Genomic DNA, 53,193 nt, shown 5'->3' on the forward strand with positions numbered 1-53,193 from the left:
GGCGGGGGCAGGGCGGCGGGGCATCGCCGGCCCCTACGCGCTTTCATCGTCAAAGAAAATGGGTGCCGCCAAGGCCGATGGCCAGGAACAGGGCGATCCAGAGAAGGACTCCGGTCCACAGCGCAACCCAATCGGACGCCTTCGGCCGCACCGCCTCTCCCCTTGGGACGGCTCGCAAGGATGACGGAATGTGGACCTGCCCCAATGTGCCGAGCCGGATCGCGCGCCGCCCGACGCCATGAAAGAAGCGGGCGGTGTGGCGCGAGAAGATGTGATCGACGGTGACGTCAACGACGAAGCCGCCCGCATGCCGGAGCACCGCACCGGCCGCATCGACCACGACCTCGCCGATCTCGTCGACCATCAGCGCCCGTTGGGATCGAGCGCGCTGCGGCGGCGAGGCGTGGCGGACCGGGCTGTGACGGGGGAGAGGGCGGAGGCGCGCTGTGGCGCGCCGGCCAGCATCGGCGCGCCCATCTCCACGGCGATGTCCTGGAGCGCGGCGATTCGCTTTTCCGTGGCCGGGTGGGTGGAGAAGAGTTCGCTGACATGGGTCGGCACGATGTAGAGCTGGGCGGCGGCTGGGTTGCGTTCCGCCACAGGGTTGGGGATCGCCTGCGCTTGGCCGGATATCTTCGCGAGGGCGGAGGCAAGCGCGTTGGGATTGCCGCTGATCTGGGCCCCCAGGCGATCCGCGCCATATTCGCGGGTGCGGCTGATCGCCATCTGCACGATCATTGCTGCAAAGGGCGCGACGATCACCGCCAGCAGCGTCGCGGCGATATTGCCATGGCCTTCCCGCTCCCCGCCACGGAAGAACAGGCCGAAATTGGCCAGCATGGAAATGGCGCCCGCGATGGTCGCGACCATCGTCATGACGAGCGTATCCCTGTTCTTCACATGGGCGAGTTCATGCGCCATCACCCCGGCCACTTCCTCGCGGCTCAGCACCGACAGCAGGCCCGTCGTCGCCGCGACGGCGGCATGGTCCGGGTCGCGCCCGGTGGCAAAGGCGTTGGGTGCGTCCTGATCGATCAGATAGACGCGCGGCATGGGCAGGCCCGCCCGCTGCGCCAGATCGCGGACGAGGCCGTGAAATTCGGGGGCGCTCTGCGCATCGACCTCCCGCGCATCGTGCATCGACAGGACGATCCGGTCGGCGTTCCAGAAGGTGAAGAGGTTCATGCCCGACGCCACCAGCAGCGCGATAATGGCGCCACCGCTGCCGCCCAGCGTATAGCCCAGCGCCATGAACAGCGCAGTCAGCGCCGCGAGCAGCATGGCCGTCTTCATCCCGTTCACTTGCAATGCACTCCTTTGCCGCCCAGATAGCGGAAGCATGCTGAATATGGGATGGATCGGTCCCGGACTCAATCGATCCCCGCAATGGAGGAGGCCGCGCATCATGGGACAATATAATGGCAAGCGCCCTGCGCATGTGACGCCGCCCCGGCATCTGTCGAAAAGCCCGCCGGTCCCCCAACCCGACCCGATCGATGCGCCGTCCCGCCATGACGAGGAACTGAGCCCGGTGCGCTACGGCGATTGGGAACGGAAGGGAATTGCGATAGATTTCTGAGGCATAGGTACACGCTTCACCGCCGATTTGGCACGGCTGCCGATGGCCCGTGCCCATGATGCGGGGAGCAGCCCTGCCCGCTCTGGCCTTTCGTGCCCTGGCTTGGAATGGCAGCCCCATGAGGAGTATGGGGCGTGAGCGTGCATCTGGTTTCTGACATGAATAGGAAGACTGTATCGGATTACGCGCCGGAGGACGCGGCCCTTCTGTGCGCGGTCGGGCGTCTGGTCTGTGCCTGGACCATGCTGGAGCAGAGTCTGGAAGCAAAGATATCGCAGTTGCGGGAGGCGATGGGCGACGTACGGACGGTCGGCGCACGCACCCGGCCAAGCATGGCGAAGCTGATGACCGAATTGCGAACCATGGTGGCAATGCGCGACCGCCGCAACGCCAGCGCGTTGACGGAGATCGCCGATATCGAGCGGGACATGCAGCGAATCGACCGGTTTCGCGCCCTCATCATCCAGGGCTTTCATCAGCCCGAGCCGGGCGGTTTCACCTGCCGCGATTCGCGCAACAACCTTCAGCATGTGGGGCTGGAGCAGCTGGAAGGCGAGATCGCGTCGCTGGAAACGGTCGCAAATCGCCTCCTGGCGGTGTGATCCACGCCACCATGCTTGACCTTTTTCGCAAGTGCGGCAAACCAGTGCGCGATCGCTTCATCCAGGGGGATAAATGTTGAACAAGCCAATTCGCAAGGCCGTGTTCCCGGTCGCGGGCCTCGGCACGCGCTTTCTGCCGGCCACAAAATCCGTGCCCAAGGAATTGCTGCCGGTCGTCGACCGCCCGCTGATCCAATATGCCGTAGACGAAGCACGCGAGGCGGGGATCGAGCAGATGATCTTCGTCACCGGACGCGGCAAGGGCGCGATCGAGGACTATTTCGACATCGCTTTCGAATGCGAAGTCACCCAGCGGGAACGTGGCAAGGATCTGTCGGCGCTGGAAGGGACGCGGCTTGCGCCCGGCAACGCGGTGTTCCTGCGCCAGCAGGAACCGCTGGGCCTGGGCCACGCCATCTGGGTGGCGCGCGACATCATCGGCGACGAACCCTTCGCCATCCTGCTGCCGGACGAGTTCATGAAGGGCGCGCCGGGGCAGGGCTGCATGAAGCAGATGGTCGATGCCTACGAAAAGGTCGGCGGCAACCTCGTCTGCGCGCTGGAAATCCCGATGGATCAGACGCCAAGCTATGGCGTCATCGATCCGGGCGCCCGCGACGGCGCGCTGACCGAAGTGAAGGGGCTGGTCGAAAAGCCCAAGCTCGGTACCGCGCCGTCCAACCTCATCCTGCCTGGGCGCTACATCCTCCAGCCAGAGGTCATGAAGATCCTCGAAACGCAGGAAAAGGGCGCGGGCGGGGAAATCCAGCTGACCGATGCGATGGCGTCGATGATCGGCAAACAGCCTTTCCACGGCGTCACCTTCGAGGGACGCCGCTTCGACTGCGGATCGAAGGCCGGTTATATCGAGGCGAATCTGGCGCTGGCGCTGGAGCGCGACGATCTGAGCGCACATATTCGCGCCTTCGCACAGGAAGAACTGGCGCGCTGAGGCTCGCGGAATGAAGCACCGGCCCCTGAAAGGGGCGGTGGCTGGCCGCAGGCCAGACGGAAGGGTATCGCTCTCTCGATAATATTGAACAGGTTCAGATTGCCGGGGGCAATCTGAACCTGTTCAAACCCTTCAACCCCTCCCCTTGCGCGGGGGAAATTAATTCCGACTAGCCCTCAGAACGGCACTTCGTCGTCCAAGTCATTGTCGAAATTGGGACCGCCGGCGCGGCCGCCGCCGCCCTGCGAGCGTCCGCCGCCACCGCCGCCATAGCCCCCGCCCTGGCCGCCACCGCCCGGCGCGCCGTCCAGCATGGTCAACACGGCGCTCGGCCCCTGCAGCACGACCTCGGTCGAATAACGGTCGTTGCCGTTATTGTCCTGCCATTTGCGGGTGCGCAGCTGGCCTTCCAGATAGACTTTGGAGCCCTTGCGCAGGAAGCGCTCGGCGACTCCGGCCAGTCCTTCGGAGAAGATGGCGACGGTGTGCCATTCGGTGCGCTCCTTGCGCTCGCCCGACATGCGGTCCTTCCAGCTTTCGGACGTGGCGATGCGCAGGTTGCACACCTTGCCGCCATTCTGGAAGCTCTTGACCTCCGGGTCGGCGCCCAGATTGCCGACCAGAATGACCTTGTTGACCGAGCCTGCCATGATTCCTCCGATACGTTGATCGGCCCTTATAGTCCCGCTGCCGTCGCGGTCCAGTAGGTCAGGCCCGCGGCAATATAGGCGAGGACGAAGAGATAGCCGACCATGAAGAGCGGCCATTTCCACCCGTTCGTTTCCCGCCGCGTCACCGCAATGGTCGAGATGCACTGCGGCGCGAAGATGAACCAGGCGAGGAAGGCGAGAGCGGTCGGCAGCGGCCATTGTCGCTTCAGCCGATCGCCCAGGCTTTGTTCCAGCGCGGCCTCGTCATCGCCGGCGTCGATCGCATAGACAGTGGCGATCGCGGATACGGCGACCTCGCGCGCGGCCATGGTCGGCAGCAGCGCCAGCGAGATGTCGCGGTTGAAGCCGATCGGCGCCACCAGCACATGGATGCCGGACGCGATCCGGCCTGCGATGCTGTATTCCACCTGACTGCGCCCCTCGGGCGCCTGCGGGAAGCTGGCGAGCACCCACAGCACGATGTTGGTGGCTAGGATGATGGTCCCCGCGCGCTTCAGGAAGATCGCGGCCCGTTGCCACAGGCCGATCAGGATGTCCTGCGGCCGGGGCCACTGATATTTCGGCATTTCCATCAGGAACCCGCCGCTCTGACCCTTGGTGACAGTCAGGCGCAGCGCCCAGGCTGCCAGCATCGCGCCCACGATGCCGCTGACATAGAGGGTGAAGAGCACCAGCCCCTGCAACCCGATGCCCCATCCCACCGTCCTGGCTGGGATGAAGGCGGCGATGATCAGGCCATAAACTGGCAGCCTTGCGGAACAGGTCATCAGCGGCGCGATCAGGATCGTGGTCAGCCGGTCCTTCGGGTCGGCGATGGTCCGCGTCGCCATGATCCCCGGCACCGCGCAGGCGAAGGAGGAGAGCAGCGGGATGAACGCCCGGCCCGATAGGCCCACCTTCGCCATCAGCGCGTCCATCAGGAAGGCGGCGCGCGCCATATAGCCGGTCGCCTCCAGCATCAGGATGAAAAAGAACAGGATCAGGATCTGCGGCAGGAACACGATCACCGCGCCCACGCCACCGACCACGCCCTGCAACAGGAAGTCGTGGATTAGTCCCGGCGGCAGCGTCGCCGTCACCGCCTCGCCCAGCGCCGTGATCCAGCCCTCCAGCATGTCGGCGGGCGCCGTGGCCCAGCTGAACACCGACTGGAACATCACAAACAGCAGCGCCAGCAGGATCAGGAACCCGGCCACCGGATGCAGCAGCACCCGGTCCACCGCCGCGGTCAACCGGCGCGAAGGCGTTTCCCGCACGACCGTGGCGCGGGCGATGCGACGCGCTTCCTTGCGGGTTGCGTCGAAATCCCTGGCGGGCTGCGCCGGGGCGGCGGCTTGCGCATCGCCCCGCATGGTGCCCAGCATCGCCTCCATTTCCTGGCGGAGATGGTCCAGGCCGCGCTTGCGGACGGCGACAGTGGATACCACCGGGACGCCCAGTTCCCGCGCCAGCACGGCCGCGTCGAGTTCCAGCCCGTCCCGGGTGGCGAGGTCGACCATGTTGAGCGCGACGATGGTCGGCAGGCCCAGCGCCACGAGTTCGAGCGCGAAACGCAGATGATTGTCGAGATTCGCGGCGTCGACGACGACGACCAGCGCGTCGGGCCGGCGCTCCCCCGCCTGGCGGCCCATCACCACGTCGCGCGTCACCTGTTCGTCGGGGCTGGTCGGGTCGAGGCTGTAGGTGCCGGGCAGGTCGACCAGCTCGATCGGTCGCCCGTCGGACAGCGTCAGCCGCCCCGCCTTGCGCTCAACCGTGACGCCGGGATAATTGCCCAGCTTTTGCCGGGCGCCGGTGAGCGCGTTGAACAGCGCACTTTTGCCTGCATTGGGATTGCCGACGAGGGCGACGAGAGGAAGGGCGCTCATCCCGCCGGCGTCCCACCGGCATCGTCGGGACCGATCCGCACGGTGACAGCGGCAGCGTGGCTGCGCCGCATGGCGATGGTCATGCGACCGATGCGGCACGCAATCGGGCCTTTCAGGAACAGGCCGCCGTGGTGCAGCGTTTCCACGCTCGCGCCCTCGCACAGGCCGAATTCGCGCAGCCGCTGCCCTTCGGTCGCTGACAAGGCGGACCAGTCGATCAGGTCGACATAGGCAGGCTGGCGCAGGGGCAGGTCGGTCAGGCGCAAGGACGCGTTACTCGCTGGCAGTTTCTGCGAGCGAGTATCAATATCCTTTGCGGAAGGCCAGCGGGAATCGTCGAAGGGCAGGTCAGATCGCGGGATAGCGCAGGCGGCCGATGAAGCGGGACAGGCTGAGCCGTTCGCCGCCGGCCGCGCCGGTGAATTGCGCCTTCGCCTTTTCAAAGCGCATCACATCCTCGACCCGCCGGGCGAGGAAGGCGCGGCTGTCGGCATGGCCTTCGCTTTCATCGTCCAGGAAGACGAGCAGGCAGGAGGCATAGACCGTGGTCAGCGTCGCGCGCTTGCTATAATGGTTGAGGTCGGTCGCGACATCACCGGCCGCGCGCCACATCGTGTCGGCCGCGCGCCATGCGAGCTTCGCGGCACGGGGCGCGTTGACGGGAAGGGCGAGGATCGCGAGCGCCCGCCGCAGCGCATCCCGGTCGGACGCGAGCAGGTCGAGCCGTGCTTCGACCAGCGCGATGATCCTGCGGCGGACCGACAGGCTTGCGAGCGTTTCGGGCGCCAGCGCCGCCAGCATCGCGGTGTCGATATTGGCGAACCAGGCGTCGATCATGTCCACAGCGTTCTTGCCGAAGGCGAGCGCGGCGATGTCGGGGTCGACGCCCTTTTCCTGCGCCGCCATCGCGACGGCTTGGGGCCGCCAGCCGTCGAACGCGGCGTGGCGCGGGAGAATGGGGGCCAGCAGGGCGCGGACTTCGTCCAGCGTCAGGTCTTGCATGTCGCTCATGCCCGATAATCTAGGACCGGGCGGGCAGGCGCACAAGCACCAGCGCGCCGGCGACCGCGACCAGCCCCAGCATGTCGCCCGCACTCAGCCATTCGCCGAACAGCAGCCAGCCCAGTATTGCCGACACGGCCGGCTGGAGCAGGAGGCTCAGCCCCAGCACCAGCGGTGAGAACCAGCCGACCGCATAAGTGAGCAGTCCCTGACCTACGAGCTGGCTCGACAGGGCAAGGAGGATCAGCGGCGTCCAGTTGCCCGGCATCACCCGCTCGCCCAGCGCCAGCGCGCAGAGCAGCAATGCCGGCGCGCTCGCCAGGCTCGATCCCGCCAGCACCGACCAGCTGTCCAGCCGCCCGCGCGCGCCCTGCACGATCAGCAGATAGCCGGTGTAGAACAGGCCCGCGAGGATGCAGAGCAGGTCGCCATGGAGATTGCTGAGCGACAGTTCGTAGCTGCCGGCCATCATCACCATCATGCCCCCGGTCGCGAGCGCGATCGCTAAGCCCTGGTTCCGGTCGGGTCGCTGGCGCAGAACCAGCAGCGCCCAGGCGGGCAGGAACAGCCCGCTCATATTGCCAAACACGGTGGCATTGGCGACCTTGGTATAAAGGATGCCGATGTGCCAGGCGGCAAGGTCCGCCGCGAAGACGATCCCTGACAGGACAAGCGCGCTCCATTCGCGCCCCGTCGGCGGCGTGCGCCGCCAGCTTTGCAGCGCCAGCAGGCACAGGAAGGGCAGGGCTATCGTCACCCGCCAGAAGGCAGCGGCAACCGGCCCCACGTCGGCGAGGCGCACCAGCACCGCGCCGATCGGCAGGATGAGGTTGGCGAGCAGCAGCGCCGGGAATGCGAAACGGGGGGTTGCCATATTGGCCGCGGGGGTTGAAGTCTGCATCGCGGCTCCCTAGCTGGCTTTCCGTGCCAAGTCCCGTTGCAAATAGCAACTGTTGAACAGGGGAATGTTCTTGACGACTCTCTTCGATCCCATCCAGCTCGGCGCGATCGACGCGCCCAACCGCATCCTCATGGCGCCGCTGACCCGCGCGCGCGGCACCCGCGATCATGTGCCGACCCCGATCATGGCCGACTATTATGCGCAACGCGCCGACGCGGGCCTCATCATCAGCGAGGCGATCGGCATTTCGGGGCAGGGCTTGGGCTGGCCCTATGCCACAGGGCTGTGGAACCAGGATCAGGTCGACGGCTGGCGGCGCGTGACCGACGCGGTGCATGACGCGGGCGGACGGATCGTCGCGCAGCTCTGGCATATGGGCCGGCTCGTCCATTCAAGCGTGACCGGCGAGCAGCCCGTTGCTCCCAGCCCCGTCGCGGCGCCTGGCCACGCCCACACCTATGCGGGCAACAAGGATTATGAGACGCCGCGCGCGCTGGAGGCTTCCGAAATCCCGCAGCTGCTGGACACCTATGCGACCGCCGCGCGCAACGCGATCGCCGCCGGCTTCGACGGGGTGCAGCTCCACGCCGCCAACGGCTATCTGATCGACGAATTCCTGCGCAACGGCGTCAACGCGCGCGACGATGACTATGGCGGTAGCCCCGAAAACCGCGTCCGCCTGTTGCGGGAAGTGGTCGGCACGCTGACCAGCGCGATCGGCGCGGACCGTACCGGCGTGCGGCTGTCGCCCAATGGCAATACGCAGGGAACGGACGACAGCGATCCGGCGAGCCTGTTCCCGGTGGCGGCGCAGGCGCTCGACGCGCTCGGCATCGCCTTCCTGGAGCTGCGCGAACTCAAGCCGCATGGCACCTATGGCGCCAGCGAGGTGCCCCGGCTGTCGCCGATCATCCGCCAACACTATCGCGGGCCGCTCATCCTCAACAGCGATTATACGGGGGAAAGCGCGCAGGCAGATCTCGACAGCGGGATCGCGGACGGCATTGCCTTTGGCCGGCCGTTCATCGCCAATCCCGACCTGGTCGAACGTCTGCGCACCGGCGCGCCCCTCAATGCGTGGGATGCCAGCACATTCTACACCCAGGGGGCGGAAGGCTATACCGACTATCCGGCGCTCGAACCGGTGGCGTAACGAGGAACGGGGCTCCGGAGGGAGCCCCTTTCGCATCACGCGCCGAATTTCTCGCGCAGGGCGAGCATGGCGACGGCGGCCTTCGCCGCTTCGCCGCCCTTGTCCTTCTGGTCGGGACGGGCGCGCACCAGCGCCTGTTCCTCATTCTCCACCGTCAGGATGCCGTTGCCGATGGCGATGCCGTCCATGCTGAGCGCCATAAGCCCGCGCGCGCTCTCGTTGGACACCACTTCGAAATGATAGGTTTCGCCGCGGATCACCACGCCGATCGCGACGAAGCCGTCATAGCGGCCGGTTTCCGCCGCCAGCGCCACCGCGCCCGGTATCTCCAGCGCGCCGGGCACCGTCACCACCTCATAGCGGTGGCCGCCTTCGTCCAGCGCCGCCTTCGCGCCTTCGATCAGCAGATCGTTCAGATGGTCGTAGAAGCGCGCCTCGACGATCAGGAATTTTGCCATCTGGGTGTCCTTTTATCAGAGTTCGATCGGCCGGTGCCCGACCACGGCAAGGTCATAGCCGTCCAGGGCGATCAGGCTGTGGTTGCTGTTGGTCAACAGGATCATGTCGTGGACACCCAGTTCCGCGAGAAGTTGCGCGCCGACGCCATAGTCCCGCAATTCGTCCATATCGCCGAGGGCCATATCCTTCGCGGCCGCGCGCTTGATCGAACGTGACAGGAAATCGCCGCCGTCTGACACGGCCAGCAGCACGATCAGGCCAGCGCCCGCCTCTCCGATGATCTTCATCGATCGGGCCAGCAGTTCGCCGCGCGGGCCGGTTGCCCCATAGATGTCATCGAACAGCGAAAATTGATGCATTCGCACCAGGGTGGGCTGGTCGGGCACGACATGCCCCTTTTGCAGCACGAGTTGTTCGCTCTGCGTCGCCTTGTTGTAGAAGCTGATCGCCTTCCACTCGCCGCCCCATTTGCTGGTAAAGGACGTTTCCGCACGCCGTTCGACCATATGGTCGTGCCGGCGGCGATAGGCGATAAGGTCGCGGATCGTGCCGATCTTCATCTTGTGCTTCTGCGCGAAGGGGATGAGATCGTCGAGACGGGCCATGGTGCCGTCGTCCTTCATCACTTCGCAGATGACGCCTGACGGATTGAGGCCGGCGAGCCGTGCCACATCCACCGCCGCCTCGGTATGGCCGGTACGGACGAGGACGCCCCCGTCCTTCGCGACCAGCGGGAAGACATGGCCGGGGGTCACGATGTCGGCGCGGCCCTTCGACCCGTCGATCGCGACGGAGATGGTGCGGGCGCGGTCGGCGGCGGAAATGCCGGTGGTCACCCCCTCGCGCGCCTCGATCGACACGGTGAAGGCGGTTTCGTGCCGCGTGCCGTTGTTGCGGCTCATCAGTTCCAGTCCGAGATGATCGACCCGGTCCTTCGTCAGCGCCAGGCAGATCAGACCGCGCCCATGCGTGGCCATGAAGTTGATCGCATCGGGCGTCGCCATCTGCGCAGGGATGACCAGGTCGCCCTCATTTTCCCGATCCTCGTCATCGACCAGAATGAACATGCGGCCGTTGCGTGCTTCGTTGATGATCTCTTCGGGGCTGGCGAGCGCGGTGCCGCTCTCCCGCCTCAGCAGGTAAGCTTCCAGCTTGCCGAGCGTATCGGCGGTTGGGTTCCAGTCCGATTCGCCCAGCTTGCGCAGCGAATTGGCGTGAAGGCCAGCGGCGCGGGCCAGGCCGGATCGGGACATGCCGCCTTCCGTGACAAGGCTGCGGACGGTATCGAGAAGCGCGGATGACATGGCAGGAGCTCCTTCCCTTTGATGGGAACGGTGCGCATATCACACTGCGATGTGATTAAATCAAGATACAATCACATTGTGCGGACGCGAACGCCTTGCATTCGGTCCAGATAGCGAGCCAGCACATCGATCTCCAGATTGACTTTCATCCCCTCCGCCAGTCGTCCCAGCGTCGTCACGTCCCAGGTGTGCGGGATGAGGTTGACGGAAAAATGCGCGCCGCCTTCCACATCGCGCACCTCGTTCACGGTCAGCGACACGCCATCGACGGTGATGCTGCCCTTGGGCGCGACCAGCGGCGCGAGCGTTGCATCCACGGCGAAACCAACGCGGTGCGATCCGCCTTCTGGACAGACACCGACCACGGTGCCCAGACCATCGACATGGCCGGTGACAATATGGCCGCCCAGCTCATCGCCCACCTTGAGCGCGCGTTCGAGGTTCAGCCGGCCGCCCTCCGCCCAGAGGCCGGGCGCGGTGCGCGCAACCGTTTCGGACGACAGGTCGACCGCAAACCAATCCTCGCCCTTCTCCACGACCGTCAGGCAGGCGCCCGAACAGGCGATGGACGCGCCGATCGCCACGCCATCCATCTCGTAACCGCAGCCGATGACGAGGCGCAGGTCACCCCGCTGTTCATGGGCGCGGATCGTGCCGATGTCGGTGATGATGCCGGTGAACATGGATCGGTCCTGTATGGTGAAGGTGGCGCGTGATCTAGGCGCTCCGCACCCGCTCGTAAACCTCCAGCCGGTCTTGGCCCAGCGCGCGCGTGTCGATCATGCGCCAGCGGTCGTGCGCAGCCGCCAGATCGGCAAGGCCGATGTCGCCAATCCCGGCCAGCCCGTCGCCCACGATGATCGGCGCGCGATACAGCAGCAGCCGGTCGATCAGGTCGGCGCGCAGGAAGGCCGCCGCCGTCGCCGCCCCCCCCTCCACCAGCAGATGATCGACGCGGTCCAGCATCGCGATCTCCTCCGGCGCTGCGATGCGCCCCCAGCCGGCGGGCGCGTCGCTGTGGGTCAGCAGCATGCGCCGCGGCGAGCGATCCTCCAGCCCCGGCAACCGTACGTCGAGGCGCGGCGCATCGGCACGCAACGTGCCGCCGCCCACCAGGATGGCGTCGTGCCGTGCCCGCTCCATATGGGCATGCGCGCGCGCGTCCGGCCCGGTGATCCAGCGGCTGGAACCGTCGCCCAGCGCGATACGGCCGTCGAGCGACAGGCCGAGCTTCAGCGTCACATGCGGCCGGCCGAGCGTCTGACGCAGCACGAAGCCGCCCATCGCCCGCGCCGCCTCTTGCGCCATCAGGCCCATCTCGACCACGATGCCCCGGTCGCGCAGCCAGGCTGCGCCTTGTCCGTCGGTGCGGGGATCGGGATCGCGCAGGGCGATGACGACGCGGGAGACACCGGCGCGCGCCAGCAGGTCGGCACAGCGCGGGCCGCGCGGCGACAGATGGAAACAGGGTTCCAGCGTCACATAGGCTGTGCTGCCCCGTGCCTGGTCCATCGCCTGATCCAGCGCCTGCGCTTCGGCATGGGGGCGGCCGCCCCTCTGCGTCCAGCCGCGCCCGACGACTCGGCCGTCGCGGACGATCAGGCAGCCGACATTGGGATTGGGAGTGGAAAGGCCGCGCCCGCGGCCCGACAGGGCGATGGCGGCGGCCATGCAGCGCCGGTCATCGGTGGGCGTGGCGAAAATCGGCGGCGTATGGCTCAGGGCTGAGCCACGCCGGGCTTGGCGTCCTTCTGCGCCGATTCGGCCTTGGCCAGCCGATCGTCCAGCATCGCGTCGATCGCCTTGACGGCTTCCTTGCGCTTGGCGGTGTTGCGCTTTTCCTCATCGCGCCATTCGATGCCGAACGCGTCGGCATAGCCCTGCATCTTCTTCTGTTGCTTGATCAGCGCTGCCTCGCGCTTGGCGAAATCGATCTTCTGCTGGAGGATAATCGCCGCGTCCGAGCGGTTGGCGTCCCAGCTTTCGACATAGATGATCTTGTTGCGGGTCGGCATCGTGTTGGTATTCGCGTCGATCACGAAGGTCCACACGATGACCCAGGTCAGCGCGACCGACAGCCCAAGGAGCGGCCATTTATGCTGCCGCTGCTGCCGGAAATAGCCCCAGAAATCGCCGAGCGCGCTTTTGGGGGAGACGGGACGGGGGAAAATCGCCATGCGGCCCATATAAGCGATGGCGGCCACGGATGCAAAAGGGGGCATGCGAGGCGGCTCCTGCCCTGAGGGGGCCGCGCGCATGGGCGCGGCCCGCGGTGCCTATCGGTCGGTCAGGGTAAAGCGCACCGTCAGCTGCTTCGTCGACGCGACCGGCACGCCGTCACGAGTCGCGGGACGGAAGCGCCATTGGCGCAGAGCATGCCGCTGCGTCGCCAGCCAGAAGCTTTCGTCGGTGGCGCTGATCTTCTCGATGGCGGTGACGCGCCCCTGCGCGCTGATGCTGACCCGCACCGTGACCTTGCCCTCCATGCCTTGCCGGATCATCGTACCGGGATAGTCGGGCTGGAAGCCGGGCAGCGCGCGCGGATCGATCTGCGCCTCGGTCAGTACCGGATCCTGAATGGGAGGCGGGGGGACGTAGGGATCGACCGGCTTGAGCGAGTCGCCCGGATCGGTCGTGCCCGGCAAGAAGGGGTCGGAGGGCAGCGTGACCACGGGATCGGTCGCGGTCGGCTGTTGCGGCTTGGGAAGCGAAGGCTGCGGCACCTTCGTGTCGACCGGCTGATCGGGCGTGATCTCCGGCGGTGGCGGGTCTGCGGGAACAGGATAGGTTTCGATCGGCGGGGTGGGGCGGACGATGTCGAGCACTTCCTTGGGCAGCAGCAGGAAACCGCCCACCAGCAACGCATGGACGGCGATCGTGCCGCCCAGCCCCAGCGGCGACCTGCGCCCCGCGCCATAGCGCGATTGTCCGTCTGTTCCTGTCGTTTGCAGCCTCATGAGTCGCATCGTCCGGCTCCTCCGTTTGTATTGGCATCCTCTCCTTCTCGCCCGCCGCCGACCAGGCGGTCGGATGCGGCGATGAAATGATACAACATTATTATATGATATGTTGCAACGTCAATTTTATGCGAACATCGGGCTTTAAGAGGACCGTCGGCATAAGGCCGCTCCGCGCCTGGCGGCGGCGATCGGCTGTCCAGGTCGCTGTCTCGATAGCTGTGCCTAAAGCAGCGTGTCGATCGCGTGGATCGCGAGCCCTACCAGCCCGCCGACCAGCGTGCCGTTGATACGGATATATTGAAGGTCGCGACCGACAGCCTGTTCCAGCCGTGTCGTCACCGTTCCTGCATCCCAGCCGCGCACCGTATCGCTGACGAGGCGGACGATGGCGTCGCCGTAGCTGGCCGTCGCGCCCACCGCCGCCCGGCGCACGAAACGGTTGATGACGATACGCAGCCGCGCTTCCTGTTGCAGTGTGCCGCCCAGCGCCCGCAACGCTTCACCGAAACGTCCCGCCATCGCCTTGCCCGGATCGCGGACGGCGCGCAGCAATCCGGCGCGCGCCTGTTCCCACATCCCCTCGATCCAGCGCTGCATCGCCGGATTATCGAGAATTTCGTCGCGGACCTTTGCGACCTTCGCCTTCATGTCGGGATCGAACTGCAGGTCGAAGGCAAGCTTCGCCATCCCTTCTTCCGCCTTCAGCCGCAGGCCATGCTCCGGGTCGGTGGCCATGTCCGCCAGCATCTTGCGCAGGCCGGAAAGGATCGCGTTGGCGAGATTTTCGTCCAGCCCCGTCCAGCGCAGCACCTTGCCCGCGCGCTCATGCACCATCTGGCGGATCAGATGTTCGTTCGCCTCCAACGCACGATCGGCCCAGCCGATGACCGCATCCATTACCGGCGCGTGGCGGCCGTCGCGCATCGCCGCCTCGATCGCCTGGCCGATCAGTGGCGCCATGTCGATGGCGCGTAGCCGCTGGCCGATCGCGCCCTTCACCATGCCGCCCAGCCGTTCCTGGTCCAACGCTTCCAAGATATCGGCGGCCAGGCGCGACGCGCCTTCCCGCAGCCGTCCGTCGCCGCCCGATGGGCTGGCAAGGAAGCGGCCGGCAGCGGCGGCGACATCCATGTGCCGCATCCGCCGGGCGACCACGGCGGGGGTCAGGAAATTGTCGCGCAGGAAGATCGCCAGCGTGTCGCCAATCCGGTCCTTGTTGCGCGGAATGATGGCAGTGTGGGGGATTGGCAGGCCCATCGGATGGCGGAACAGCGCCGTGACGGCGAACCAGTCCGCAAGGCCGCCGACCATCGCCGCTTCGGCAAAGGCCTGGACGAAGCCGATGGCCGGGTGGAGATGGGCGGCAGCTCGCGCGCCCGCGAACAGCGCCGCCATGGCGATCAGCATGCCGGTCGCCACCATCCGCATCCGACGCGCCGGGTGAGGCGGGGCGACGGAAGCGGAACGGGGCAGGCGGAGCAGCGTCATGACCGTGAAACGGTTACGCGGCCGTTTCGTTCAGGCAAGTCCGATCTTTGGGCAGGTCCGTCGGCGGTCACTCCGCCGGCTGGACCGTGCCACCATTCTTATGCTCGGGCTTGTAGGTCAAAAGGCCACGGCCCAGCTTCGGACCGATCCAGCTTTCCAGGCCGATGGCCAGGCTGAACACCGCCGGCACGATCACCAGCGTCAGCAGCGTGGACAGGATAAGGCCGCCGATCACCGTGATGCCCATCGGCGCGCGCCAGGCGGCGTCGCCCGACAGCGAGAGGGCAGTGGGCACCATGCCGGCGACCATCGCGACGGTGGTCATGACGATCGGCTGGGCGCGCTTGTGCCCGGCATCGATGATCGCCGCCTTCTTGGGCACGCCCTTCTCCATTTCCTCCAGCGCGAAGTCGATGACGAGGATCGAGTTCTTGGCGACGATGCCGAGCAGCATGAGCAGGCCGATGAACACGGGCATCGAGAGCGGCTGGCCGGCGATATGCAGCGCGATCGCCCCGCCCAGCGGCGCGAGCAGCAACGACCCCAGGTTAACGAAGGGCGGCATGACCCGCTTGTAGAGCAGCACCAGCACCGCGAGCACGAGCAGCACGCCGGAAAAGACCGCGATGACGAAATTCTGCAGCATCTCCATCTGCCATTTGGCGTCGCCGGCGTTGATCTTCTGCACGCCCTGAATGCGACCCTCATTGATGGCCTTCATCGTCGGCAGGGCGTTGATCTTGGTCGTGGCCTGGCTGGTGACGAGGCCGGGGGCAAGATCGGCGCCTACCACGACGCGGCGGATCTGATTGTAACGGCGGATTTGCGTCGGCCCGGCGCCGAAGCTGATGTCGGCGACCACGCGCAGTGGCACGGTGCCGCCCGACACTGTCGGCACGGGCATATTCTGGATGGTGCCGATATCGCGGCGGCTGTCTTCCGACAACGCTACGCGGATCGGGATCTGGCGATCGGACAGCGAGAATTTGGCGACATTCTGGTCGATGTCGCCGATGGTCGCGATGCGGATCGACTGGCTGAGCGCGGACGTGGTCACGCCCATGCTGGCGGCAAGGTCCAGCCGGGGCTTGATGATGATTTCCGGCCGCTGCATGTCGCCCTGTACGCGCGGGTCGCGCAGCTCTCGCAGTCCGGCCATTTCCTTGACGAGCTGGTTGGCGGTCCGTTCCAGCAGCGCCGGATCGTCCGACCCGAACATCATGATGACGTCGCGGCCGAAACCACCGCCCGACTGCGACTGGAAATTGACGCGGGCGTCGGCGATCGTCTGGAATTTGGGCGCGACCTTGCGTTCCCATTCTACCGAAGACAGTGGACGGTCCTTCTTCAGCGTCAGGAAGATGTTGGCGCTGGTGGGTTCGATGTCGGCGAAGGCGGCGTCCACCGTGTCAGTGTCGGCAGCCAGGAGATCGGCCACCTTGCGCGTGACGGCGGTGGTTTGCGCCAGCGTGCTGCCCGGCACCGTTTCGATCTTCACCTGACTGAAATCGGTGTTGGTGGTCGGCTGGAACGTCATGGGCAGCGTCGCGAAGGCGATGATCGTCGCCACGAAGGCCAGCACACCCCCGCCCAGCGTCCAGACGCGATGGTCGGTGAAGAAGCCGGCAATCCTGTTGCGAAAGCCGCCGCGCGCGCGCCGTTCCTTTGCCCGCACATCCTCCAGCGACCAGCGCAACACCGCCATGTAGCGATCCATCAGCCAGCCTTCGCCATGGGTTTCCTCGCCATGGGCTTTCAGGAAATAGGCGGCGATCATCGGCGTGATGAGACGCGCGACGGCCAGGCTCATGAGCACCGAGACGACCACGGTCATGCCAAACTGGATGAAGAACTGGCCGGCTAGGCCCGGCATCAGCGCGACCGGCAGGAACACCGCGACGATCGCCATGGTGGTGGCGAGCACGGCGAGGCCGATCTCGTCGGCCGCATCGATGGACGCCTGATAGGCGCTTTTGCCCATGCGCATGTGGCGCACGATATTTTCGATCTCCACGATCGCATCGTCGACCAGCACGCCCGCCACCAGGCTCAATGCCAGCAGGGAGATGCCGTTCAGCGTGAAGCCCATCATGTCCATGAACCAGAAGGACGGGATCGCGGACAAGGGAATAGCAAGCGCCGAGATCATCGTCGCGCGCCAGTCGCGCAGGAACAGGAAGACGATGACGACCGCCAGCACCGCGCCTTCGATCATCGCCGACATGGCGCTGTGATACTGGCCGCGGGTATATTCGACGCTCGTGTAGAGCTGCTTGAACTGGACCTTGGGATTTTCCTTCTTCAGCTTGTCCAGCACCTTCAACGCTTCGTCATAGACGGTGACGTCCGACGATCCCTTCGACTTTTCCATGCTGAAGCTGGTGACCTGCCGCCCGTTCATCAACGAAAGGCTGCGCTGTTCGGCATACATGTCGCGCACGGTGGCGAGGTCGGACAGCTTGACGGTGCGGCCGCCGGAAATGGCGATCTGCGTTTCGCCGAGCGAATGGGCGTTGCGGGCATTGCCCAGCACCCGGATCGATTGCTCCGCGCCCGCGATCTCGGTCCGGCCGCCAGCGGCGTTGATGTTCACCTGCTGCAACTGGCCGTTCACCTGCGCGGCGGTGATGCCATAGGCCTGCAGCTTGGCGGGATCGAGGATGACGCGGATCTCGCGGCTGACGCCGCCGCTGCGCTTGACCGCCGCCATGCCGCTGACCGCCAGCAGCCGCTTGGCGACCGTGTTGTCGACATACCAGGACAGCTGTTCCAACGTCATGTCCGTCGCTTCGGCGCTGAAATAGGCGATCGGGCCGCCGTCCACGTCGATGCGCTGCACCTGCGGTTCCAGGATGCCCTGCGGCAGGTCGCTGCGGATCTGGTCGACGGCGTTCTTCACGTCGTTGACCGCACGATCCACCGGCGTGCCGATCTGGAACTGGACGTTGGTCAGCGACTGGCCTTCGGATGCGAAGGAGGTGATGTCCTCCACACCGCTGATGCCGCGCACCGCCGCCTCGACCCGCTGCGTGACCTGCGTTTCCAGCTCGGTCGGCGCGGCGCCCGGCTGGACCACGGTCACGCTGACCATGGGGAAGCTGACGTCGGGATTGTTGTTGACGTCCATCCGCAGGAAGCTGACGATGCCGGCCATCACGAGGGCGGCGAACAGCACCAGCGGCGTCACCGGATTGCGGATCGCCCATGCGGAAATATTGCGAAAATTCATGACGCGCTTCCTTCACCGGCCGCTCGCTGGCGGTCCGCAATCCTTGCATGCCGCATGTCCCCGCGCCTCTCGCCGGGACCTGCGGCCTTCTTAGAGCCCCTTGGCCAGTTCCGGCTTCACCTTCTGCCCCGGCGTCAGGAAGGCGCCGGCAGAGGTCACGATCTTCTCGCTGCCGGTGATGCCGCCAGTCACGGCCACGCCGGCGTCGGACACCTGACCCACCGTCACGTTGCGCCGTTCGACCTGGTTCTTGCCGTTGACGATGTAGACGTAGCTGCCCTTGTCGTCGCTCTGCACCGCCGATTCGGGCAGCAGGGGCGCGCTGCCCGATCCACTGGTGATGGTCGCGGATGCGAAGCCGCCCGGACGGATCGCCGGGTTGAAGGGAATGGCGATGCGGGCGATGCCCTGGCGCGTCTGCGGATCGACCACCGGCGACATCTGCCACACGCGGCCGGCGAAGCTCTGGCTGGATCCGATCGGCGTCACGGTGGCGCCGTTGCCGGGCCGCAGCGTGGCAAGATCGCTTTCCGCGACCTGCGCGCGCATCTCCATCTCGCCGCCCTTGGCGAGGCGGAACAGCACCGCGCTGCCCGACTGCACGATCTGTCCGGGCTCCACGCCGCGCGTGAGGACGAGACCAGCGGCCGGCGCGCGGATGTCGAGCCGGCCGGTGCGGGCGCGCTGTTCGTTGAGCTGCGCTATGGCAACGTTGACGCGCGCCTGTGCCGCATCGCGCGTCGCGGTGCGCTGGTCGATGTCGGCGGCGCTGATGAAGCCACGGCCGACCAGCGCCTTGGCGCGGTCAAGCTGTGCCTGCGCCAGCTTGGCGTCGGCGCGGGCAACCTCCACCTGCGCGGCCAGCGACCGGCCCTGCTCGGTCTGTACGGAGCGTTCGACGGTGGCGAGCGTCTGTCCCGCGCGCACCCAGTCGCCCGGCTGGACCAGCACCTGCGTGACCATGCCGCCTTCGCCCACCACGCCGACGGGCATGTCGACTCGCGCGGCGAGCGATCCGGTGGCGCTGATCGTGCGGGCGACTGTGGACTGGCCGGGGCTGACCACGGTGACGACGGGCGCGGGTGCCGATTGCGGCGCGGGTGCCGATTCGCCGCTGCGGGTCGAGATCCATGCCGCGGCCACGACCAGCAGCACCGCAACGCCGCCGCCCGCCAGCAACAGCCGCCTGCGCCGCGCGCGTGCAGCGTCTTCATCGATGATGACCGCCGTATCTCCCAGCAGCTGCGTCTCGTAATTCATGCCGTCCCCATCTCTCCGGCGGTTTGCCCGATCTCCCAACTGTGTTATATGAATATATCACCAGCCTCAAGCCCCATTTCGTCATGGCCCGTAACGGAGCGGCAGACGAGGAATATAGCTCAAAGGGTGTGGGAGGCGCAGCCTGTTTCGTTCATAACGGTATCGCATCGGTTTTCGGGCTGCGACGCGAAGGGTGAGGAACGCGGCATGGACCTGCTTGCATGGATAATCATCGGCCTGCTGGCCGGCGCGCTTGCGAAGCTGGTGATGCCGGGCCGGGATCCGGGCGGCTGCATCGTCACCATCCTGCTCGGGATCGCGGGGGCGTTGCTCGCGGGGTTCGTGGGGCGGCTGATGGGTTTCTATGCGCAGGGCGAACGGGCCGGCTTCGTCGCAGCCGTGGTGGGTGCGATCGCGATCCTGGCCCTCTATCGCCTGTTCGCTGGGCGGCGATGACGGGCACGAAAAAGGGCCGCGCCGTTATGCCGGCACGGCCCTTTTGAAGAATCCGCGATGCCGCTCTTTTAGCGTACCGAACCGCGGCGGACCAGATTGACGATCGCCAGCAGGATGATCGCGCCGACCAGCGAGACCAGGAAGCTGTACAGCGTCAGCCCGTCGTTGATCGAACCGCCGCTGAAGATCAGGCCGCCGATGAAGGCGCCGACAATGCCGACCACGATGTTGAGCAGGATGCCCTGCTGCGCGTCGGTGCGCATGACCATGCTGGCGAGCCAGCCAATGACGCCGCCTACAACAAGCCACAGAATGATGCCCATGTTACTCTCCTTGACCACGCCCCCAGCGGGTTGGGTGCATCGTTCAACGGCGAAGGCGGCGTCCTGTTCCATCGCGGCAAAAATGATTCCGGTCCGGAAACCATCTTGGCTTCGCGCCGTTTTTGCTGGCTTGCCTGCCGCAGGACCGATCCTGCGCAAAGGGCCGCCGGAACATGTCCGGCGGCCCTTTCAATTGTGCCCGGTGCGACCTGCGCCGCGGATCAGTATTTCTGCTGCCGTTCGTAGAGCGACTTGTAATATTGGATGCGCGTCACCCGCAGGCCGTGCATGCCCGACCGATCGACCGCGCGCTGCCAGCCGGCAAATTCCTCGAGCGTCAGATTGTAGCGCGCGCAGGCTTCGTCGACGCTCAGCAGCCCGCCATTGACCGCGGCCACCACTTCGGCCTTGCGGCGCACGACCCAGCGGGTGGTGTCTGCCGGCGGCAGGCTGTCGAGCGTCAGCGGCTCTCCGAGGGGCCCCACGACCTGGGCGGGCCTGATTTTCTGGTTCTGGATCATTCTTACCCTCAATTTGCGGCGCTGGCGTAGCCAACTTCAGCAGTGCAAACCGTTATGTGCATTCAGCCCTGAACATCAGCTAAAGCGCCACGGTAAACACCGCCTTCATTTTCCTTGCCCCCGATTAAAAGGTTGGCGATCAACGGGTTGAAACTGCCCGCCAATCGCACGGCTTCGATCCTGCCGCTGGAATCCGGCGCGAAGACATGCGCCAGTTCCTGGATCCAGTCGCTCTCTCCATCCTGCCCCCGCAGGACGCCCGCCACCGCCTGCGCAGTCGGGCTGGCCGCCTGCGCCGCTGCCGTGGCAGCCCGCAGGAACGGCCAGACCGGTGCGCGCACCCGGCCCAGCGGAAGGGTGGCGGCGGGTTTCAGCCCGCCACCCCGAAGGAAGCTCAAATCCATGACCCTGCTTCTAGCGAAGAATGGATAAGGCTCCGTAAACTCGCCCCCTTTTTCAGCGCCGGTTCGACGGGTCGATCGGCCGTTATGTCCCTCAGGGGTTAATTCCGTGCGCTTTTTCGTTAACTTTTGCGCCGGAAGGGCGGCCGCACTATATGCGCGCGCATGCAGGCCCCCTTTCCATCCGCCCGATTTGATCTTGAAGAGCCGCTCGCCAGGCGGCGCATCGTCGTCGCCATGTCGGGGGGGGTGGATTCCAGCGTGGTCGCCGCGCTGGCCGCGCGGACCGGCGCGGAGGTGATCGGCGTCACGCTCCAGCTCTACGATCATGGGGTGGCGGTGGGCCGCACCGGCAGCTGCTGCGCCGGGCAGGATATCCGCGATGCGCGGGCCGTGGCGGACCGCATCGGCATTGCCCATTATGTGTTCGATTATGAAAGCGCGTTCCGCGATTCGGTGATCGCCGATTTCGCCGACGAATATATGGCCGGCCGCACGCCCATCCCTTGCGTGAAATGCAATATGGGCGTCAAATTCACAGACCTGTTCCAGATCGCGCGCGATCTGGGCGCGGATTGTCTGGCGACCGGCCATTATGTTCAGCGCGTGATGGGACCGGAGGGCGCCGAGTTGCACCGTGCCGCCGATCCGGCGCGCGACCAGAGCTATTTCCTGTTCGCCACCACGCAGGCGCAGCTCGACTATCTGCGGTTCCCGCTGGGCGGCATGCCAAAGCCGCAGGTGCGGGAAATTGCGGGCGAACTGGGCCTGTCAGTGGCGCTCAAGCCCGACAGCCAGGACATCTGCTTCGTGCCCGACGGCGACTATGCGAAGGTGGTGCGCAAGCTGCGCCCCGACGCGGACGAAGGCGGCGACATCGTCCATGTCGATGGCCGCCTGCTCGGCCGGCACAAGGGGCTGATCCATTATACGGTGGGCCAGCGCAAGGGGCTGGAGATCGGCGGTCAGGCCGAGCCGCTCTATGTCGTGCGGCTGGACGCCGAAGCGCGCCGCGTGGTCGTGGGACCGAAGGCGGCGCTGGCCGTGTCGGGCGCGCGGCTCACGGACATCAACTGGCTGGGCGGCGACTTTTCCGGGCCGCTGACCGCCAAGGTGCGATCGATGGCGAAGCCTGTTCCCGCCAGGCTGGAGGGCGACCGGCTGATCTTTAACGCCGCCGAATATGGCGTCGCGCCGGGGCAGGCGGCAGTCCTCTATGCCGGCGACCGCGTGCTGGGCGGCGGCTGGATCGCGAGCACGCAAGCCGCAATGGCGGAGGCGGCGTAGCCCTCGTTCAGCGTGCCGGACTCGATCCGGCATTCCGCTTTTCTTTCGGCGGCATTGTGGCGGTCATGGCGTTGGCGCGCCGCTATGGGTATAACAAGTCCCCGAACCTTGCCCTTTTCCGCACCCGCGCGTAAGGCGCGGCGGTCATGACTCGCCCGCTCACCTTCGCCATTCCCAAGGGCCGCATCCTCGACGAGGCGCTGCCCCTGCTCGCCAAAGCCGGCATCGAGCCGGAGGCGGAATTCCATGACAAGAAGAGCCGGGCGCTGCGCTTCGCCACCAACCGGCCGGACGTGTCGATCATCCGTGTCCGCGCCTTCGACGTTGCGACCTTCGTCGCGCATGGCGCGGCGCAGATCGGTATCGTCGGATCGGACGTGGTGGAGGAATTCAACTATTCCGAACTCTACGCGCCCGTGGACCTCGACATCGGCCATTGCCGCCTGTCGGTGGCGGAACCGGCCGGGTCCGCCGACGAGGACGAGGCGGCGATGAGCCATGTGCGGGTCGCGACCAAATATCCGCACCTCACCCGCCGCTATTATGAGGCGCGCGGGCTTCAGGCAGAATGCGTGAAATTGAACGGCGCGATGGAACTGGCGCCGTCGCTGGGCCTGTCCCGCCGCATCGTCGATCTCGTTTCCTCGGGCGCGACGCTCAAGGCCAACGGGCTGGTGGAAACCAATGTCATAATGCAGGTTTCGGCGCGCCTGATCGTCAATCGCGCCGCCTACAAGATGCGGTCGGCCGAACTGTCGCCGCTGGTGGAAGCCTTCCGCGCCGCCGTGGGGGTGAAGGATGCCGCTTAGGCTCGACAGTCGCGACGGGGGCTTCCCCTCCGCCTTCACCGCGCTGGTGGATGCGCGCCGTGAAGCGGACGAAGATGTTTCGCGCGATGTCGCCGCGATCATCCGGCGCGTCCGCATGGAAGGGGACGCCGCGCTCGCCGACTATACGCGGCGGTTCGACCGGCATGACCTCGACGTCAGCGGCTGGGCGGTGACGGCGGCGGAAACGCGGGCGGCGCTGGAGGGCATCTCCACGCCCCTACGCGACGCGCTGGAACTCGCCGCCGCGCGCATCACCGCCTATCATGAAAAGCAGAAGCCCCAGGACAGCGACGGCATCGACAGCGCCGGCGTCCGCCTCGGCGCGCGGTGGAGCGCGGTGGATGCGGCGGGCCTCTACGTGCCGGGCGGCCGCGCCGCCTATCCCAGTTCGCTGCTGATGAACGTCATTCCCGCGAAGGTGGCGGGGGTGCGCCGCATCGCCATGGTGACGCCGACCCCCGATGGCGAAATCAACCCGCTGGTCCTGGCCGCCGCGCAGATCGCGGGGATCGAGGAAATCTGGCGCGTCGGAGGCGCGCAGGCGGTCGCCGCGCTTGCCTATGGCACGGACCGGATCAGTCCCGTGGACGTCATCACCGGCCCCGGCAATGCCTGGGTGGCCGAAGCCAAGCGCCAGCTCTACGGCGTGGTCGGCATCGACATGGTGGCGGGGCCTTCGGAGATCGTGGTGGTCGCGGACGGCCGGAACGATCCCGAATGGACCGCCGCCGACCTGTTGAGCCAGTCGGAACATGATCCGACCAGCCAGTCCATCCTGTTCACCGATGACGCCGTCTTTGCCGATGCCGTCGCGGCGGCGGTGGAGCGGCAGATCCCGGCGCTTTCCACCAGCATGGTCGCGCGGACCAGCTGGGACGCCAATGGCGCGATCATCCTGGTCCGTGACCTTGATGAGGCGATGCCGCTGGTCGACCGGCTGGCGCCCGAGCATCTGGAACTGGCGGTGGACGACCCCGAACCGCTGTTCGCGCGGGTGCGCCATGCCGGATCGGTCTTCCTTGGCCGCATGACGCCTGAGGCGGTGGGCGACTATGTCGCGGGGCCGAACCATGTGCTGCCGACCGGGCGGCGGGCGCGCTTCTCGTCCGGCCTGTCCGTGCTCGATTTCATGAAACGCACCAGCTTCCTCAGCCTCACGCCGCAGGCCATCGGCGCGATCGGTCCGGCCGCCGTCGCTCTGGCGGAGGCGGAGGGGCTTCCGGCACATGCCGCTTCGGTGGCGCTGCGCCTCCAATGAACATCCCGTTCGGTTCTCGACAAGATCGAACCGAACGGAGTAGGGAAAATCCATGAACGACCGATCCAAATCCCGCTCCGCCGCGCGCCTCGCCGCGGTGCAGGCGCTCTACCAGATCGAGATGGAAGGCACGCCGATCGCCGTGCTGCTGCACGAATTCCATCAGCACCGGCTGGGCGCGACCATCGAGGACGTGACCTATGCGCAGGCCGAGGAACCTTTCTTCGACGATATCGTGACCGGCGTGGACAAGCGCCGCGTAGAGATCGACGCCCTGATCGCCGCACGCCTGTCGACTGGCTGGAGCCTTGATCGGCTAGACAAGCCGATGCGCCAGATCTTGCGCGCCGGCACCTATGAACTGCTGGCCCGCAAGGATGTCGGCACCGGCACCGTCATCAGCGAATATGTCGATGTCGCCCACGCCTTTTACGACAAGCGCGAGACAGGCTTCGTCAACGGCCTGCTGGACGGCGTGGCAAAGGACGTGCGGGCCTAAGGCCGGTTCAAGGGCGCGCCAGCAGGAACGCGAGGGGGATGTCCACCCGCTCGGCCCAGGCGCGCTCGTCATGCGCGGTGCCGGTGAAGGTCCGGCTCTGGAAGATGCCGGCTGACTGCCATCCTCGCGCGGCCAGTTTTGCTTCTATCGCCCGCGCGAAAGGCGGATAATGGGCGTCGAGCGTTGCCGTGCCATGATCGATATAGAGCCGATTGACGTGCGGATCGACGCGGCTGTCGCCGAACCATGCGGCGAAAGCTTGCGCGACGATGGCGGGGGCATCGGCCGGTATATTGTCCACCGCCTGCGCGCCCACCAATGGCCAGTGCACAGAGAGCGCTGCCGCCTGCCCGAATATGCCCGGATAGCGACCCATGGCGTAGATCGAGATGAGCCCGCCCATCGATGAGCCCATCACCGCCGTGTCGCTGCGGCCCGGCCGCGTGCGATAGGTGCGGTCGATATGCGGCTTCAATTCTTTCACGATGAAGCGCAGATAGGCATCGGACACAGGTTGCCCGCCATGGCTGTCGCGCACCAGTTTTGCATAAGCGGGCGGCAATGCGTCATAGACGCCCTGCGGCATATATTCGCGGTAGCGCAACGCCGTGCTATGGATGCCTACGATGATCGCGGGTTGCCCGATGCCAAGCGCGGCGAGCCGCTCCATCGCCTCGTCCATGCCCCATTCAACGCCGAAATTCGCTTTCTTCGCGTCGAACAGATTCTGCCCATCATGCATGTAGATCACGGGATAGCGATCATGGCTTCTGTCATAACCCGGCGGCAGCCAGATGGTGACGGGGCGCGGCACGACGAAGGCGGATGGCATCGCCGCTATCTTCACCAGGCGCCCGGCCAGGGGTGGCTGCGCCATCGTCCCATGGCTCGCCACCATCGCGAACAAGAGCCCCAAAATCCCGATCCAGCGCATTCCAGTGCCCCTCCGTCATGGTCTTGGGCCGTCTCATGCCCTAAAGCGGCGGGCGATGTCGGATGAATACGAATTCCTGAACCTGCTGCGAGCCCGCGCAACGCATGAGGCCGCGCGCGGGCTGCTGGATGATGTGGCATTGTTGTCGGTGGGCGGGACGGGGCTGATCCTCACCACCGACACCGTGATCGAGGGCGTACATTATTTGCCCGCCGATCCGCCGGCAGACATCGGCTGGAAGCTGGCGGCGGTGAACCTGTCCGACCTGGCGGCGAAGGGGGCCAGGCCGCTCGGCTGCCTGCTCAATTACAGCCTGTCGGGAGATGGGGATTGGGACGCCGCCTTCCTGGATGGGCTTCATCAGGCGCTGGAGCGCCATGCCATGCCGCTGCTGGGCGGCGACACGGTGAAGATGCCGGCAGGATCGGCGCGCAGCTACAGCCTGTCCGCCATCGGAGAGGCGACCGGGCCCGTGCCGGTTCGGGGTGGGGCAAGGGCCGGGGACCGCCTGTATGTGACAGGGCCGGTGGGGGACGCGGGCGCGGGACTGGACCTGCTGCGCGCCGATCCGGCGGCGTCCGGACCGTTGGTCGATGCCTGTCGCCGTCCCCGGCCTCGCCTGGCCGAAGGCGCGCTGCTGGCACCTCATGTCAGCGCGATGATGGATGTGTCCGACGGTCTGCTGATCGACGCCGCCCGACTGGCGGAGGCGAGCGGGCTGGCCGTCACGATCGACCATGTGCCGCTGTCGCGCGCGCTGGAAAAGGCGCTGGGGGCGAGCACCGCGGTCCAGATCGCCGCCGCGCGCGCCGGGGATGATTATGAGCTGCTCTTCACGTTGCCGCCCCGCATCAAGCCGCCGGTGCGCGCCATTCCGGTCGGGCGGTTGGAGCGCGGATCGGGCCTGACGCTGAAAATCGATGGAACAGTCATGCCCCTTCCCGATCGGCTGGGCTGGGAACATGGCTGATCGACGTCAGCTTCCGCCCAGCACGTTGATCGTGAAGGCGAGGATGCCGAGGTTGAAGAGGAAGGCCGCGAAACAATGGAACAGCGCGATTCGCCGCATCGCGCCGTTGGTCATGGCGACGTCCGACGTCTGGAACGTCATGCCCAGCGTGAAGGCGAAATAGAAAAAGTCCCAGTAACGCGGTTCCGGCGTTTCGGGGAAATCGAGGCCGCCGCCGTCCTTCCCGTGCGTGTCCTGCAGATAATAGGCATGCGCATAGTGCATGGCATAGACGAGGTTCGAAAAGAGCCAGGCGATCAGCAAGGTCGCCAGCAGCATCGCGATCGAAGCAGCGTTCGGGCCGCCATGCTGGCTGATGGCGACGCCGACCGCGACCAGGATGACCAGGCATACGATCCCGGTCATCAGCAGCATCAGTTCGCGGTTGGCGTCGTTGGCGGCCGCCTTGCGCCGCATGGCGGCAGGCGCGGCGTCGACCAGCCCGCCAGTGGACAGGATGAAGGCGAGGGCGGCGATGTCGAACCCCGCCATCACCGCTTCATGCCACGGCAGCCACAGCGCCAGCGGGGCCATGACTGCCAGCAGGGCAAGGAACATGCCGTAACGCCAGGGAAAGATCTTCGACGCGCTCATGTCCCCATCAAAGGGCCAGGCGCGCCGGTTGGCAAGGGGGCCCTTACAGCACCGCCGCGATCAATCCGCGCGCCTGCGCCTCATTCGCTTCCATATACCAGTTTTCCGGGGCCTTCTGCAGCAGTTCGTCCATGGTCACATCCGACCCCAGGATCAGGTTCTCGAACCCCTCATTCTGGATCGCGATCGACGATTCGATCTCGTGCAAATTGGCCTTGAGCGTCGCGATGCAGGTGGAAAGCGGCCCCGAAAGGTTGATCGTCTTGGTGATGAGCCGCTCGTGGATCATGATGCGCGTGCCGCGCGTCAGATAGCGGTTCTCCGCGGCGAAGAAGCTCATGAAGGTCGCGCCGGCCGAATAGACCGCTGTCTTCCCTAGGAACACCAGCCGCCGATCGGGATAGAGATCGGAATGGAACCGGATGTCTTCGCCCATCATGCGGGCGATTTCCGGGTCGCCGCCCAGCGTGGAAATTTCCACCACGACCAGCCCCTGCTGCGGCGCGCTGGTCAGGCAATTGCGAAAGTGCAGATACATGCCGTGATCCACGACGCCCGACAGGGTGATCGCGGGAAATTCGAAATCCTTGGGACCAAGTAGCGGCGCGCTCGTCATTAACATGCGTAAATCCTTCTGAAGGGCGAAAGTCGGGCTGCACTACGCATGGGGCCGCAAAAGGTGCCGCGCTTTCCGACTGGCGCGATTCCAAAGAGGCTGTAAAGAACAGATCATGACCATGGGGCGCACCATATGATTGCGAAGCTCAAAGGGCGGCTGGACAGCACCGGCATCGACCACGCCATCATCGATGTCGGCGGCGTCGGCTATCTGGTGGGCGCCTCCTCGCGCACGCTCGCGGCACTCGGGCCGGTGGGCGAAGCTGTGACGATCCACACCGAAATGCTGGTGGCGGAGGATTCGATCCGGCTGGTGGGATTCGCCCGCGCCGAGGAACGCGACTGGTACCGGCTGCTGACCCATGTGCAGGGGGTGGGATCGCGCGTCGCGCTTGCCATCCTTTCGGCGCTGGAGCCGTTGGAGTTGCACCGCGCCGTGGCGATGGGCGACAAGGCGATGATAGCGCGGGCGAACGGCGTGGGACCCAAGCTGGCGCAGCGCATCGTCAATGAATTGAAAGACAAGATCGGCGCGACGCCTGCGGGCGGGCCTATGGGCGTGGGCGGCGCCGTGGCGATCCCGGTCGGCAGCATGAGCGCCGACGCGCTCTCCGCCTTGCAGAATCTGGGCTTCAGGCCCGCCGAAGCCAGCAGCGCGGTCGCCGCCGCCGAAGAGGAACTGGGCGACGGCGCCAGCCTCGACGCGCTGGTGCGGCTAGCGCTGCGGAAGGCGGCGAAGTGAGCGACGACGACCGCCTGCTCACCCCATCCCGCCGCCCCGAGGATGTCGACGCCGCCCTGCGTCCCAAGTCGCTCGACGAATTCGTCGGGCAGCAGGCTGCGCGGGAGAATCTGCGCATCTTCATCCAGGCGGCGAGATCGCGCGGGGATGCGCTCGACCATGTGCTGTTCTTCGGCCCGCCCGGCCTTGGCAAGACCACGCTGGCGCAGATCGTCGCCAAGGAAATGGGCGTGGGATTCCGCGCCACGTCCGGCCCCGTCATCGCCAAGTCGGGCGATCTTGCCGCCCTGCTCACCAATCTGGACGAGGGCGACGTGCTGTTCGTGGACGAGATCCACCGGCTCAACCCTGCCGTCGAGGAAGTGCTCTACCCCGCGATGGAGGATCGCGCGCTCGACCTGATGATCGGCGAGGGGCCGTCCGCCCGGTCCGTGCGGATCGACCTGCCGCGCTTCACGCTGGTGGGCGCGACGACGCGGCAGGGGCTGTTGACGACGCCGCTGCGCGACCGGTTCGGCATCCCCGTCCGCCTGCAATTCTACACCGTTGAGGAACTGGAGAAGGTCGTGCGCCGCGCGGCGCGGCTGCTCGACCTCCCCATCACTTCCGACGGCGCGATAGAGATTGCGCGCCGGTCGCGCGGCACCCCGCGCATCGCCGGGCGGTTGCTGCGGCGGGTGCGCGACTTCGCCAATGTCGCGGGCGCGCCCGCCGTCGACCGCGCGGTCGCGGACGCGGCGCTGCAACGGCTTGAGGTCGACCAGTTGGGCCTCGACTTGATGGACCGGCGTTACCTGATGATGATCGCCGACATCTATCGCGGCGGTCCGGTGGGGGTGGAGACGCTGGCGGCGGGCCTTTCGGAAGCCCGCGACACGATCGAGGAAGTGATCGAGCCTTATCTGATCCAGCTTGGCCTCATCGCTCGCACCGCGCGGGGTCGCTGCCTCAACGGTCCGGGATGGAAGCATCTGGGCCTCAATCCGCCGCAGGACGTGCAGACCGGCCTGTTCGATTAGGCGGAAAACCCGTCAAACCCCATGGCCGTTACGGCAAGGCATGGTTATAGCCGTGGCCAGGATGAGGGCGCGCATCAGACGTGCCGGAAAAAGTGCAGGAGTCGAGCCTTGAGGGCGATCGAGACATTCCCCAACCTTGTGACCATGTTCTTCACCCGCGCGCGGGAGCGGGGTGAGGCCCCTTTCCTCTGGCGCAAGACAGGGGGGCAATGGCAACCGCTCAGCTGGAACGAGGTTGCGCGGCAGGTGGCGTCGCTGGCGGCGGCGCTGAAGGCGCAAGGGTTGCGCCCCGGCGATCCGGTCATGCTGGTAAGCGAGAACCGGCCCGAATTCTGCATCGCCGATCTGGCCATCATGGCGGCGGGCTGCGTGTCCGTGCCGACATACACCACCAACACAACGCGCGATCACCAGCATATCCTGACCGACAGCGGTGCACGCGCGGTGATCGTGTCGACGGCCAAGCTGGCGCAGGCGCTGATGCCCGCTGTCGTCCGCAGCCAGGCAAGCTTCGTCATCGGCATGGAACCGCTACGCGGGGCGCAGGGCACCTGCACCTGTCATCTGTGGAGCGACCTCCTCGCCGCGCATCCAGCCGATGTGGAGGCTTGTGCTGCCGCCCAGACGGCGCGGCGCAGCGACCTTGCCTGCATCATCTACACCAGCGGCACCGGCGGGAGCCCGCGGGGCGTGATGCAGCATCATGGCGCGATCCTGTGCAATATCGAAGGCGCGGCCAAGCTGCTGTCGGAGGATTTCGGCTGGGGCGAGGAAGCCTTCCTGTCCTTCCTGCCGCTGTCCCACGCCTATGAACATAGCGGCGGCCAGTTCATGCCAATCATGTTATCGGCGCAGATCTATTATGCGGAAGGGCTGGAAAAGCTCGCCAGCAATATCGAGGAGGCGCGCCCGACCATCATGGTCGTCGTCCCCCGCCTGTTCGAGGTGCTGCGCACGCGCATCATCAAGTCGATCGAGAAGCAGGGCAAATTCCCTGCCTACCTGCTGCAACAGGCGCTGCGCATCGCGGCGAAGGAACAGGCCGGCAAGAGCAGCATCCTCGACGCGCCGATGAAGCTGCTGCTTTCGCGCACGCTCATCCCCAAGATCCGGGCGCGCTTCGGCGGGCGGATGAAGGCGCTGGTGTCAGGCGGCGCGCCGCTCAACCCCGATGTCGGGCTGTTCTTCGACGCGATGGGGCTGACTTTGCTCCAGGGCTATGGCCAGACCGAGGCGGGGCCGGTCATCAGTTGCAACCGGCCCAAGGCGGGCATCGCCATGGAAACGGTCGGTCCCCCGCTCGACGGCGTGGAAGTACGGATCGCCGATGACGGCGAGATCCTCGTGCGCGGCGAGTTGGTCATGCACGGATACTGGCGCAACCCGGCCGAAACCGAGAAGGCGCTCAAGGACGGCTGGCTGCACACCGGCGACATCGGCGAATTCGACGCCAAGGGCCGCATCCGCATCACCGACCGCAAGAAGGACCTGATCGTCAACGACAAGGGCGACAATGTCTCGCCGCAGAAGGTCGAGGGGATGCTGACGCTCCAGCCCGAAATCGGGCAGGCGATGGTCCATGGCGACCGGCGGCCGCATCTGGTGGGCCTCATCGTCCCCGACGCCGAATGGACGCGGGAATGGGCGGAGGCGCAGGGCACCACGGTGGAAAGCGCCGCGTCGAACCCCGCCTATATGGCGGCGCTGCGCGCGGCTGTGGACCGGGTGAATGACGACCTGTCGGTGATCGAACGCGTCCGCCGCTTCATTCTGGCGGACGAACCCTTCACCATCGAGAATGAGCAGATGACGCCATCAATGAAGATCAGGCGGCACGTGATCCGCAAGGTTTATGCGGAAAGGCTGGACGCGCTGTACAAAGGGTGAGGGATCAGGCGGCGTAGATGGCGGGGCGGTAGCGGGCTTCTGGGATGGGGAAGCCCCTATCTTGTGCCACGGCGAGCCAGCCTTCAATCGCATCGTTGATATTGGCAATTGCTTCTGCCCGCGTGTCACCATGAGCCGAACAGGGTTTAAGATCGGGCACGTCCGCGATCCAGCACTGGTCCTCCGCCGACCAGAAGAGATTGATGTGGTAATGCGGCTCGTTCATTCCTCGATATATAGTCCGTAGGCTTCCACCAGTTCAAGGAGTTCCCGGATTTGATAGCGCTTGGCGTCCTTTCCATCGGGTTGCACAGGGAAGGAGCGTGGAACTTTGGGATGCACATATTGGCGATGGCTGCCGGTGGTGCGATCCAGCTTGAAACCAAGCGAGCGGAGCAGGCGCTCGAGATCGCGGAAGGAGAGTGAACGCTGGCCTTGCAGCAGGCGTTCAAGAAGTTTGGCGGGTTTGACCAACTCAGTTTCCTCCATGCGATCCGCTAAACGCTGTAAGGGATCAGGGGCTTGTCGTTGGTATCCGTCGGCGGAAAGCAAGCTCGTTTGTATTTATGGGATCTACCGCCCAAACTTCTTCTGCACCTTCCCGTACCGCAGTTTGCGTGTGCCGGGCTTGCCCTCCGTCGCGCGCCCTCTCGGCGCCGCCACCTGCTGCTCCGCCGGCAATCCAAGCTCTTCCGCCTCCAGCTTGCGGATTTCGTCGCGGATTCGCCCGGCTTCCTCGAACTCCAGGTCCGCCGCGGCCGCGCGCATTTTCTTTTCCAGATCCTCGATATAGGCGCGCAGGTTGTGGCCCACCATGTGCGGGCGGTCGTCGAGGCCGGTGTCGACTGTCACCTGATCCTTGCTCGCGACATGGGCGATGATGTCGCCGATGTTGCGCTTGATCGTGGTCGGGGTGATGCCGTGCTCCAGATTATAGGCCTGCTGCTTCTCGCGCCGGCGTGACGTTTCGTTGAGCGCGCGCTCCATGCTGCCGGTGATCCGGTCGGCATAGAGGATGACGCGCCCCTCCACGTTGCGGGCCGCGCGGCCGATCGTCTGGATAAGCGAGGTTTCCGAACGCAGGAAGCCTTCCTTGTCCGCATCGAGGATCGCAACCAGCCCGCATTCGGGAATATCCAGCCCCTCGCGCAGCAGGTTGATGCCGATCAGTACGTCGTAAACCCCTAAACGAAGATCGCGGATCAGCTCGATGCGCTCCAGCGTCTCGACGTCGCTGTGCATGTAGCGGACCTTGATCCCCGCCTCGTGCATGAATTCGGTCAGGTCTTCCGCCATCCGCTTGGTCAGCGTGGTGACGAGCGTGCGATAGCCCTGCGCGGCGACCTTGCGGCATTCGTTGATAAGGTCGTCGACCTGATCCTCGACCGGCTTGATCTCGACCGGCGGGTCGATGAGGCCGGTGGGGCGGATCACCTGTTCGGAAAACACGCCGCCGGTCTGCTCCATCTCCCAAGGGCCAGGGGTGGCGGAGACGCTGACCGTCTGCGGCCGCATCGCGTCCCATTCGTTGAAGCGGAGCGGGCGGTTGTCGATGCAACTGGGCAGCCGGAATCCATATTCGGCGAGCGTGATCTTGCGCCGGTGGTCGCCGCGCGCCATCGCGCCGATCTGCGGCACGGTCTGGTGGCTTTCGTCGACGAACAGCAGCGCGTTTTCCGGCAGATATTCGAACAGCGTCGGCGGCGGTTCGCCGGGCAGGCGGCCGGTAAGGAAGCGGCTGTAATTTTCGATCCCCGCGCAACTGCCGGTCGCGGCGATCATCTCCAGGTCGAAATTGGTCCGCTGCTCCAGCCGCTGCGCCTCCAGCAGCTTGCCCTCCGCCACCAGTTCCTTGAGCCGCTCGGCCAGCTCGAAACGGATCGCCTCCATCGCCTGCTTGAGCGTCGGGCCGGGGGTGACGTGGTGGCTGTTGGGGAAGACCTTGACGTAATCGAGCGATGCAATCTTCTTGCCGGTCAGCGGATCGAACTCGACAATCTCCTCGATCTCGTTGCCGAAAAAGCTGACGCGCCAGGCCGTGTCTTCATAATGGCTGGGGAAAATCTCCAGATTGTCGCCCTTCACGCGGAAATTGCCGCGCGCGAAACCCGCGTCGTTGCGCTTGTACTGGAGCGCCACCAGCTTGCGGATGATCTCCCGCTGGTCCTCGATCCCGCCCTTCTTCATGGAGAAGGTCATGGCAGAATAGGTTTCGACCGAGCCGATGCCGTAGAGGCAGGAAACGGACGCGACGATGATGACGTCGTCCCGCTCCAGCAGCGCGCGGGTGGCCGAATGGCGCATCCGGTCGATGCTCTCGTTCACGCTCGATTCCTTTTCGATATAGGTGTCGGAACGCGGCACATAGGCTTCGGGCTGGTAATAGTCGTAATAGCTGACGAAATATTCGACGGCGTTTTCGGGAAAGAAGCTCTTGAACTCGCCGTAGAGCTGTGCGGCGAGAATCTTGTTGGGGGCGAGGATCAGCGCCGGACGCTGCATCGCCTCGATCGTCTTCGCCATGGTGAAGGTCTTGCCGGAACCCGTGACGCCCAGCAGCACCTGGTCCCGCTCGCCCGCCTTTGCTGCCGCGACCAGTTCCGCGATCGCGGTCGGCTGGTCGCCAGAAGGCTCATAGTCGCTCACCAGCTTGAACGCCCGCCCGCCTTCACTCTTTTCGGGGCGCGCGGGGCGGTGCGGGACGAAGCTCTGCCCGGTTTCCGGTTCGGACAGGTCGGTGCGGATCTGGATGGCCATGGCGGCAATATGGGGGCTTGGGGCTGCGACGCAATCGGTGTCGGAGGATCAGGGCTTCAGCTCGAAAGCGGTCTTGGGCATGGGCGGATAGACGACGGGCTTGTCACCGAAACGGGCGCGCAAGGCGGCCTCGCGGCGCTCGACATCCGGGACATCGACATTCACCTCTTCGGGATATTTCATGCTGACATCGAATTTCCCTCCCTCGATGCTGTATTCCAGCACCGACCAGCGCATGTTTGGGCCCTCCGGTTCCAGATACCAGGCGTCGAAGAGCAAGTCTGACAAAGTTGTGTCCTTGGTGTCATACCAACGCGCCACTTGGCCTTCATCTCTGAAAATATTCGGACTCACCCACATGTCGCCGATTTATAGAGGAAGACACCTTCAGGATCGCCGCCCACGATATCGCGCAATGCTAGGCCGATCTCGTTCAAGATGGGCCCGAGCTTGTCCAATTTATCGTCCGCCATGCGATCTTCCTTTGGGCTCGTTGGGGAATGTTCGGATTTCCGGTTTGCCCGTCCCGCTTGCGCCAAAATAGCGTCCCTGCCCTGCGAAGGTGAAGCGGCCATTCTCTTCATCATGCCATGGGTTGAACTTCACTTCGATCTCGGCTGCGGTCAGTCTGTGGCCGGTACGAAGATAGAGCGAGAAGGCCGCTCGCTCGCTAAAGGTCGATCGCTGCATCCAAACTTCCCCCAAAGTTGAACGAGCGATTACCATAACGATCAGAACAAATCAAGAACGATAGGATTCGGCCGATCTCCGTTGAACCCGCGCCCGTGCCTGTTATGCTCGCTTGGTGGTGGAAACAGGGAGGATGGTCATGCGCGCGAGGATAGTGACGGTGTTGATGGCGACGACCCTGCTCACCGCCTGTTCGGACAAGCCCGGCGACAAGGCGGGGGAGATCGCCGCGACCGATTCGATGAGCAAGGCGGAGGTGAAGGCGGAGGTCGCCAAGGTGCAGTTGAAGCCCGGCCAGTGGGAAGGACGCTTCACCGTTCAGGATATCGACATGCCGCAGGCTCCTGCCGGCATGAAGGAACAGATGAAGAGCGTCATGAGCCAGACGGCGCTCCGCTATTGCGTGACGCCGCAGCAGGCCGCCAATCCGGGCGCGGAGATGTTCTCGGGTCAGGAGAACAAGAATTGCACCTATGGCAATTTTTCGGCCGTTGGCGGCAAGGTGACGGGGCAGGTGTCTTGCAAGGGCGACGGCGGCACGATGAACGCCGCCATGTCCGGCAGCTATGCGCCCGACCGCTATGCCATCGACATGGACATGAAGATGGATGGCGGCCCGCATAGCATGGCGATGACCGCGCGATCGAAGGGCAAGTGGATCGGCGCGGAGTGCAAGTCGGACGAGTAGATGGCTGACGCGCCGACAGCCTGCTGGCTGTGCGGACGCCCGCTTGGGTCGCGGGTGGAATGGCATCATCCCCTGCCCAAAAGCAGGGGCGGGCGGACGACCACGCCGGTGCATCCGATCTGCCATCGCAGCATTCACGCCACTTTGGGCAATGCAGAGCTTGCGCGCCGCTATGCGGATGCCGCCGCCTTGCGCGCGCATCCGGACATCGCCCGATTCCTGGCCTGGATCGCCGACAAGCCGCCGGACTTTCATGCGCCGACGCGGCGGCGACGCTGATTTTCGCTTGCGCTTTTGCGTCGGCGGGTAGAGCCTTCGTCCATGTTCCGCGACGAGAACAGGGGAGAGGATATGCGATACATGCGTGGAGCGGCGATGCCGCTGATGCTGACGATGGGACTGGCGGCCTGCGGGAGCGATCCCGCACCGGCACCACAGCCCGAGGAAAAGCCGATCGTGATGCAGGGCGGCCAGTGGGAACTGACGCGCAGGACCACCGGTTACAACACGCCCACTGTCACACCCGCCGAATATCAGCAGGCCTTGAAGCAGATTGGCGAGGAGAAGCTGTGCCTTGCCGTCGACAAGGACGGCGTGCCGGACCCCAACGCGCTCGCAGGCGCGGAAGGCACCGAATGCAGCTACAAGGACAAGATGCTGCGCAAGGGGCGGCTGATCGCCACCCTGTCCTGCAAGGCGGGCGCCGGCACGGCGGAGATCGCGGTGGAGGGCAATTATACTGCCGACACGCTGACGCTGGGCACGACCATGACGAAGACGGAGGGTGGCCAGCCGGTGCTGCGCACCACCCACGACCTGACCGGGCAGCGCACGGGCGATTGCCCGAAGGCCTAGAGAACCCGCCGCTATTCTAGCGCGCGGATCGCCCGCTCGTCGCAACGGCGCGGCCCGCGTTCGACCGGGCTTGTCGTCGGTATGGCGATTGTCTGGCCGATGCGCAGCGGGGCGAAGCGCTTGCGCTCTATCCCCTCGCAGCGCAGCGCCAGTTCCAGCATGCGCGGCGGCGTGTCCCATTGCTCGTAGGACAGGCGAAACGTGCCCCAGTGGATGGGGATTGCGGTCGACGCGCCCAGCCGCTTGAATATCTCGACGGCCTGGATCGGGCCGATATGCGCGTCGGACTGCATCTGCCCCTTCCAGAAGCGGAAGGCGCCGACGGGGATAAGGGCCAGCCGGATCGGGCCATAGCGGCGCGCTTCATAGGGCCAGCCCATGTCGCCCGCTCCGGTATCACCCGCGAAAAAGATGTTACCCGCCCGCGTTTCGATGACGAAACTGGACCACAGCGCGCGATTGCGATCCGTGCCCCACCGGCTGCCCCAATGATGGTTGCGGGTGACATGCACGCGATAGTCGGGACAATGTTCGTAATTGCCGCACTGGACCACGGCTTGCGGGGCAAGGCCGTTCAATGCCGCGCCGCTGACCGACTGGCGCCAATCGAGCGCCGTCGCGGGGATGCCGTTCGCCTTCAGGATGCTGTCATTGCCCAGGCTGGTGACGATCTTGGGCTGGTCCCGTTCCCACAGCCGTTTCAGGGTGAGCAGGTCCATATGGTCGTAATGATTGTGGCTGATGACGATCAGGTCGATCCGGGGCAAATCGTCGAAACGGATGCCGGGCTGGGCCACGCGCCGGGGGCCCAGCGGCGGGAAGGGGCTGGCATAATCGGACCAGATCGGATCGGTGAGGATGTTAAGTCCCGCCGCCTGTACCAGAACGGTCGCATGACCGACCCAGGTCGCGCTCATGCCGCGCGGCGCGGCGAACGGCGCGGGGCGTGCGGGCTTGACCGCGATCGCCTCGGGCCATTGTGGCCGGTCGTCGTCGCCCAGCAGCCAGCGCAGGATGAAGCCCTGCCGGCTGGTTCCGGGCGGCGCGGGCGTGTCGATGTCGCCATCGGGATTGAAGAAATGCGCGCCGTCATAATGGCGGCTGACCGGACCCTGATAATAGACGCGGTCGAGGAAGGGCGGCACGATCGTCACCGCCAGGCACAGCGCGACGATCAGGAAGAGCAGCGCTACGCCTGCTCCGCGCGCAATGCGTTTCGGAAGGGATGATGAGGATGCGGGGCGGGTCACGCGTTTCGACATAACGCCGCCAGCCCTGCGGGCAAGGGGGGGCGGCCAGGTCAGGCCTTTCGATCAGCCCTGGTCGCGATAGGCCATTTGCAGGATGCCCCAATGATGCCCCTTCACATGGATGGACGCGATGACCTGCTTCAGCAGGATAACGTCGCCATCGGCGGTCAGGCGGCGATAGGCCTTGATGCGGAAGGGCTTGACCGTGGTGCATTCCACCCGCGTATCCTCGCCCTCGAAAATCGAACCCTGCCGCGAATATTCGAGGTTCCACTTGATGTCGCCGGGCCGCTGGGGCTGGGCGCGTTCGGGCATGGCGATGGCGCCGAAGGCGTTGCGGTCGGTGAAGGTCATGCCGAACAGGCCGGGATATTCGCGCGCCATTTCCTGCCGCACGCGCGCTGCGGGCAGCATCACCGCCTGTACCGGATGAGAAAAGAGCGGCGGATTGCTCCCGACGATGGGTTCATAATGGGTGCGCAGCACATCTTCCAGGCTGACGACGCCTGCGTCGATCGCCGTCTCGATCGCGCTTGCCACCACGGCAGCGCTGTCCAGGCAGAAGCGGATATAGGGCGAATCCGGGATGTCGACGCCGCTTTCCGCCAGATATTGCAGCAGCTTGTTGGTGTCCTCGCTTGCCGTCACGACCCGGACGGACAAACGCTGCAGGCCATCGGCATTGTCGTTCGACGTGCTGGCAAGCGCGCTCAGCCCCGACCGGATTTCCCCGGCCGATCCGACCATGGACCCGATCCGCTGCGCCACCGCTTCGCTGTTGTCGGAAAGACCCTGCATCAGCGTACCGAGCCGGTCGACCAGCGTCTCGATATTCTTGGTGTCGTTGAGCGCGGTGCGTGCGGTCTGCGCGCCATGGGTGATGCTGTCCAATATGCCCCCCGCCTCGCCGGTCAGCGCCGCGATCGACTGTTCGATCGTATGGGTGGCGGTGGCTGTTTCCTGCGCCAGCTTCTTCACCTCGGCCGCGACCACGGCAAAACCGCGCCCGGCATCGCCCGCGCGCGCCGCCTCGATCGTGGCGTTGAGCGCGAGCAGATTGGTCTGCCTGGCGATGCCGCTGATGACGCTCGTCACATGCGCGACCGTCTTGAGCGCTTCGCCAAAGCCGTCGAGCCGGCTGTGGACGCGGTTCACCTGTTCGATCAGGTCGACGAAATTATGGTTGGCGGCGGAAAGCTGGCGACCCGAATCGTCGATGATCGCGCGGGCGGCGACGGCTTTGTGCCGCGCGTCCTCCCCCGCCAGCGACACGCTGTCGCCGTCGCGCGACAACTGCGTCGCGGCGCCGCTGATCGCCTCGATCGTGCGCGCCTGCTGCGTCACGCGTTCGGCCAGTTCGCTGATGTCCGCCTGCAGATCGAGCGTACGGATGCCAAGATCGCCAGACAGTTTGGCGACCTTCATGACCGCCTTTTGCACGGCGTGCGATTGTGCTTCGTTACCCACGGATCCGATTGCTATCGGACCATGGTAAAATAAGGGTTAGCGCTGTCGCCACTATCCCATCATGACCAGAAGCGTGAAGAACAGGGACAGCGACACGCAGGCGAAGCCATAGAGCAGGGGCAGCCGTATCAGCGCGCCGGTGCGGGACAGGGCATAGGCATCCTTGAGTTGGCGGTACATGTGCCAGGCCGCGAACAGGATCAGCGCGGCAGTCACCAGCCCGGCGTCCACATGCAGGGCGGAAAGCAGCATCGACAGCGAAAAGAGCAGCGACATGAAGGCGATCGAATAGGTCACATAGATCGCATGGTCGTACATCTTGAACCGGCGGCTGAAGGGAAAGAGCAGCCAGAGGAAAGGCAGCGATATGAGGATGAGCGCCCAGGAGAATTTATAGGCGTTCGCCTTCAGCTTATAATAGGCGAATTCGGGATTTTCCGCCGCTGCATTCACCACCCGGCCCACCGTCTTGGCGACGCCGCCGTTCAGCCCCTCGGCCTCCAGCGAACGGCTGATGTCGCCGGCCAGGGTGATGCCCTTGCGGTCCTCGCGCGCGTCTTCCAGCCTTTCGGTCAGCGTCTCGCGCCGCCGGTCGGAAAGGCCGCCTTGTGCCAGTTCCGTCTCGATCTTCCTGATCCGCGCATCTGCCTTCGCCTCTTCCTTGCGCAGTTCCGCCGTCGCGCCCCTATCCATCATCGGCCCTTGGGGCTTGGCGGGGCCGTGATGGCTGGTGAGCGAGAAGATCGCGTACATCAGGAAGGCGGAGAAGAGGAACAGGGCGAAGGGCGAGACGAACTTCGCCCGCTCCCCGTGGATGTAGCGGCGCGTCAGCATGCCGGGCCGCAGCGCAAGCTCCGGCAAAGTCTTCCAGATCTTGCCCTCGAAATGCAGCACGCCGTGGGCGAGGTCATGGCCGATGGCGGCGAAGCTTCGGTGCAGATGGGCCGCCTGTCCGCACTGGCTGCAATAAGCGCCATGGACTTGCGCGCCGCAGTTTAGGCAGGCGCCATGCTCTGCGTGTGCGGACGCGGCCTCGCCATGGCCGGGCTCGACCGCCCGCGCCAGCATCGCTCCGGTGACGGCGTCTCCCGCCGCTTCGATTCCCCCAGTCATGTCACGGGATTACCAGCCCAGCAGGGCGCTTTCCAGCCCGTCATGCGGACGTGGAGGGGGCATCGTGTTGCTGGAATATCACGGCTGGCAATATTTCGACATGAAGCCGGACGTGCCCATCCGGATCGTCACGGTCCCGCCACAAATCCTGCCTAGCCGCGCGCCATCGATCCGAAGGCTGCCAGCGTCATGAGAGAGGCGCGACGCACAAGGCGGTCCGGATCGGACACATGTCTCATGCAAGGATTGACCTCGTGACCTTTTCGAAGACCGGCCGCGTGCTGCTGTTGTCCACCGCGCTTTGCGCCCTGTCCCTTCCTCTGGCCGCCCGCGCGCAGGACAGCGCGTCGGCCCCGGCGGCGGACGACCAATTGGGTGAGATCGTCGTCACCGCCGAGCGCCGTTCGGAAAACCTCCAGAAGGTGCCGGTGTCGGTCGGCGTCGTGCAGGGGGACCAGCTGCGCAATTTCACTGCCGGCGGCGGCGACATCCTCGAACTCGCCGCGCGCGTGCCCGGTCTCTATGCCGAAACGACGACCGGCCGCATCTTCCCGCGCTTCTACATTCGCGGCCTTGGCAACATCGACTTCTATCTCGGCGCGTCGCAGCCGGTGTCGATCATCCAGGACGATGTCGTACTCGAGCATGTGGTGCTGAAGTCCAACCCCGTGTTCGACGTCAACCAGGTCGAAGTGCTGCGCGGCCCGCAAGGCTCGCTGTTCGGCCGCAACACCACGGCCGGCATCATCAAGTTCGACACGATCCGCCCGTCGATGGACTGGCAGGGCCGCGCCCAGGCCAGCTATGGCAGCTACAATACCGTCACCTTTGACGGCGGCGTGGGCGGTCCGATCGTCGCCGACAAGCTCGCCTTCCGCGTGTCGGGGCTCTACCAGCGCCGCGACGACTGGGTCGACAACGTCTATTCCGGCCCCAGCGCCGACGGCACCAAGCCGGGCAAGGATGTGATGGGCGGCTTCGAGGAAAAGGATGCGCGGCTCCAGCTGCTGCTCCAGCCCAACGAAACGCTGTCGATGCTGACCAGCGTCCACGCTCGCGACTATGCCGGCACGTCGACGCTGTTCCACCGCGCTGCATTGAAGAAGGGGTCGAACGACGTGTCGGCCGAACCGCGCGGCGTCGTCGCCTATGACGAGGCGGACAACAATCCGCAGGCCTACAAGACCTATGGCGCGTCGGAGCATATCGCGATCGACATGGGGCCGGTCACGCTGACCTCGATCACCGCCTATGAAACCACCTCGGGCTACAGCCGGGGTGACACGGACGGTGGCGCGGCGGCGAACTTCCCGGTGAACGGCGTCGCCAACGGCTTTGGCCAGAGCCAGGGCCGGGTGCGCGATCTCGACCAGCTGACCCAGGAAGTCCGTCTCGCCAGCAACGGCAACGCGGCGTTCAAATGGCAGCTGGGCGGCATGTATTTCGACAGCCGCGACACCACGGACTTTTACCAGCGCGCCTATTTCCTGACCGGCGCGGCGAACAACCCGAACAACTGGGTACGCCTGCGCAACAAGAATGACAGCTGGGCCGTCTTCGGCCAGGCAAGCTATGCGCTGGCACCGGGCTTCACCATCACCGCCGGCGGCCGCTACACCAAGGACACGAAGGAACCGAGCTGGGACATCAGCGCCCTCTATGAAGTGAGCCCGGAAGTCAGCCTCTACGCCCGCGTGGCGCGGGGCTTCCGTGGCCCCACCATCCAGGGCCGCTCCGCCGTGTTCAACAGCGACTTCACCACTGCCGATTCGGAAACCATCATGTCCTATGAAGGCGGCGTGAAGACCAGCCTGTTCGACAACCGCCTGCGCTTCAACCTGACCGGCTTCGCCTGGCGGGTGAAGGACATCCAGCTGAACGGCAATGACGTGAACGGCAACGGCGTGCTGTTCAATGCTGACAAGGCCGACGCCTATGGCATGGAAGCCGATCTGGAGGCGCGCCCGGTCGAAAATCTGACGCTGTCGGCGGGCCTCAGCCTGCTCCATACGAAGATCAAGGACAAGAATGTCTATGCGCAGGTATGCATCCTGAACGGCGTGGTGGTCTGCACGGTCGAGGATCCGACGATCCGGGTGGGCGCCAACACCTTCGCGCAGATCGACGGCAATCCGCTGCCCAACGCGCCCAAATATACCGCCAATGTCGCGGCGCGCTACGACATCCCGCTCGGCAACGGCGGCAAGCTGTTTGCATCGACCGACTGGAACATCCAGGGCTACACCAATTTCGTCCTTTACCGGACGAAGGAGTTCTATTCGAAGGGCGATTTCGAGGGCGGGCTGAAGCTCGGCTACACCGCGCCGGACGGCAAATATGAGATTGCCGCCTTCGCCCGGAACATCACCAACGAGAAGAACCTCAAGGGTGTGATCGAAAACTACATGGCGGCCGTGTTCAACGAACCGCGAATCATCGGTGTGTCGCTGAGCGGCAGGCTCTGACGCGACCAGCCCTGTAACGGGAAGCGCGCCGTCCGGCCCGGACGGCGCGCTTTTTCATGCGTCAGCTCGGCTTGATCGGCGCGAGCGTCACGCTCTCCCAACCCGGCGCAGCCGGGGTTCGACCCATCGTCCAATTGGTCTGCAGGCGCACCTTGGGGTTGGGGGCGCACCAGATTTCGCCGCTGTTCGACAGGCCCGTTACCCAGATCAGATTATGTTCCTGGCCATAATCGATGACGGCGAAGGCAAAGCCCTGTCCCTTGCCCTCTATGTCGACGGGCAGGGGAGGATCGAGCTGGGTGAAAGACATGGGCACTGCTCCGGCAAGAGGGTGCCGGAGACAATGCGGAACATCAGCCCTCGTTCCGCCGAATCAGGCGGGGCTGATCGAGGTTAGGCAGTTCCTGGCGACGCGCTCCGGCTATGGAGCGCGCCGGTGCGATCAGGCCTGCGCCAGCAACCCCTCGCGCTTGATCTTCTCCTGCCACACCAGCGGGGCGAGGCGGTGGACATTCTGGCCTTCGCTGTCGACCGCGACGGTGACCGGCATGTCTTCGACCGTGAATTCGTAGATCGCCTCCATGCCCAGGTCTTCAAAGCCCACGACCTTCGCTTCCTTGATCGCGCGAGCGACCAGGTAGGCCGCGCCGCCGACCGCCATCAGGTAAGCGCTCTTGTGCTTCGCGATCGAATCCGTCGCCGCCGGGCCGCGCTCGGCCTTGCCGACGCAGGCGGCGAGGCCCTGTTCCAGCATCATGTCCATGAACTTGTCCATGCGCGTCGCGGTGGTGGGACCGGCGGGGCCGACCACTTCGTCGCGGACCGGATCGACCGGGCCGACATAATAGATGACCCGGCCCCTGAAATCGACGGGCAGGCTCTCGCCCGCTGCGAGCATGTCGGCGATCCGCTTGTGCGCGGCGTCGCGCCCGGTCAGCATCTTGCCGTTCAGGAGCAGCCGGTCGCCATGCTTCCAGCTCTGGACCACGTCCGGCGTCAACGTGTCGAGGTCGACGCGGATCGCTTCCTTGCTGGGCTTCCAGTCGACCTGCGGCCATTCGGAAAGCTTGGGTGCTTCCAGATAGGCCGGGCCGGAGCCGTCGAGGGTAAAATGCGCGTGGCGGGTGGCGGCGCAATTGGGGATCATCGCCACCGGCTTGCCTGCGGCGTGGCAGGGATAATCGTGGATCTTGACGTCGAGCACCGTCGCAAGGCCGCCAAGCCCCTGCGCGCCGATGCCGAGCGCGTTGACCTTGTCGAAAATCTCGATCCGCAGCTCCTCGATCTTGTTCTGTGGGCCGCGCGCCTTCAACTCGCCCATGTCGATCGGGTCCATCAGGCTTTCCTTGGCCAGCGCCACCGCCTTTTCCGCCGTGCCGCCGATGCCGATGCCCAGCATCCCCGGCGGGCACCAGCCCGCGCCCATCTGCGGCACCATCTCCAGCACCCAGTCGACGATCGAATCGCTCGGGTTCATCATCTTGAACTTGGTCTTGTTCTCGCTGCCGCCGCCCTTGGCCGCGACATCGACGATCACCTTGCTGCCCGGCACCATCTCCACGTTGAGGACGCAGGGGGTGTTGTCCTTGGTGTTCTGGCGCGAAAAGGCCGGATCGCGCAGAATGGAGGCGCGCAGTCGGTTCTCCGGGTTCAGATAGGCGCGGCGCACGCCTTCATCGACGACCTCCTGCATCGACCGGCTATTGTCGTCCAGGCGGCACTCCATGCCCCATTTGACGAACACATTGACGATGCCGGTGTCCTGGCAGATCGGGCGATGCCCCTCCGCGCACATGCGGCTGTTGGTCAGGATCTGGGCGATGGCGTCCTTCGCCGCCGGATTGGCCTCCGCCTCATAGGCTTTGCCGAGCGCGCGGATATAATCCATCGGGTGATAATAGCTGATGAACTGGAGCGCGTCAGCGACGCTCTCAATGAGGTCGGCGGTCTTGATGACGGTCATCGTACCCATTCCCTATAGCTTGCCGCCCGCCCTGCACGACGGGTCTTCGCAAGGCGCGGCTATAGGGTTTTGGCCGATAGCGTCAATGCGCCGCCAGAGGCCCGTCGGCGAAGGGGAACATCGACCAATAGGGTTTTTTCTCGTCCAGCACCTGCGCAAAGCTCGCCCGGGCTTCCAACCGGGCGAGGTATGCGGCGAGCACGGGGTGGCGCTCGCCCAGCGGCAGGATGCGGTCGGCGTAGAAGAGCGCGGGCGCGGCAGCGCAATCCGCCAGCGTAAAGCCTTCGCCCGCCGCCCAGCTCCGCCCGGCGATGCGCCCCTCGATCAGCGCATAGGCCTTGCCCAGCAGGGCGCAAGCCTGCTCCACGCCAGGGGGATCGCGCTGGTCCTCCGGTCGCAGCCGGTCCGCCACCAGCGCCTGCATCGGCGTCATCACATAATTGTCGAACAGCCGGTCCATCAGCCGCGTCTCCAGCGCCGCATCGGAATCGGCGGGGATCGGGCGGAAAGCGCCGGGGTCGTGCAGCGCCAGATATTCGATGATGATGCTCGCTTCCGCCACGGTCGCGCCGCGCACCGGATCGTGCAGGATGGGGAATTTGCCGATCGGCCAGAGCGCCTGCCATTCGGCCGCGACCCCTTCCTCCGCCAGCATCCGGCGCGCGAAGGGCACGCCGCTTTCGTAAAGCGCGATCAGCACCTTCCAGCAATAGGAAGAGAGGGGGTGATAGTAGAGAATCATCGGCTGCTCCTCTCTTGCGGTCGGACCCGCCGCGCGGTCGCCGCGCCGGTGTGGCGGACAGCGCAGCGATGCTGACAGGCTTTTGACGGTCTGTCGTAATTTTCCGAGCCAAGCGAAATTTATTTTTACAGCCGCATCATCCCTCTTGCCTTTTCGGGGGGCGGGGCAAGTCCATGCGTCGCTGTTCGGCCCAGCGGTGAAATGACTCGGAACGTCGATGAACCGAGTCACGCGCCTGTCATTTACCCTCTTGCGCCTGCGACCCGCTATGGCACTATCCCTTGTATCGGGTTAACGGGGGTTACCCAATAGATTGTGATCGCGACGCCGGACCGATGTCCGGCGATGGGCCTTTTCGTCCTCGTGATTCTTTCGGTTGGGCCTTTTTCCGTCCCCGGGGCGGTGCGGTTCATGATAGGATGCGCGGCTCATTCCGCGACCCGCTTGACCGAATCGAACGGAACAGGAACATTCGGGGGCTGCGATGGATTTTCGAGATAGTGGACAAGGTGGCGACGTGGCGACTGTGATGGATGACCTGCTGGAAACGGCCCTGGCGGAAACGGCAAAGAGCGATGCGCCGGCCGCGTCGGCGAAACCCGGTGATAAGGCGGCGGACCTCTCTTCCTCGGCGATCCAGGCGCGTCGTTTCCATGTGGACACGGACGCCTCGCGCGACGCGCTGCTGACCGAATTTGGCAAGGACACGCTGAACGACCGCTACCTGCTGCCCGGCGAAAGCTATCAGGACCTGTTCGCCCGCGTGGCGGCGGCCTATGCCGACGACGCCGATCATGCCCAGCGCGTCTATGACTATATCTCGAAGCTGTGGTTCATGCCGGCGACGCCGGTCCTGTCGAACGGCGGCACCGGGCGCGGCCTGCCGATCAGCTGCTATTTGAACAGCGTCGACGACAGCCTGGAAGGCATCGTCAACACCTGGAACGAGAATGTCTGGCTCGCTTCGCGCGGCGGCGGCATCGGCACCTATTGGGGCAATGTGCGCGGCATCGGCGAGCCGGTGGGCCTCAATGGCAAGACCAGCGGCATCATCCCCTTCGTGCGGGTCATGGATTCGCTGACCCTCGCGATCAGCCAGGGCAGCCTGCGCCGCGGATCGGCCGCCTGCTATCTCGACATCTCGCACCCGGAGATCGAGGAGTTCCTGGAAATCCGCAAGACCAGCGGCGATTTCAACCGCAAGGCGCTGAACCTCCACCATGGCGTGCTGCTGACCGACGAGTTCATGGAGGCGGTGCGCGATGGCGCGGAATTCAATCTGCGCAGCCCCAAGGACCAGTCGGTTCGGGGCACGGTCAACGCCCGAGCCCTGTTTCAGAAGCTGGTCGAGGTGCGCCTCGCCACCGGCGAGCCCTATATCGTCTTCAACGACACCGTGAACCGGATGATGCCCAAGCATCATCGCGACCTTGGCCTCAAGGTATCCACGTCGAACCTGTGTTCGGAAATCACCCTGCCGACGGGTCGCGACCATCTGGGTCAGGATCGCACGGCGGTCTGCTGCCTGTCGTCGATGAACCTCGAAACCTGGGACGAGTGGAAGGATCATCCGACCTTCGCGGAAGACATCATGCGCTTCCTCGACAATGTGCTTCAGGATTATATCGACCGCGCCCCGCCCGAAATGGCGCGCGCCAAGTACAGCGCCAGCCGCGAACGGTCCGTGGGCCTGGGCGTCATGGGCTTCCACAGCTTTCTTCAGGCGCGCAACATCCCGTTCGAAGGCGCGATGGCCAAGTCGTGGAACCTGCGCATTTTCAAGCATATCAACGCCAAGGTGAACGAGGCGTCGATGCTGCTCGCGCATGAGCGCGGCCCGTGCCCGGACGCCGCCGATCAGGGCGTGATGGAGCGGTTCAGCTGCAAGATGGCGATCGCGCCTACCGCGTCCATCTCGATCATCTGCGGCGGCACATCGGCCTGTATCGAGCCGATCCCGGCCAACATCTACACGCACAAGACGCTGTCGGGCAGCTTCGCGGTCAAGAACCCCTATCTCGAAAAGCTGCTGGTCGCCAAGGCGAAGGACAGCAGCGCCGTGTGGAACTCGATCCTGGAAAAGGGCGGATCGGTCCAGCATCTCGACTTCCTGACGCCCGAAGAAAAGGACGTGTTCAAGACCAGCTTCGAAATCGACCAGCGCTGGCTGCTCGAACTCGCGGCCGACCGCACGCCCTATATCGACCAGGCGCAGTCGCTCAATCTGTTCATCCCGGCGGACGTGGAGAAATGGGATCTGCTCATGCTCCACTTCCGCGCCTGGGAACTGGGCATCAAGTCGCTCTACTATCTGCGGTCCAAGTCGGTGCAGCGCGCGGGCTTCGCCGGCGGGGTGGAAGCGGACAACACGATCGACGCCCCCAAGTTCGAAATCGGCGAGACCACCGACTATGATGAATGTCTCGCCTGCCAGTAAGCGCCAAGCGGTGAGCGGCGCGGCGGAGCGATCCGCCGCACCCTCCGCCTCATTCTTCCTCTTCGAACGTCACCGCAACGTCGGCATTGGCGCTCAGGCGCACGGTGCCGTCGCTCTCGACCTCCGCGATAAGGCCCTGGCTGATATAGTGATGATGCCCTTCATGGCTCCCGGTAGCGCCCTCGATTTGCGCTCCGCTGTCCTTCTTGGTCAGCTTGATGCGATCACCCTCGACATGGTCGACGGTGCCCACATGGACGCCGTCGGCGCCGATGACTTCGGCATGTTCCTTGATTTGGGTCAGATCGACCATGATGTTTCTCCCGTGCCGGAAATGGCGTCGCTTGAACGCCCCGCTTCCGCCTCGGTTTCCACCGCTCTTCTTTCGTAACGATTTCGCCCCGGAGTAACCCCCATGCCCCTTCTCCAAGCCTCCAAGGTCTACAAGCCCTTCGAATATCCCTGGGCCTATGAATATTGGAAGCGCCAGCAGCAGCTCCACTGGCTGCCCGAGGAAGTGCCCCTGGGCGAGGATTGCCGCGACTGGGCGCAGAAGCTCTCCGACCATGAGCGCAACCTGCTGACGCAGATCTTCCGCTTCTTCACCCAGGCGGACGTGGAGGTGCAGGATTGCTACCACGAAAAATATGGCCGCGTGTTCAAGCCGACCGAGGTCAAGATGATGCTGACCGCGTTCAGCAACATGGAAACGGTGCACATCGCCGCCTACAGCCATCTGCTCGACACGATCGGCATGCCCGAAACCGAATATAGCGCCTTCATGCAGTATAAGGAGATGAAGGACAAACACGACTATCTGGCCCAGTTCGGCGTCGACACGGACGAGGATATCGCCAAGACGCTCGCCATGTTCGGCGGCTTTACCGAAGGGCTGCAACTCTTCGCGTCGTTCGCGATGCTGATGAACTTTCCGCGCTTCAACAAGATGAAGGGCATGGGCCAGATCGTCAGCTGGTCCGTCCGCGACGAAACGCTCCATTGCGAAGGCATCATCCGTCTGTTCCACGCCTTCGTCAAGGAACGCGACTGCCTGACTCCGGCGGTCAAGGACGACATCATGGACATGTGCCAGAAGACCGTCCGGATCGAGGACGCCTTCATCGACCTCGTCTTCGAAATGGGGCCGGTGCCGGGCATGACGCCCAAGGACATCAAGAAATATGTCCGCTACATCGCCGACTGGCGGCTGGGCCAGCTCGGCCTCAAGCCCATCTACATGATCGACGAGCACCCGCTCCCCTGGCTCACCCCGCTGCTGAACGGCGTGGAGCATGCCAATTTCTTCGAAACCCGCGCGACCGAATATTCGAAGGCCGCGACGCGGGGCCAGTGGAACGACGTCTGGGACGCCTTCGACCGCCGCCAGAAGATCAAGGGCGGAGAAGCGGCGAACGCCGACGAGGAAGGCCCGGACATGTTCAAAGCCGCGGGGATCGCGGCGGAGTAGGATTATTAAATGGAAATAGGAGGAAAATATGACCTAGGTTGAGAAATATTAAATCGCCAACCACCCTCGAAAGACACGCCTCGCCGGTTTTTTTAGATCCTTAAGAATGGCGGAAGAGAGATCAACCAGACCACCAGATTTCTTAAGCCTACATATGCAGCGAGAACTAAGATCGATTAGAGGGGTAAAACTGCAAGGATCTTTTTATGCTGAACCTCAGTGTAATCCAAGATCGGAGTGGTTATTGGGTTTGGGAAGTTTTTGATGATGAGGATGTGTATCTTCGTTCTGATCGTGCCTTTGCTGCCGAACAGCAGGCATGGGAAGATTTGCGAGATGCAACGCATTTGATCAAAAATCATCTCCCCCTCAACTGAACCGATCGGTGCGGATGAGCACGCAAGCGCTTGTTCGCACCACCGGTGAGAATGTATCGAACGATGCCCATCATTTCCCTCTTCTTCGGCATCGTCATCCGCATGTATCATGACGATCATCCGCCGCCGCATTTTCACGCCAGCTATCAGGGCTTCGAGGCGTTCGTCGCGATCACCACCGGCGAAATCATCGCCGGCAGCCTCCCCAAGAAGGCGGCGCGGATCGTGCGGCAATGGGCGCTGGACCATAGGGATGAACTCATGGCAAACTGGGGCCGCAGCGAAGCTCTGCTGCCGATGGAGATGATCCCCGGAGCCGACCTTGATGATTAAGATCACTCATATCCGCCCTTCTGGCCCGGCCCGGCTGGATCTGACGTTCAGCGACGGCAGCGTGGCGCAATGGTCGGCGGATACGCTCATCGCCCGCAATACCGAATTGACCGCACCACTGGCGGACCCCACCTATTTCAGTCGCGCCTTTATTGAAGCGGGAGCGCTGGCATGGCCCAACGGCCTGGAACTGTCACCATCCGCGCTCCATAAAAAGCTGAAAGAGATGGGCGCGCTGCATAGGGCGGCGGCCTGAACATCGGCGCTCATCCCCATGCTCCCCACGCCCCGCCTTCGCACCCTCTTCACCAGCCGCTGGTTCGCGCTGCTGTGGGCGGTGCTGGTGATCCTGACGGCGATCAACTTCGTGGGTGCGAACGATGATAGGCCCGCCGACGCCGCTAACGCCACCGCCGCCGACGGCCTCACCAACGACCAGCGCGCCGCCATCGCCAATGCGCTCTGAAGCCCGCGCAAGGACGCGGTCCTGACGCATCCCTCCGCTGTCCTATTCCGCCCCTTCCATGGCAGATATCCGGTTGGAAGAAGGCCGGGCCAGCGCCCCGGCCCGCGCAATAATGATGCGCTGATAGGAAAGAAAAGCCACGATCCTGCGGGAAATATGCGAAGTTAAGCGGGCGAAATCCTATTTTTGGCCCGGTCGTGCCGCGGCCTGACAGGAGGCTGAACGGCCGGTTTTGTTCCGTTCATGCAACATAGATCATCCGTGCGGGTTCTTGTCTCACATCAGGAGCAAGGAACCATTCTCATGACTTTTTCGATCAAGCGCGCCCTTATCGGCCTGTCGATCGGGGCGATGACGCTGACCGGCGTCGCCGCCACGCCGTCTTTCGCCCAGCCGAACCGCGCCGACCGTGAATATCGCCGCGACGTGCGCGACGCGCGTCAGGACTATCGCCGCGATGTCCGCGACGCGCGCAAGGATTACCGTCGCGACGCGCGCGACGACCGCAGGGAAGATCGCCGCGCCTGGCGCAACTATGACTGGAACCGGCCCGATCCGCGCTACGGCCGGAGCTATCGTCCGGACCGCTACTATACAGCCGGCGCGCCGATCCGCGTCGATCGCCGCACGCGCATCTATCGCGGCTATGACAACCGCTATTATTGCCGCCGCTCCGACGGGACGACCGGCCTGATCGTGGGCGCGGCGCTGGGCGGCCTGCTCGGCAACCAGATCGCGCAGGGCCAGTCCAACCTGCTCGGCACGCTGATCGGCGGCGGCGCGGGCGCGCTGCTGGGGCGGGAGATCGATCGTGGCGGCGTGAGCTGCCGCTAAGCCGCGCACCAGGGATGGCGGCTGCCATCCCATGAGCGGGCGAGTCCTTCGGTGACCAGCATGGTCCCGATCGACTCGCCTCCGCGCGTGACGACCCCAAGCGAGCGCCCGTAGCGATCGGCATCCCGGTCGCCCCGTTCCAGCGAGAAGGGGCCGGCGTTCATCAGCGCCTGAAGCCGCTGCGTCGCCCGCGCGCCGAGTTCGCCCTCCGCAACGCAGCGAGGGCCGTGGGTTTCGGGCGTGTCGATGTCGGCGATGCGATATTTCTCGCCCCGGAACCAGAATGTGTCGCCATCGACGACGCAGTTCGTCCCGCCCCCGCTATGACAGAGGCCGAACCGTGCCGAGAGCGTGTCCACCGGCGCGCCGGTCGTCAGCGGCGCGCCTGGCGCATGGCGGGCGATCCAGTCCGGGCCGAACCAGCCAAGCAGCAGCGCCAGGCAGAGCATGTAGGCGATCGCCGGTCCGCTCAGCCCGCGCCGCGCGGGGGCAGGGCGCAAGCGCAGCGCATTACCGCCGCGACGCGCCTCCGCCGCCCATGTCTGTTGCACCCTGTCGCGCCGCGCCGGCCCGCGCCGCCCTGTTGTTCGTCTCGCCATCAGGCGAGCCTAGCGCGCGTCGCCTCAAGCGAGCGTTAAAGATGGTCCGGTTTTCACCCGCTATGGCGACGTTCCGATTTGACGCCGATCAATGCCGCGCCGGCGCGCGCTGCCATGCTGGGGCATCCTGTCCGAAATGGAGCCGAAGATGAACGCCGCCGCGCCGCCCACCCCCTATGTCCGCATCGGTGGCGAGCCGATCGTGCGCGGCATTGTCGATCGCTTCTATGATCTGGTCGAAAGCGACCCCGCCTACGCGCCGCTTCGTGCCATCCACGCCGCCGACCTGGGGCCGGTGCGGCATGGTCTTGCGCGTTTCCTGTGCGGCTGGCTGGGCGGGCCGCGCGACTGGTTCGATCGCGGGTCATGCATCATGTCGCTGCACCGGGCTTTCCCGATCACGCCCGCGCTGGCGGATCAATGGGCCATGGCGATGACCCGCGCCATCGCCGGGGACGATGATATCGACCCCCTGCTGGGCGACGCCATGGCCGAAGCGCTGGGGCATATGGCGCGCGGCATGATCAATTTCGGCCTGAACGACAGCGCCGCCGCCTGACGCCCCGCGTCAGGGCAGGTCGTCCTCATCTGCGTCCTCGCTATTGCCGAAAATCTCCTCCTCATCGTCCATCTGCGCCTCGCCGGCGTAGGCGTCCATATCGATCCGGCCGGACCGGTTCATCGCCTCCATCCTCTCCACCAGATCCTCGGTATCGTCGGGGATGATCTGCGCCGGGTTGGGCCGGCCGCCGCGCTCGCTGTCTTCGCTAAGGTCGATCGAGCGGGTGACGGCGTCGTCGGCGACGTCCTGCGCCTGCGCGCCGCTGTCGTCCTGCTCGCTATTTTCTTCCAGTTCGCGGTCGGGAACGGGACGATCCATGGC

The 53,193-nt window shown here is 65.1% G+C and carries 61 protein-coding genes; 25 read left to right on the forward strand and 36 right to left on the reverse strand.

The genetic code is table 11. From position 1 onward, the window contains the following. Positions 1-49: 49 nt before the first annotated feature. Together AX724_RS03910 and htpX are read right to left on the reverse strand one after the other, a co-directional pair. Positions 50-364: a hypothetical protein gene (locus AX724_RS03910; RefSeq protein ID WP_066763777.1), complete on the reverse strand. Its 315-nt coding sequence runs from the start codon at positions 362-364 to the stop codon at positions 50-52. Further along, a complete protein-coding gene (gene htpX, locus AX724_RS03915; RefSeq protein ID WP_197421461.1) occupies positions 364-1,302 on the reverse strand; it encodes a zinc metalloprotease HtpX in 939 nt (312 codons plus the stop codon). Before htpX ends, AX724_RS03910 begins: the two co-directional genes overlap by 1 nt. A gap of 103 nt (positions 1,303-1,405) precedes the next feature. On the opposite strand from htpX, the gene AX724_RS22580 reads away from it, so the two are divergent. The 3 genes from AX724_RS22580 to AX724_RS03925 all read left to right on the forward strand — a co-directional run bounded on the left by AX724_RS22580 (position 1,406) and on the right by AX724_RS03925 (position 3,133). Beyond that, positions 1,406-1,579: a DUF1674 domain-containing protein gene (locus AX724_RS22580; RefSeq protein ID WP_082733391.1), complete on the forward strand. Its 174-nt coding sequence runs from the start codon at positions 1,406-1,408 to the stop codon at positions 1,577-1,579. 158 nt (positions 1,580-1,737) lie between these two features. Then, positions 1,738-2,181, forward strand: a complete 444-nt coding sequence (locus AX724_RS03920; protein WP_066763947.1) for a hypothetical protein — start codon at positions 1,738-1,740, stop codon at positions 2,179-2,181. A gap of 73 nt (positions 2,182-2,254) precedes the next feature. Beyond that, the gene (locus tag AX724_RS03925) at positions 2,255-3,133 is read left to right on the forward strand and encodes a UTP--glucose-1-phosphate uridylyltransferase (RefSeq protein ID WP_066763783.1); all 879 of its coding nucleotides are present in this window, start codon (positions 2,255-2,257) and stop codon (positions 3,131-3,133) included. A gap of 176 nt (positions 3,134-3,309) precedes the next feature. Here AX724_RS03925 and ssb read toward each other — a convergent pair whose 3' ends face one another. From ssb to AX724_RS03950, 5 genes are all read right to left on the reverse strand, one after another. Next, entirely contained in the window at positions 3,310-3,783 is a 474-nt protein-coding gene (gene ssb, locus AX724_RS03930; RefSeq protein WP_066763786.1) for a single-stranded DNA-binding protein, read from the reverse strand. 26 nt (positions 3,784-3,809) lie between these two features. After that, positions 3,810-5,672 carry a ferrous iron transporter B gene (gene feoB, locus AX724_RS03935; RefSeq protein WP_066763788.1) on the reverse strand — a complete coding sequence of 621 codons (1,863 nt, stop codon included), beginning with the start codon at positions 5,670-5,672 and terminating at the stop codon, positions 3,810-3,812. Beyond that, a complete protein-coding gene (locus tag AX724_RS03940; protein WP_066763790.1) occupies positions 5,669-5,938 on the reverse strand; it encodes a FeoA family protein in 270 nt (89 codons plus the stop codon). Before AX724_RS03940 ends, feoB begins: the two co-directional genes overlap by 4 nt. Before the next feature lie 82 nt (positions 5,939-6,020). Next, positions 6,021-6,683 (reverse strand): COQ9 family protein, encoded by a 663-nt coding sequence (locus AX724_RS03945; RefSeq protein ID WP_066763791.1) that lies wholly within the window; start codon positions 6,681-6,683, stop codon positions 6,021-6,023. A gap of 10 nt (positions 6,684-6,693) precedes the next feature. Continuing rightward, positions 6,694-7,575: a DMT family transporter gene (locus tag AX724_RS03950; protein ID WP_066763792.1), complete on the reverse strand. Its 882-nt coding sequence runs from the start codon at positions 7,573-7,575 to the stop codon at positions 6,694-6,696. A gap of 70 nt (positions 7,576-7,645) precedes the next feature. On the opposite strand from AX724_RS03950, the gene AX724_RS03955 reads away from it, so the two are divergent. Then, entirely contained in the window at positions 7,646-8,728 is a 1,083-nt protein-coding gene (locus AX724_RS03955) for an alkene reductase (protein WP_066763950.1), read from the forward strand. Positions 8,729-8,763: 35 nt separating this feature from the next. Here AX724_RS03955 and ribH read toward each other — a convergent pair whose 3' ends face one another. From ribH to AX724_RS04000, 9 genes are all read right to left on the reverse strand, one after another. Continuing rightward, complete coding sequence (ribH, locus tag AX724_RS03960) at positions 8,764-9,186, reverse strand: 6,7-dimethyl-8-ribityllumazine synthase (RefSeq protein WP_066763797.1); 423 nt, start codon at positions 9,184-9,186, stop codon at positions 8,764-8,766. Positions 9,187-9,201: 15 nt separating this feature from the next. Next, positions 9,202-10,491, reverse strand: a complete 1,290-nt coding sequence (ribB, locus tag AX724_RS03965) for a 3,4-dihydroxy-2-butanone-4-phosphate synthase (protein WP_066763800.1) — start codon at positions 10,489-10,491, stop codon at positions 9,202-9,204. A 71-nt stretch (positions 10,492-10,562) separates the two neighbouring features. Next, positions 10,563-11,174, reverse strand: coding sequence for a riboflavin synthase (locus tag AX724_RS03970; protein ID WP_066763802.1), 612 nt, complete (start codon positions 11,172-11,174; stop codon positions 10,563-10,565). A 34-nt stretch (positions 11,175-11,208) separates the two neighbouring features. After that, positions 11,209-12,195 carry a bifunctional diaminohydroxyphosphoribosylaminopyrimidine deaminase/5-amino-6-(5-phosphoribosylamino)uracil reductase RibD gene (gene ribD / locus AX724_RS03975; RefSeq protein WP_269454114.1) on the reverse strand — a complete coding sequence of 329 codons (987 nt, stop codon included), beginning with the start codon at positions 12,193-12,195 and terminating at the stop codon, positions 11,209-11,211. A gap of 14 nt (positions 12,196-12,209) precedes the next feature. Further along, a complete protein-coding gene (locus tag AX724_RS03980; RefSeq protein ID WP_066763808.1) occupies positions 12,210-12,713 on the reverse strand; it encodes a hypothetical protein in 504 nt (167 codons plus the stop codon). Positions 12,714-12,767: 54 nt separating this feature from the next. Beyond that, the gene (locus tag AX724_RS03985) at positions 12,768-13,457 is read right to left on the reverse strand and encodes an energy transducer TonB (RefSeq protein ID WP_066763809.1); all 690 of its coding nucleotides are present in this window, start codon (positions 13,455-13,457) and stop codon (positions 12,768-12,770) included. A gap of 216 nt (positions 13,458-13,673) precedes the next feature. Next, on the reverse strand, positions 13,674-14,939 hold the full coding sequence (locus AX724_RS03990; RefSeq protein WP_066763810.1) for a DUF445 domain-containing protein: 1,266 nt from the start codon (positions 14,937-14,939) through the stop codon (positions 13,674-13,676). A 67-nt stretch (positions 14,940-15,006) separates the two neighbouring features. Continuing rightward, positions 15,007-18,168 (reverse strand): efflux RND transporter permease subunit, encoded by a 3,162-nt coding sequence (locus AX724_RS03995; protein WP_066763814.1) that lies wholly within the window; start codon positions 18,166-18,168, stop codon positions 15,007-15,009. Positions 18,169-18,258: 90 nt separating this feature from the next. Continuing rightward, entirely contained in the window at positions 18,259-19,428 is a 1,170-nt protein-coding gene (locus tag AX724_RS04000) for an efflux RND transporter periplasmic adaptor subunit (RefSeq protein ID WP_066763816.1), read from the reverse strand. 207 nt (positions 19,429-19,635) lie between these two features. Between AX724_RS04000 and AX724_RS04005 the strand changes: the two genes are divergently transcribed. Then, a complete protein-coding gene (locus tag AX724_RS04005) occupies positions 19,636-19,884 on the forward strand; it encodes a GlsB/YeaQ/YmgE family stress response membrane protein (protein WP_066763952.1) in 249 nt (82 codons plus the stop codon). Between the two features lie 68 nt (positions 19,885-19,952). On the opposite strand, the gene AX724_RS04010 is transcribed toward AX724_RS04005, so the two are convergent. From AX724_RS04010 to AX724_RS04020, 3 genes are all read right to left on the reverse strand, one after another. Next, a complete protein-coding gene (locus tag AX724_RS04010) occupies positions 19,953-20,207 on the reverse strand; it encodes a GlsB/YeaQ/YmgE family stress response membrane protein (RefSeq protein WP_013848281.1) in 255 nt (84 codons plus the stop codon). A 221-nt stretch (positions 20,208-20,428) separates the two neighbouring features. Then, positions 20,429-20,728: a CtrA inhibitor SciP gene (gene sciP / locus AX724_RS04015; protein ID WP_066763818.1), complete on the reverse strand. Its 300-nt coding sequence runs from the start codon at positions 20,726-20,728 to the stop codon at positions 20,429-20,431. 62 nt (positions 20,729-20,790) lie between these two features. Beyond that, complete coding sequence (locus AX724_RS04020; RefSeq protein ID WP_066763823.1) at positions 20,791-21,132, reverse strand: hypothetical protein; 342 nt, start codon at positions 21,130-21,132, stop codon at positions 20,791-20,793. 162 nt (positions 21,133-21,294) lie between these two features. Between AX724_RS04020 and mnmA the strand changes: the two genes are divergently transcribed. From mnmA to nusB, 4 genes are all read left to right on the forward strand, one after another. After that, positions 21,295-22,416: a tRNA 2-thiouridine(34) synthase MnmA gene (gene mnmA / locus AX724_RS04025; RefSeq protein ID WP_066763824.1), complete on the forward strand. Its 1,122-nt coding sequence runs from the start codon at positions 21,295-21,297 to the stop codon at positions 22,414-22,416. A gap of 146 nt (positions 22,417-22,562) precedes the next feature. Then, on the forward strand, positions 22,563-23,225 hold the full coding sequence (gene hisG, locus AX724_RS04030; protein WP_066763825.1) for an ATP phosphoribosyltransferase: 663 nt from the start codon (positions 22,563-22,565) through the stop codon (positions 23,223-23,225). Further along, positions 23,215-24,504 carry a histidinol dehydrogenase gene (gene hisD / locus AX724_RS04035; RefSeq protein ID WP_066763832.1) on the forward strand — a complete coding sequence of 430 codons (1,290 nt, stop codon included), beginning with the start codon at positions 23,215-23,217 and terminating at the stop codon, positions 24,502-24,504. The genes hisG and hisD overlap by 11 nt, the downstream gene beginning before the upstream one ends. 52 nt (positions 24,505-24,556) lie before the next feature. Continuing rightward, positions 24,557-25,003: a transcription antitermination factor NusB gene (gene nusB / locus AX724_RS04040; protein ID WP_066763834.1), complete on the forward strand. Its 447-nt coding sequence runs from the start codon at positions 24,557-24,559 to the stop codon at positions 25,001-25,003. A 7-nt stretch (positions 25,004-25,010) separates the two neighbouring features. Here the strand turns inward: nusB and AX724_RS04045 are convergent, their stop codons facing one another. Further along, the gene (locus AX724_RS04045) at positions 25,011-25,937 is read right to left on the reverse strand and encodes an alpha/beta hydrolase (RefSeq protein WP_066763836.1); all 927 of its coding nucleotides are present in this window, start codon (positions 25,935-25,937) and stop codon (positions 25,011-25,013) included. 55 nt (positions 25,938-25,992) lie between these two features. On the opposite strand from AX724_RS04045, the gene thiL reads away from it, so the two are divergent. Continuing rightward, entirely contained in the window at positions 25,993-26,907 is a 915-nt protein-coding gene (thiL, locus tag AX724_RS04050) for a thiamine-phosphate kinase (protein ID WP_066763839.1), read from the forward strand. A gap of 6 nt (positions 26,908-26,913) precedes the next feature. Here the strand turns inward: thiL and AX724_RS04055 are convergent, their stop codons facing one another. Both AX724_RS04055 and AX724_RS04060 read right to left on the reverse strand, forming a co-directional pair. Continuing rightward, positions 26,914-27,540 carry a DUF1345 domain-containing protein gene (locus AX724_RS04055; protein ID WP_066763840.1) on the reverse strand — a complete coding sequence of 209 codons (627 nt, stop codon included), beginning with the start codon at positions 27,538-27,540 and terminating at the stop codon, positions 26,914-26,916. A 43-nt stretch (positions 27,541-27,583) separates the two neighbouring features. Continuing rightward, a complete protein-coding gene (locus tag AX724_RS04060) occupies positions 27,584-28,162 on the reverse strand; it encodes a peptidase S14 (RefSeq protein ID WP_066763847.1) in 579 nt (192 codons plus the stop codon). A gap of 129 nt (positions 28,163-28,291) precedes the next feature. Between AX724_RS04060 and ruvA the strand changes: the two genes are divergently transcribed. The 3 genes from ruvA to AX724_RS04075 all read left to right on the forward strand — a co-directional run bounded on the left by ruvA (position 28,292) and on the right by AX724_RS04075 (position 31,806). Then, a complete protein-coding gene (gene ruvA / locus AX724_RS04065) occupies positions 28,292-28,900 on the forward strand; it encodes a Holliday junction branch migration protein RuvA (protein WP_066763854.1) in 609 nt (202 codons plus the stop codon). Beyond that, on the forward strand, positions 28,897-29,919 hold the full coding sequence (gene ruvB / locus AX724_RS04070) for a Holliday junction branch migration DNA helicase RuvB (RefSeq protein ID WP_066763860.1): 1,023 nt from the start codon (positions 28,897-28,899) through the stop codon (positions 29,917-29,919). Before ruvA ends, ruvB begins: the two co-directional genes overlap by 4 nt. Before the next feature lie 144 nt (positions 29,920-30,063). Next, positions 30,064-31,806, forward strand: a complete 1,743-nt coding sequence (locus AX724_RS04075; RefSeq protein WP_066763953.1) for an AMP-dependent synthetase/ligase — start codon at positions 30,064-30,066, stop codon at positions 31,804-31,806. Positions 31,807-31,810: 4 nt separating this feature from the next. Here the strand turns inward: AX724_RS04075 and AX724_RS04080 are convergent, their stop codons facing one another. From AX724_RS04080 to AX724_RS24815, 5 genes are all read right to left on the reverse strand, one after another. Further along, entirely contained in the window at positions 31,811-32,032 is a 222-nt protein-coding gene (locus tag AX724_RS04080) for a type II toxin-antitoxin system HicB family antitoxin (RefSeq protein ID WP_066763861.1), read from the reverse strand. After that, positions 32,029-32,295 carry a type II toxin-antitoxin system HicA family toxin gene (locus tag AX724_RS04085; RefSeq protein WP_231736462.1) on the reverse strand — a complete coding sequence of 89 codons (267 nt, stop codon included), beginning with the start codon at positions 32,293-32,295 and terminating at the stop codon, positions 32,029-32,031. Before AX724_RS04085 ends, AX724_RS04080 begins: the two co-directional genes overlap by 4 nt. Before the next feature lie 84 nt (positions 32,296-32,379). Further along, entirely contained in the window at positions 32,380-34,563 is a 2,184-nt protein-coding gene (gene uvrB, locus AX724_RS04090) for an excinuclease ABC subunit UvrB (protein ID WP_066763865.1), read from the reverse strand. 48 nt (positions 34,564-34,611) lie between these two features. Further along, a complete protein-coding gene (locus AX724_RS24810; RefSeq protein ID WP_331711413.1) occupies positions 34,612-34,851 on the reverse strand; it encodes a hypothetical protein in 240 nt (79 codons plus the stop codon). Positions 34,852-34,913: 62 nt separating this feature from the next. Further along, entirely contained in the window at positions 34,914-35,036 is a 123-nt protein-coding gene (locus AX724_RS24815) for a hypothetical protein (protein WP_331711414.1), read from the reverse strand. 356 nt (positions 35,037-35,392) lie between these two features. Between AX724_RS24815 and AX724_RS04105 the strand changes: the two genes are divergently transcribed. The 3 genes from AX724_RS04105 to AX724_RS04115 all read left to right on the forward strand — a co-directional run bounded on the left by AX724_RS04105 (position 35,393) and on the right by AX724_RS04115 (position 36,796). Continuing rightward, complete coding sequence (locus tag AX724_RS04105) at positions 35,393-35,941, forward strand: DUF3617 domain-containing protein (protein WP_066763954.1); 549 nt, start codon at positions 35,393-35,395, stop codon at positions 35,939-35,941. Further along, complete coding sequence (locus AX724_RS04110; RefSeq protein ID WP_066763872.1) at positions 35,942-36,220, forward strand: HNH endonuclease; 279 nt, start codon at positions 35,942-35,944, stop codon at positions 36,218-36,220. Positions 36,221-36,292: 72 nt separating this feature from the next. After that, complete coding sequence (locus tag AX724_RS04115; protein WP_066763874.1) at positions 36,293-36,796, forward strand: DUF3617 domain-containing protein; 504 nt, start codon at positions 36,293-36,295, stop codon at positions 36,794-36,796. An 11-nt stretch (positions 36,797-36,807) separates the two neighbouring features. Here the strand turns inward: AX724_RS04115 and AX724_RS04120 are convergent, their stop codons facing one another. The 3 genes from AX724_RS04120 to AX724_RS04130 form a co-directional block, all read right to left on the reverse strand. Further along, positions 36,808-38,046 carry an MBL fold metallo-hydrolase gene (locus AX724_RS04120; protein WP_231736463.1) on the reverse strand — a complete coding sequence of 413 codons (1,239 nt, stop codon included), beginning with the start codon at positions 38,044-38,046 and terminating at the stop codon, positions 36,808-36,810. A 63-nt stretch (positions 38,047-38,109) separates the two neighbouring features. Continuing rightward, positions 38,110-39,471 carry a methyl-accepting chemotaxis protein gene (locus AX724_RS04125; protein ID WP_066763883.1) on the reverse strand — a complete coding sequence of 454 codons (1,362 nt, stop codon included), beginning with the start codon at positions 39,469-39,471 and terminating at the stop codon, positions 38,110-38,112. A gap of 93 nt (positions 39,472-39,564) precedes the next feature. Further along, positions 39,565-40,626: a DUF3667 domain-containing protein gene (locus tag AX724_RS04130; RefSeq protein ID WP_066763888.1), complete on the reverse strand. Its 1,062-nt coding sequence runs from the start codon at positions 40,624-40,626 to the stop codon at positions 39,565-39,567. Positions 40,627-40,856: 230 nt separating this feature from the next. Here AX724_RS04130 and AX724_RS04135 point away from each other — a divergent pair, with 230 nt between their 5' ends. Beyond that, a complete protein-coding gene (locus tag AX724_RS04135; protein ID WP_066763889.1) occupies positions 40,857-43,091 on the forward strand; it encodes a TonB-dependent receptor in 2,235 nt (744 codons plus the stop codon). 61 nt (positions 43,092-43,152) lie between these two features. Here the strand turns inward: AX724_RS04135 and AX724_RS04140 are convergent, their stop codons facing one another. The 3 genes from AX724_RS04140 to AX724_RS04150 all read right to left on the reverse strand — a co-directional run bounded on the left by AX724_RS04140 (position 43,153) and on the right by AX724_RS04150 (position 45,796). After that, a complete protein-coding gene (locus AX724_RS04140; RefSeq protein WP_066763890.1) occupies positions 43,153-43,401 on the reverse strand; it encodes a hypothetical protein in 249 nt (82 codons plus the stop codon). Positions 43,402-43,533: 132 nt separating this feature from the next. Then, positions 43,534-45,054: a fumarate hydratase gene (locus tag AX724_RS04145; RefSeq protein ID WP_066763891.1), complete on the reverse strand. Its 1,521-nt coding sequence runs from the start codon at positions 45,052-45,054 to the stop codon at positions 43,534-43,536. Between the two features lie 82 nt (positions 45,055-45,136). Continuing rightward, positions 45,137-45,796: a glutathione S-transferase family protein gene (locus AX724_RS04150; RefSeq protein ID WP_066763893.1), complete on the reverse strand. Its 660-nt coding sequence runs from the start codon at positions 45,794-45,796 to the stop codon at positions 45,137-45,139. Positions 45,797-46,325: 529 nt separating this feature from the next. Here AX724_RS04150 and AX724_RS04155 point away from each other — a divergent pair. Further along, a complete protein-coding gene (locus AX724_RS04155) occupies positions 46,326-48,233 on the forward strand; it encodes a ribonucleoside-diphosphate reductase subunit alpha (RefSeq protein ID WP_066763895.1) in 1,908 nt (635 codons plus the stop codon). Positions 48,234-48,282: 49 nt separating this feature from the next. Here AX724_RS04155 and AX724_RS04160 read toward each other — a convergent pair whose 3' ends face one another. Continuing rightward, positions 48,283-48,546 (reverse strand): DUF2171 domain-containing protein, encoded by a 264-nt coding sequence (locus tag AX724_RS04160; RefSeq protein WP_066763897.1) that lies wholly within the window; start codon positions 48,544-48,546, stop codon positions 48,283-48,285. A gap of 102 nt (positions 48,547-48,648) precedes the next feature. Between AX724_RS04160 and AX724_RS04165 the strand changes: the two genes are divergently transcribed. The 6 genes from AX724_RS04165 to AX724_RS04190 all read left to right on the forward strand — a co-directional run bounded on the left by AX724_RS04165 (position 48,649) and on the right by AX724_RS04190 (position 51,711). Continuing rightward, positions 48,649-49,701, forward strand: coding sequence for a ribonucleotide-diphosphate reductase subunit beta (locus tag AX724_RS04165; protein WP_066763898.1), 1,053 nt, complete (start codon positions 48,649-48,651; stop codon positions 49,699-49,701). Between the two features lie 206 nt (positions 49,702-49,907). Then, entirely contained in the window at positions 49,908-50,078 is a 171-nt protein-coding gene (locus AX724_RS23245) for a hypothetical protein (protein ID WP_156447990.1), read from the forward strand. Between the two features lie 63 nt (positions 50,079-50,141). Next, positions 50,142-50,411: a DUF4160 domain-containing protein gene (locus AX724_RS04175; RefSeq protein WP_066763955.1), complete on the forward strand. Its 270-nt coding sequence runs from the start codon at positions 50,142-50,144 to the stop codon at positions 50,409-50,411. Further along, positions 50,404-50,667: a DUF2442 domain-containing protein gene (locus tag AX724_RS04180; protein WP_066763900.1), complete on the forward strand. Its 264-nt coding sequence runs from the start codon at positions 50,404-50,406 to the stop codon at positions 50,665-50,667. Before AX724_RS04175 ends, AX724_RS04180 begins: the two co-directional genes overlap by 8 nt. 18 nt (positions 50,668-50,685) lie before the next feature. Next, the gene (locus tag AX724_RS04185; RefSeq protein ID WP_066763901.1) at positions 50,686-50,877 is read left to right on the forward strand and encodes a hypothetical protein; all 192 of its coding nucleotides are present in this window, start codon (positions 50,686-50,688) and stop codon (positions 50,875-50,877) included. A 303-nt stretch (positions 50,878-51,180) separates the two neighbouring features. Then, positions 51,181-51,711, forward strand: coding sequence for a glycine zipper 2TM domain-containing protein (locus AX724_RS04190; RefSeq protein ID WP_066763903.1), 531 nt, complete (start codon positions 51,181-51,183; stop codon positions 51,709-51,711). On the opposite strand, the gene AX724_RS04195 is transcribed toward AX724_RS04190, so the two are convergent. Beyond that, positions 51,708-52,310: a thermonuclease family protein gene (locus AX724_RS04195; protein ID WP_066763905.1), complete on the reverse strand. Its 603-nt coding sequence runs from the start codon at positions 52,308-52,310 to the stop codon at positions 51,708-51,710. The two genes, AX724_RS04190 and AX724_RS04195, sit on opposite strands and share 4 nt — an antisense overlap. A 148-nt stretch (positions 52,311-52,458) precedes the next feature. Between AX724_RS04195 and AX724_RS04200 the strand changes: the two genes are divergently transcribed. Beyond that, entirely contained in the window at positions 52,459-52,869 is a 411-nt protein-coding gene (locus AX724_RS04200) for a group II truncated hemoglobin (protein ID WP_066763956.1), read from the forward strand. Positions 52,870-52,878: 9 nt separating this feature from the next. Here the strand turns inward: AX724_RS04200 and AX724_RS04205 are convergent, their stop codons facing one another. Beyond that, on the reverse strand, positions 52,879-53,190 hold the full coding sequence (locus tag AX724_RS04205; protein ID WP_066763907.1) for a hypothetical protein: 312 nt from the start codon (positions 53,188-53,190) through the stop codon (positions 52,879-52,881). Between the last annotated feature and the right edge of the window lie 3 nt (positions 53,191-53,193).

This window comes from Sphingobium sp. CCH11-B1 (genome assembly GCF_001556865.1).
In the GTDB taxonomy this organism is placed as follows: domain Bacteria; phylum Pseudomonadota; class Alphaproteobacteria; order Sphingomonadales; family Sphingomonadaceae; genus Sphingobium.

What these genes read in the sequence shown, in the direction of transcription:
- AX724_RS03910 (WP_066763777.1), bottom strand. Translation starts at nt 364, where the DNA reads ATGGTCGACGAGATCGGCGAGGTCGTGGTCGATGCGGCCGGTGCGGTG.
- AX724_RS22580 (WP_082733391.1), top strand. Translation starts at nt 1,406, where the DNA reads ATGGGACAATATAATGGCAAGCGCCCTGCGCATGTGACGCCGCCCCGG.
- AX724_RS03920 (WP_066763947.1), top strand. Translation starts at nt 1,738, where the DNA reads ATGAATAGGAAGACTGTATCGGATTACGCGCCGGAGGACGCGGCCCTT.
- AX724_RS03925 (WP_066763783.1), top strand. Translation starts at nt 2,255, where the DNA reads ATGTTGAACAAGCCAATTCGCAAGGCCGTGTTCCCGGTCGCGGGCCTC.
- ssb (WP_066763786.1), bottom strand. Translation starts at nt 3,783, where the DNA reads ATGGCAGGCTCGGTCAACAAGGTCATTCTGGTCGGCAATCTGGGCGCC.
- feoB (WP_066763788.1), bottom strand. Translation starts at nt 5,672, where the DNA reads ATGAGCGCCCTTCCTCTCGTCGCCCTCGTCGGCAATCCCAATGCAGGC.
- AX724_RS03945 (WP_066763791.1), bottom strand. Translation starts at nt 6,683, where the DNA reads ATGAGCGACATGCAAGACCTGACGCTGGACGAAGTCCGCGCCCTGCTG.
- AX724_RS03950 (WP_066763792.1), bottom strand. Translation starts at nt 7,575, where the DNA reads ATGCAGACTTCAACCCCCGCGGCCAATATGGCAACCCCCCGTTTCGCA.
- ribH (WP_066763797.1), bottom strand. Translation starts at nt 9,186, where the DNA reads ATGGCAAAATTCCTGATCGTCGAGGCGCGCTTCTACGACCATCTGAAC.
- ribB (WP_066763800.1), bottom strand. Translation starts at nt 10,491, where the DNA reads ATGTCATCCGCGCTTCTCGATACCGTCCGCAGCCTTGTCACGGAAGGC.
- AX724_RS03970 (WP_066763802.1), bottom strand. Translation starts at nt 11,174, where the DNA reads ATGTTCACCGGCATCATCACCGACATCGGCACGATCCGCGCCCATGAA.
- AX724_RS03980 (WP_066763808.1), bottom strand. Translation starts at nt 12,713, where the DNA reads ATGCCCCCTTTTGCATCCGTGGCCGCCATCGCTTATATGGGCCGCATG.
- AX724_RS03985 (WP_066763809.1), bottom strand. Translation starts at nt 13,457, where the DNA reads ATGCGACTCATGAGGCTGCAAACGACAGGAACAGACGGACAATCGCGC.
- AX724_RS03990 (WP_066763810.1), bottom strand. Translation starts at nt 14,939, where the DNA reads ATGACGCTGCTCCGCCTGCCCCGTTCCGCTTCCGTCGCCCCGCCTCAC.
- AX724_RS03995 (WP_066763814.1), bottom strand. Translation starts at nt 18,168, where the DNA reads ATGAATTTTCGCAATATTTCCGCATGGGCGATCCGCAATCCGGTGACG.
- AX724_RS04000 (WP_066763816.1), bottom strand. Translation starts at nt 19,428, where the DNA reads ATGAATTACGAGACGCAGCTGCTGGGAGATACGGCGGTCATCATCGAT.
- AX724_RS04005 (WP_066763952.1), top strand. Translation starts at nt 19,636, where the DNA reads ATGGACCTGCTTGCATGGATAATCATCGGCCTGCTGGCCGGCGCGCTT.
- AX724_RS04010 (WP_013848281.1), bottom strand. Translation starts at nt 20,207, where the DNA reads ATGGGCATCATTCTGTGGCTTGTTGTAGGCGGCGTCATTGGCTGGCTC.
- sciP (WP_066763818.1), bottom strand. Translation starts at nt 20,728, where the DNA reads ATGATCCAGAACCAGAAAATCAGGCCCGCCCAGGTCGTGGGGCCCCTC.
- AX724_RS04020 (WP_066763823.1), bottom strand. Translation starts at nt 21,132, where the DNA reads ATGGATTTGAGCTTCCTTCGGGGTGGCGGGCTGAAACCCGCCGCCACC.
- mnmA (WP_066763824.1), top strand. Translation starts at nt 21,295, where the DNA reads ATGCAGGCCCCCTTTCCATCCGCCCGATTTGATCTTGAAGAGCCGCTC.
- hisG (WP_066763825.1), top strand. Translation starts at nt 22,563, where the DNA reads ATGACTCGCCCGCTCACCTTCGCCATTCCCAAGGGCCGCATCCTCGAC.
- hisD (WP_066763832.1), top strand. Translation starts at nt 23,215, where the DNA reads ATGCCGCTTAGGCTCGACAGTCGCGACGGGGGCTTCCCCTCCGCCTTC.
- nusB (WP_066763834.1), top strand. Translation starts at nt 24,557, where the DNA reads ATGAACGACCGATCCAAATCCCGCTCCGCCGCGCGCCTCGCCGCGGTG.
- AX724_RS04045 (WP_066763836.1), bottom strand. Translation starts at nt 25,937, where the DNA reads ATGCGCTGGATCGGGATTTTGGGGCTCTTGTTCGCGATGGTGGCGAGC.
- thiL (WP_066763839.1), top strand. Translation starts at nt 25,993, where the DNA reads ATGTCGGATGAATACGAATTCCTGAACCTGCTGCGAGCCCGCGCAACG.
- AX724_RS04055 (WP_066763840.1), bottom strand. Translation starts at nt 27,540, where the DNA reads ATGAGCGCGTCGAAGATCTTTCCCTGGCGTTACGGCATGTTCCTTGCC.
- AX724_RS04060 (WP_066763847.1), bottom strand. Translation starts at nt 28,162, where the DNA reads ATGTTAATGACGAGCGCGCCGCTACTTGGTCCCAAGGATTTCGAATTT.
- ruvA (WP_066763854.1), top strand. Translation starts at nt 28,292, where the DNA reads ATGATTGCGAAGCTCAAAGGGCGGCTGGACAGCACCGGCATCGACCAC.
- AX724_RS04075 (WP_066763953.1), top strand. Translation starts at nt 30,064, where the DNA reads ATGTTCTTCACCCGCGCGCGGGAGCGGGGTGAGGCCCCTTTCCTCTGG.
- AX724_RS04080 (WP_066763861.1), bottom strand. Translation starts at nt 32,032, where the DNA reads ATGAACGAGCCGCATTACCACATCAATCTCTTCTGGTCGGCGGAGGAC.
- AX724_RS04085 (WP_231736462.1), bottom strand. Translation starts at nt 32,295, where the DNA reads ATGGAGGAAACTGAGTTGGTCAAACCCGCCAAACTTCTTGAACGCCTG.
- uvrB (WP_066763865.1), bottom strand. Translation starts at nt 34,563, where the DNA reads ATGGCCATCCAGATCCGCACCGACCTGTCCGAACCGGAAACCGGGCAG.
- AX724_RS24815 (WP_331711414.1), bottom strand. Translation starts at nt 35,036, where the DNA reads ATGGCGGACGATAAATTGGACAAGCTCGGGCCCATCTTGAACGAGATC.
- AX724_RS04105 (WP_066763954.1), top strand. Translation starts at nt 35,393, where the DNA reads ATGCGCGCGAGGATAGTGACGGTGTTGATGGCGACGACCCTGCTCACC.
- AX724_RS04110 (WP_066763872.1), top strand. Translation starts at nt 35,942, where the DNA reads ATGGCTGACGCGCCGACAGCCTGCTGGCTGTGCGGACGCCCGCTTGGG.
- AX724_RS04115 (WP_066763874.1), top strand. Translation starts at nt 36,293, where the DNA reads ATGCGATACATGCGTGGAGCGGCGATGCCGCTGATGCTGACGATGGGA.
- AX724_RS04125 (WP_066763883.1), bottom strand. Translation starts at nt 39,471, where the DNA reads ATGAAGGTCGCCAAACTGTCTGGCGATCTTGGCATCCGTACGCTCGAT.
- AX724_RS04130 (WP_066763888.1), bottom strand. Translation starts at nt 40,626, where the DNA reads ATGACTGGGGGAATCGAAGCGGCGGGAGACGCCGTCACCGGAGCGATG.
- AX724_RS04135 (WP_066763889.1), top strand. Translation starts at nt 40,857, where the DNA reads ATGTCTCATGCAAGGATTGACCTCGTGACCTTTTCGAAGACCGGCCGC.
- AX724_RS04140 (WP_066763890.1), bottom strand. Translation starts at nt 43,401, where the DNA reads ATGTCTTTCACCCAGCTCGATCCTCCCCTGCCCGTCGACATAGAGGGC.
- AX724_RS04145 (WP_066763891.1), bottom strand. Translation starts at nt 45,054, where the DNA reads ATGACCGTCATCAAGACCGCCGACCTCATTGAGAGCGTCGCTGACGCG.
- AX724_RS04150 (WP_066763893.1), bottom strand. Translation starts at nt 45,796, where the DNA reads ATGATTCTCTACTATCACCCCCTCTCTTCCTATTGCTGGAAGGTGCTG.
- AX724_RS04155 (WP_066763895.1), top strand. Translation starts at nt 46,326, where the DNA reads ATGGATGACCTGCTGGAAACGGCCCTGGCGGAAACGGCAAAGAGCGAT.
- AX724_RS04160 (WP_066763897.1), bottom strand. Translation starts at nt 48,546, where the DNA reads ATGGTCGATCTGACCCAAATCAAGGAACATGCCGAAGTCATCGGCGCC.
- AX724_RS04165 (WP_066763898.1), top strand. Translation starts at nt 48,649, where the DNA reads ATGCCCCTTCTCCAAGCCTCCAAGGTCTACAAGCCCTTCGAATATCCC.
- AX724_RS23245 (WP_156447990.1), top strand. Translation starts at nt 49,908, where the DNA reads ATGCTGAACCTCAGTGTAATCCAAGATCGGAGTGGTTATTGGGTTTGG.
- AX724_RS04175 (WP_066763955.1), top strand. Translation starts at nt 50,142, where the DNA reads ATGCCCATCATTTCCCTCTTCTTCGGCATCGTCATCCGCATGTATCAT.
- AX724_RS04180 (WP_066763900.1), top strand. Translation starts at nt 50,404, where the DNA reads ATGATTAAGATCACTCATATCCGCCCTTCTGGCCCGGCCCGGCTGGAT.
- AX724_RS04185 (WP_066763901.1), top strand. Translation starts at nt 50,686, where the DNA reads ATGCTCCCCACGCCCCGCCTTCGCACCCTCTTCACCAGCCGCTGGTTC.
- AX724_RS04190 (WP_066763903.1), top strand. Translation starts at nt 51,181, where the DNA reads ATGACTTTTTCGATCAAGCGCGCCCTTATCGGCCTGTCGATCGGGGCG.
- AX724_RS04195 (WP_066763905.1), bottom strand. Translation starts at nt 52,310, where the DNA reads ATGGCGAGACGAACAACAGGGCGGCGCGGGCCGGCGCGGCGCGACAGG.
- AX724_RS04200 (WP_066763956.1), top strand. Translation starts at nt 52,459, where the DNA reads ATGAACGCCGCCGCGCCGCCCACCCCCTATGTCCGCATCGGTGGCGAG.
- AX724_RS04205 (WP_066763907.1), bottom strand. Translation starts at nt 53,190, where the DNA reads ATGGATCGTCCCGTTCCCGACCGCGAACTGGAAGAAAATAGCGAGCAG.